A 56,173-nucleotide genomic window follows, 5' to 3' on the forward strand; every position below is an offset into this window, starting at 1 on the left:
CGAGCTCGACGTCTACCCGATGATCGTGCTCGCCCTGCCGGACAATGCCACCCCGCTCAGCTCTCGCGCGGTCGAGCGCCTCAACGCCTATCTGCGCAATGGCGGCGCGCTCTTCATCGACACGCGGCGCGGCGGCAATGTCGCGAGCAATAACAGCTTCGCCGACCTCGACCGCGTCCTGCCCGGCCTCGACACCCCGCCGCTTCAGCCGGTCAGCCAGGAGCATGTGATGACGCGCAGCTTCTACCTGATCGACGGGTTCGCCGGGCGCTATCAGGACCGCCAGCTCTGGATCGAATCCTCGGCCGGTGCAGCAAACTCATCCGCCCGCCGTGGCGACGGCGTCTCCGGCCTTATCATCGGGGACGCGGACTATCTCGCCGCCTGGGCCATTGATGAAAGCGGCCGCCCGCTTCTCAGTGTCGATGGCGGCGACCGTGAGCGCGAAATGGCGCGCCGCTTCGGCGTGAACCTGATGATGTACGTGCTGACCGGCAATTATAAGGAAGACCAGGTCCACATCCCGGCCCTGCTTGAACGCCTCGGTGAGGGTGAAGACGGCGCAGAGCCCGCCCCCGCAGGCCCGATGCGCGAACCGCCGCCGCGCCTCCCCGGCAGCACAGACCAGCCGGATATCGAGGAAATGATCCGCCGCCAGCAGGAAAGCACGCCTGAATGACCGAAGCTGGCCGCATCTCGCTCGATCCGCTTCTCGGCTGGCCGCTGCTCTGGGCGCTGCTCGCGCTCTGCCTGCTCGCCTATGGCGCCTATATCCGCTGGCGTGGCCGCGCCTGGCTGATGCGCGCGGCCGTCCTCACCGCGCTTGCCGCCGCCCTCGCTAACCCCGCCTATGTCCGCGAGGAACGAGACCCCCTCCCCTCCGTCGCCGCCATCGTCGTTGACCGCTCAGAGAGCATGAGCTTCGGTGAGCGCGACGCCATCGCCGACGCCGCCCTCGAAGAGCTGCGCGCCGATATGGACGCCGACACCTCGCTTGAGGTCCGCTTCGTGGAGACAGGGTCCAGCGCCGACGGCACCAACCTCATCGCCTCCCTCGAAGGCCTGATGGCCGACGTCCCGCGCGACCGGATCGCGGGCGCCGTCCTCGTCACCGATGGACAGGTCCATGACGTGCCCGAAGACGCCGCCCGCCTCGACGCGCTCGGCCCCATTCACAGCCTCATCACGGGCGACCCGGACAGCGGCGACCGGCGCATCTCTCTCGTGCGCTCACCGGACTTCGGCATTGTCGGCGAGGACGCCGCCTTCGTCGTGCGCGTCGATGACCCTGTCAGTGCGCAAGCCACCGTCACCTATTCCATGAATGGCGGAGAGCCTGAAGAAATTACCGTCCAGACCGGCACCGACACCCCCCTCCCGGTGGAGATTGAGCGGCGCGGCGACAATATCCTCGTCGTCGAAACCCCGGCAGGTGCACAGGAGCTGACCCTCGCCAACAACCGCACCGCCGCGACCCTGTCCGGCGTGCGCGACCGCCTCCGCGTTCTCCTCATCACCGGCAAGCCGAACGCCGCAGGCCGCGTCTGGCGCGACCTCCTGAAGTCCGACCCCTCGGTCGACCTTGTCCACTTCACCATCCTGCGCCCGCCCTACAAGCAGGACGTGACCCCGCTGGAGGAAATGGCCCTCATCGCCTTCCCGACAGAGGAGCTGTTCGAAGGCAAGCTGAATGAGTTCGACCTCATAATCTTCGACCAGTATGAGCGGCGCACCGTCATCACCATGTCCTACCTCGCCAATATGGCCCGCTATGTGGCCGATGGCGGCGCCCTGCTGATCGCGGCGGGTGAGGATTTCGCAGGCCCCGCCTCCCTCGCCAACACACCGCTCTCTGCCGTCCTCCCGGCCCTGCCCACCGGCACCATCCAGGTCGGCAAGTTCAACCCGCAAATCTCTGACACCGGCGCGCGCCACACCATCACAGAGACCCTCACCGGCCAGTCATGGGGCGACTGGGTGCGCTATATCGAGGCCGTGCCCGAGGTCGGCGATGTCCTGATGACCGCCCGCAATGGCGACCCGCTTCTGGTCGTCGACCGCGTCGGCGAAGGCCGCGTCGCACAGATCCTCTCGGGCCAGATCTTCCTCTGGGCGCGCGGCTATGATGGCGGCGGTCCCTTCGCAGAGCTGATCCGCCGCACCGTCCACTGGCTGATGAAAGAGCCAGAGCTTGAAGAGCGCCAGCTCCTCCTCGAAGCGCAGGGCGACACGGTGCGCGCCCGCCTTCGCACCCTGTCAGACACCGCTCCCACATTGAGCGTCGAAACCCCGGACGGCGAAACCCTGAACCCGCGCTGGACCCAGACCGGCCCCGGCGAATTCACCGCAGAGCTCGCCATAGACCAGCTCGGCCTCTTCCGCGCAGAGGCCGGCGGCCTCGAAGCGGTGGCCTTGAACGGCCCCGCCAATCCAAAGGAATACGCCTCCCTCGAAGCGACCGGCGACGTGCTCGCCCCGCTCTCAGCGGCGACAGGCGGCGGCGTCTATGAACTGACCCGCCCGGGCGCCAGCCTGCCGGACATCCGCCGCGTCAGCCAAAACGCCAACGCCGCGGGTGGTAACTGGCTGGGTCTCGAAGAACGCGGCGCCTACGCCGTCCGCAGCTCCACCAGCCTGCCCCTCCTGCCGGGCCTATTGGCGGTAGCGCTCATTCTGGTTTTCCTGATTTTGGCCTGGCGGCGCGAGGGGCGTTAAAAAACACTCATATTGATGCCTTGCCATCAGCGAACAACGAAACGGCGCGGACATATTCAGACCCGACTTCGCACCCAGTTTGCAAACGCATCGAGATCGTGAGACCAGAATACCTTTACACCCTCATCTGTGAGGCGTTGAACGTCATCAGGCTTGATTACACCTTGCAGTAGTGCCGCAGTTTCCACGAAACTCCCCCAATGAGCCTTCCACGCAGCAGCCTTCTTCAAGACGTCATTCACTCGCTTAACAGAGTTTGTTGCGTCATTCGTAACCTTGCATTCCATAGCTGCGACATACGATGACTTGAAACCGCAGGCGATATCCACTTCTTGCGCAGTCGTCGTGGCCGTCGCAAATCGAGTCTTGTTCATAAAATGCTTTGGGGGGATTGCGGCGCGCGTGTCGATGGTGACGCTTGGAAGTTTTTCCCAGCCTAGATCGATTAGTAGGTCAACAACCGCATTCTCTTGCTCCGCACTTAGCCGATTGCGCTTTTGTGTCTCCGTCAACTTCGGCGCAATAAAGGAAATCACTCGCTCAATAAGCAACTCGCGCTCTAAGTCTGTGGGTTCACGGTTAGCTTCAAGCCATGGCGCGATATCGCGGTCCATCCACTCTGCTAACACTATCGCTACGGCCCTTGCGACTTCAGGCTTTTGCTTCCTGTTCGACCTTTCGGACGACTTTGGCCATTCATGGCAGAGAAGCTTGAATTGGTCTTGGCTCTTGGGTGGCGCCAGCAAATGCCGAAAAATCAGCATGTGCCCGCCGTCCTCCTCAAGCGCCGATCTAACGTCGCGTAGATTGTTAGATGCCCTTAGTGCCGCGACCACTTTTGGCCTGATCTGCGCGAGCGATTCAGCCCAATCTGTTGCTTCTCCCTTTGGATCAGCACCCTCGATGTAGAGCTTGCGGGCATGCTCCGCGTTTCGGCGGTTTTCATCTGTTACAGTCATTAAGACGCTTTGCGCTGGCGCAAGGCGGGTGCGGCCCGGCGCGACTCGCCATTCCTAGCTTCATCGCGCTTGGTGTATGCAATGGCTGCTATGAGTCGGTTATCCAGAGGAGCTAGCTCAGTGACGTTAGTGCGTTGTTTGGGAGCTTCGGTTCGCTCGATATGATTGGCAAGAGAAACCGCCACGGCCTTCGCAAGCTTAGGTGGTACTGCATTTCCTATCTGTCGATAGATTGATGACCGCTTACCTTCCCATTTCCATGTTGCTGGAAACGATTGAATTGCAGCGCATTCGCGTGGGCATAGACGCCTCAAACCGTGCTCAGGGTCGATGACCCAATCCTGAGCGGTGCTTGCGGTTACAGTTCGCGCGGGAAGACTTGGGTCGGCTATAAAAGCACCTTGCTTGTATCCCCAATGCCCGCCAGGTCTGGTTGTCTCGGCTTTGCCCGGCGATTTTACCCCGCTTCCTGGCTTAATCAGCGCTAATTCCGCAGCAAGTTTTGGCGTGGGACGGATTATCTCATCATCCGAAATCGCTAGCCTTGCGAGTCTTCTCTTGAGACTCACCCATTTCTTGAGACCTGGGGCCGATACTTTCGAATGCGTTGCCCGAGGAAAATCGGGGCAATCACCCGTTCGATGGGCAATCACAAACAGACGGACCCGCCTTTGAGCAACTCCATAGTCGGCTGCGTTCAAGAGACTCACGGTCGTCTGCCAGCCCTCCTGTCGAAGGTCTTCACGCAACAGCGCAAGTGCTGAGCCAGGCTCACCGTCCAACCCACGTGCGGTCAAAAGTCCGCGAACATTTTCCATGACAATGAATCGCGGGTCGAGAGAATTTGCGAGTTTGATAAAATGCCGAAATAGCTGCCCACGTTCGTCGGCAAGCCCTCTTTGATGGCCGGCACTTGACCATGACTGGCATGGTGGTCCCCCGACAATCGCATCTAGATTGCCGCGCGCCAGACCTGAGCGAGCGCGAACTTCGGAAGCGGTAAGGTCTCGAATGTCGTCCTGCCCCACGATGCTGCGTCTCGAATGATTTGTGTTAGCGCGCAGCGTTGCAACCGCGTCGCTGTCTAGGTCTGATGCGAAACAACGTTCCCAACCTGCTTGCTCAAACCCAAGATCAAGACCGCCGGCACCGGAAAACATTGAGATAAAATTGCTCATGCCGTTTTACTGCCTCGCGCAATTACCTTAGAACATATCAAGAACGAATACTTAGCATTCTGTTTTTAGGGCTTCAAGGGCTCACATGATTTGGCGTCAGAGACAAGTCGGAAGTCTATCCATTCACACGCCGTAGACGCAGACAGAAAGCCTTTTAAATTGGCACACGCTGCAGGCTTTTCAGCGACACGATAAAGCTCATGGAGTGTCGTTCAAAGTACGTCGCGCATGTGTCACGCGGCAGATGTCAAATCAATCCATCCCCCTCCCCGCACGTCCGTCTATAACCCTCACCGATGGAGCTGACCCTTGCGATGATATGGAGCTGTCTGATGCGGGTGCCGGTGCGGCACTGGCGGACGCTGTTTCATTATCTGGGCCGGCTGAGCGCCACTTTTGACGAAGCGAGGGCGGACGGCCGCAGCTGGTTGAACTGGCATGTGCGCGAGGATGGCGTCATCTGGGTCTCGGCATGGGAACTGACAGAGGCCGAGCAGGCCCAGCGCGCCGCGCTGCCCGCCGCCTCTACCCCCGCCCCCTGGACACACCCCGCCCTGCAGCTAGAGCCTGCCTGGACCGCGTACACCCCATGCACCGCGCCTACACCGCCGCTGCACCAAGGGCACACCGCCCTCTCACCAGAGCGACACCCCACCAAAACCACCGCCCGCGCCCCGCCTTTTCCGGGCGATCCGCCCCTCCCGGCAAAAGCCTGAGACCTCGTGCAACCAGTTTTTACTCACCCCGCACTCCCCCCAACGGAGCCTGCGGGCGCTGGTGCTGTAAAATGGATCAGGCGAAACGGTATTCCCCTCTCCTCGGGGAGAGGGGCTAGGGGTGAGGGGAAGCAGACGCAGTATCTGGCGCTAATGTTTCAGCGATGCGCCTTTTGAAAATCACTGCCAACGCAGCGCTTGAAGAGAGAAAGCTCCCCCTCATCCCCGGCCCTTCTCCCGAGGGAGAAGGGAGAAGGCATCAGCCCTCTTCTACAAAAGCCCCCCGCGTCCGGTTCGCGAACGCCACCAGAGACAGCATCACCGGCACCTCCACCAGCACACCCACCACGGTCGCGAGCGCGGCCCCTGAATTCAGCCCAAAGAGAGAGATCGCCACAGCAACCGCAAGCTCGAAGAAGTTCGACGTCCCGATCAGCGCGCAGGGCGCGGCCACATTGTGCGGGACTTTCAGCGCATAGGCCGCGCCATAGGCGACCGCGAACATGCCATAGGACTGGATCAGGATCGGCACGGCGATCAGCGCGATGACCAGCGGCTGCGAGAGGATCACTTCCCCCTGAAACCCGAAGAGGAGGATTACGGTCAGCAATAGGCCGAGCACCGAGGCCGGCTTTACCCGCTCGATGAAGCCATCGACGGCAGCCTCACCGCCTCGCGCCTTCAGCATCTGGCGCACGCCAACCCCCGCCAGCAGCGGCACGACGACATAGAGCCCGACAGACAGCAGCAGCGTCTCCCACGGCACGATGATGTCGGTCATCCCGAGCAGCAGCGCCACGATGGGCGCGAAAGCGACGACCATGATCGCATCATTCACGCTGACCTGGACGAGGGTATAGTTCGGGTCACCGCGCGTCAGCTGTGACCAGATGAAGACCATCGCCGTACAGGGCGCCGCGCCGAGCAGGATGAGCCCTGCGATATAGCCTTCTGCGTCGGCTTCGGGGATCAGCCCGGCAAAGACATAACGGAAGAAAAGCACCCCCAGCGCCGCCATGGTAAAAGGCTTGATCAGCCAGTTGACCACCAGCGTGATGAGAAGCCCCTTCGGCTTCTCCCCAACCCGGGCGAGCGAAGAGAAGTCCACCCCGATCATCATCGGCCAGACCATCGCCCAGATGAGGATAGCGACCGCGAAGTTCACATTGGCGTATTCAAACCCCGCCAGCGCGCCGAACACACCCGGCAGCAACTGGCCAAGCCCGATGCCAACCACAATGGCCAGCGCGACCCAGACTGAAAGATAGCGTTCAAACGCGCCCATGAGATTTCCCCGTCTGTCTGGTGTGGCGTATTATGAGCTGGTCGAGGTGGTTGGCGCACAACAGAGCGCGCGGTCTGCAGCGGCCTGTACACTGCTGGCGACGCAGGGCTCTCCCGCGCAGCAATCTTCCAGCAGGTAGACGATGAGGTCGCTGATCTGATCGAAGCAGGCTGAGTAGATGATGGAGCGCCCTTCGCGGCGGCTGTCGATCAGGCCCGCCTGCTGGAGCAGGTTTAGCTGGGCCGAGAGCGTATTGGGCGCCCGGCCCACCTGCTCTGCGATCTTCCCGGCAGCGAGACCGTCCGGGCCTGCCTTCACAAGCAGCCGGAAGACTTCCAGCCGCCCTTCCTGAGACAGCGCGGCGAAGGCAGTAAGTGCAGTCGTTGAGTCCATATTTCAATAATCGCTGAACTATAGAAATGGGTCAATGTGGGGTGAGCACCCGAAGGGCAATGCAACAAGGGCGCGATCTGCCGGCGGTGGAATTACAAGGCATTAGGGAACGGGTCCGCCCGCTGCTCATTGTCCTGAGAACGCAATCTGAGCGGAGCTGCCCCATGGACCCCATCCTTCTCGACCAGCAGAGTGATCTCGTCCGCGTTCTGATCTCTGCGCCGATCATGTACCTCACCATCGTTCTCGCCATCCGCCTGTCCGGCAAGCGCGCAACGTCCCAGATGAACAATTTCGACTGGATCGTCACGGTGGCGATCGGCTCTCTCGTCGGCTCCGGCATCGTGCTGAAAGGCGTAACCGTCATCGAGTCGGTTGCGGCCATCGTGATGCTGCTCATCCTCCAATGGATCCTGACCAAGACGGTCCTGCACAGCAAATGGCTGTCGAAGATCGTCAAGGCAAAGCCCGTCGTCCTGCTCGACCGGGGCGTCTTTCGTGAAGAGGCCATGCGGCGTGAGCGCGTGACGAAGCGCGAGGTCATGTCCGCGATCCGCCAGAACGGACTCGTCGATCCCGATCAGGTCCAGTGGGTCATCCTGGAGACGAATGCCTCGTTCAGCGTCATTGCGAAGGGCGCCAACCAGGGTCACATCCGCGCGCTTGAGGATGTCGACGGCATCGATGCTGTTCCGCAGGTGGAACGTGCTCAGACGTCCTAGATCGCCGTGACGAGGCCTTCGAGCAGGCTTGCGTCTCCCGTGAGGTCGCGCACCATGACGCGGGACTGGTCCTGCGGGCCGGGGAAGGTGAGGCGTCCACGCGGGGTCACCTCAAAGCCGATCCGTCCGAAATAGGCGGGCGCGCCGATAAGGACTGCCGCAGGCCAGCCCGCTTGCTTGCCAGCCTCCAGCGCTGCCTCGGTCAGCTGAAGACCCAGCTCTGACCCTCGCCAGGCAGGCGAGACGGCAACGGGCCCGTAGAACAGCGCCTTGTCGCCCTGCGCGCCGACCTTCAGCGGCCAGACGCGGCAGACGCCCACCACCGTATCGCCATCGACCACAGCTACACGGTTGATTTCCGGAAGGGTCCAGGAATATTCGCGCAGCCGCTCTGCGGTCTTGGCAAAGTGGCCAGGCCCGAAGGTGCGGTCGAACAGGTCTTCAATCGCCTCGGCATGCCGGGCGGGCGTTTCTGGGAGGATCTCGATCATTTCGCGGGTGTTTAGGGTGCGAGGCGAGCGCTTGCAAACGCCAAATCACCGCCGCCCCGGCCAGCCCGCAAGCAGTCCGCGAATTGAAGCCACAAAGGCGAGTGGCTGGTCGAGCATGACATGGTGGTAGGCTTCCGGCACGGTGATCATCGGCACCGGCGGATCCTGAAGCGAGCACATATAGTCCGCCACCCGGTCTGGCACGAGTTCGGATAGACCGCCGCGCATGAAGACGATCGGACAGCGCGTCTCCAGTCCCGTCAAGTCGACATCATTCCACTCATCCATCAGCGAGTTAAAAATGAAGGGATCGAACTTCCAGGAATAGCCTTCCTTGCCATCCTCACCCTTCATGGTCGTGATACTATGGCGGGCAATGTAGTCGACGATGTAATGGTTTTCGCAAGGCTGCGGCGGGGCGAGCCGGAAGCGGGCCAGAGCTTCATTGAAGCTTTCATAGATGCGGTTCGCCCGCGTACGACGCGGCGGGCGCGGGCGCTCATCGCCCGGCGGCTCCAGGTGGCTGTCGACGATCACCGCGCCGGCAAACTTCTCGCCGCCTTCGCATATGGTCGTATTGAGTGAAATAATGCCGCCAAAGCTGTGCGAGACGATGATCGGCTTCACAGCATGAGCGAACAGGCCTGCATGTTCGCTCACCGCGAGTTGCTCACGATTGAAGACGGGGAAGCTGTACGCGTCACGCCAGTCACTGTCCCCCATGCCAGAGAAGGTCGGCGCAACGACATAATAGTCGGTCGTAAGGAAAGGCGCGATAAAGTCCCACCAGCGCCCGTGGGCACCATTGCCATGGGCGAACAACAGGCCAGGTTTCGAAGCGTCACCCCAGCATCGATAGGCGATCCTGGCTCCATCAACCTCGACGCTGGCCTCCGTGGCTTTCTGCGCGATGGCCCAGTTGAACCAGTCCGGCGCAGGCGGTTTTTCACCGGCGTACCCTGCGAGCGGCAAATCGTCAGCGTCCGAAGTCCTGTTTGGGAAGTTGCCGTCACTCATGAAAATACCAGCCTCATCCGCGCCGCTCGATGACCTTGAAGATACCGCTACCGGTGAGGAGTGTCCGATCACCCGTCCAGATGCGGCCCTCAACGGTGTAGACATTGGCTTCTTCGGCCACGATGGTCGCCTTGCCTTCAACGAACTCGCCATGCTTTACGCCTGACAGAAAGTCACAGAGAAGGCGGATGGTGACCCACCAGCTATCCTCGTCGCTCTCGACGGCTGCGCCCCAGGCCATGTCGGCAAAGGTCATCAGCATGCCGCCATGGGCGTTCATCATTCCATTTGTGTGATGTTCTTCCACACGGAAGGCGCGGGTGATCCCGTCTGGGCCCCGCTTCTCAAAAAGCGGGCCGATCTGTCGGCCAAAGCCCCTGTGCCATGGCAGGAGCTGGTAGCCTTCGGGAAGATCGAATGTCTGGGAACGGTCTAGATCGTCTGTCATTTCGAATGCGGTGTGCAGCAAGCCGCTTCGCTCAACAAGTCCTCACCCAGCGGGAGGCGCGAGGCTGGCCAGAAAGGTGATCATGCTATTCGCCGCGATATGCGCGAGGATTGGCACAAGCATGGAGCCGCTCTTCAGCCGGAGCCAGGCGAACCCCATCCCCGCCACGAAGACAACGATGAGGGCTGGGATGCTGTATTGAAGGTGCAGGAAGGTGAAGGCGGCGGAAGAAAGGGCCATAGCCATAAAAGGTGGAACGCCACGAACGACTAGCGCGCCGAGTGCCACACCGCGAAACGTGACTTCTTCAAGGATCGGCGCCAGCAGGAGAGCGAAGACCAGGTAGGCGATGCCCCAGTTCTCGCGCGCAAAGAAGCTGGTATCGACGTCTCGGGAGTATTCCCAGCCCTGCTCCCCGCCTGCCAGCAGCGCCGCGATGAGGTTCGGCGCGATCAGGATGACAGGGCCGAGCAGGATCGAGGCGACGATCCAGTTCTGTGAGGCACGCATTGAACCCGCGAAAGCCCCGGCGCCCATACGCTCACTCCAGATACTCAGGATTGCGAAGTGGACGAGATGGATGGCCGCAAGCGCGGTCCAGAGGAGACCGATTGCTTCCGTGGTTCTATCGGTCCCGTTTATGACCTGGCTGAAGCCCGGCCAGGCGAGGCCAATCAGAAAGGCGCCGAGCACCGGGAACAGGAAAGGCGCGCAGAGCGTCCAGAACGCAGCCGTGAAAGGCTCACGGCCCAGCGCTTCGGGCGTGTTGTAGGGCTTGGATTCCATTCTTACGGCCTAGACCGTAAGCCCTGCCTTGGAAAGCGCTTCGGCCTGGCGGGCTGCGACCGCGTCTTCGCTGAAGCCTTCGAGGCTCTCCTCGAACAGCCGGTGGTAATTCACTTCAGCGCCCAGCCGGATATAGGCTGCGCCAAGCCCTATGGCGGCGCGGTCCATGAAGACGAACTCGCGCGGGATGGTGACGGGGCCAGCCTCCTTCAGGCGCTTGCGCACTTCAAAAGCCTGTTTGCGGCCATATTCGCCGGGCGCCACCCCGTCGGCGACACTGCGCACCCGGTCTTCCAGAAGCGGGCCATAGATGAACTTTGCCCAGATATTCAGGATCTCGACGAGGTCCTTGTTGAGGTTCTTGAAGCCCCACTTCTCATAGGCCGCATAGGTCGCGTCGAAATCGTCCGCCCGGATGGCACGGTAGAGGTCGACAACGCCGCCGACGAAGTTCGGCGGGAAGATACGGATACAGCCAAAGTCGAGCAGGTTGAGCCCCTCGCCGCCATCGGTGACCTGGTAATTGCCAAGGTGCGGGTCGCCGTGAATGACGGCGTATCGCAACATGGGCAGCCACCATGTCCAGTAGAGCCGCTTGGCGATGCCATTTCGGACCTCCTGCGGCGCATCCTGCCAAACGGTCAGCGGATCGCCGGTCACCCATTCCATGGTGAGAAGCCGGTCGGTGGACAGCTCATCCACGGGCTGAGGGATGTGGACGAATTCCTTCTCCTCAAGCATGTGGCGATAGAGGTTCATCGCCTTGCGCTCTCGCTTGTAGTCGAGCTCCTCGCGGAGGCGATCAGAGATTTCGACGACGATTTCTTCCGGATCGATGGAGCCATCTAAGCGGCGGAACATGCCGAGCAGGCTTTTTAGTTGGCCGACATCGCTTTCAACAGCGCTCGCCATGTCCGGATATTGCAGTTTGCAGGCGACCTCGCGCCCGTCGGGCAGCGTTGCGCGGTGGACCTGTCCCAGAGAGGCCGCATGGGCCGCTTCCTGACCGAAGCTTGCAAACTTGTCCTGCCAGTCGGGTCCAAGCTCAGCGCGCATCCGGCGTTTTACGAAGGCCCAGCCCATGGGCGGGGCCTGCGCCTGAAGCTGTGACAGCTCATCGGCATATTCCTGCGGCAGGAAATCAGGAATGGTCGACAGGATCTGCGCGACCTTCATCAGCGGGCCCTTGGTCTTGCCAAGGGCCGAGGCGAGCGCGCGGGCGGTGCGCTCATCGCCTTCATCGCCGCCAAAGAAACGGTTCGCCGCGAAGGCGACGCCTGCGCCCGAGAGGTTGGAGCCGACCTGCGCGGTCCGCCTCAGCCGGGCACTGAACCTGTTTCGCTCTTTATCTTTATCGTCTGCCATGCGCTGGCATTTAAGCCGGTAGCCGGTGCAAGCAACGCCGCCAGATGCGGCGCTTTGCCTACCAGGTGCCGATATTCTCGGCGCTGGCCCAGGGCTCCTTCGGTGGAAGCGGGTCGCCCTTCTGCAATAGCTCGACCGAGATGCCGTCTGGCGAGCGCACGAAGCACATGCGGCCATCGCGCGGCGGGCGGTTGATCGTCACACCGATCTCCTGAAAGCGCTCAGTGGCGGCATAGATGTCGTCCACCTTATAGGCGAGATGACCGAAATTGCGGCCGCCTTCCAGCTCTTCAGGGGCCCAATTGTGGGTCAGTTCGACCATTGGCAGGCCGGGCGGCAGACCCGTCTCGTTCGGGTCTGGCTTGTGACGGGCAATGTCTTCGGGCGAAGCAAGGAAGACGAGTGTGAAACGGCCGGCTTCATTATCGACCCGGCGCAGTTCCTTCAGGCCGAGGCCATCGCAGAAGAATTTGAGCGCCGCGTCTACGTCGCTGACCCGGATCATTGTGTGGAGATATTCAACACTCATTCGTCATTTCCTTCGAGGCGGCGAATTTCAGATTTCAGCGAGGGCGGTGCGTTGCGATAATAGTGCGAGGTCACCGCGTAGAGGAACAATACGGTCACGCCCATAACAAACATGAATGTCATGAAGACGTTGAACATATAACCGCGCTCCAAGGGGCCGGGGACAGAACCGCCAAGGCGCCACATAAAGTCCCACAGATTATTGAACCCCATGATGAGAAGCGGGAGTGCCAGAAGACTGACCAGTGCGGCGCCCCAGCGATAGGACGCTGCCAGCGGCGCTTCGGTGCGGATAAAAATTTCCTTGAACTCTTCCTGGGAGACGCGGTCGGAAAGTAGCTTCTTTTCGCGCATCGAGTCATAGACGGCTTTGGAGAAGGCTGGCAGCTCACGCCACTTCATCAAGATCCAGATTCCCCACAGCCCGAGAGCGACGAACATCATCGCGTAAAATGTAAGGTATCCCATATCTCTTCCACTGGCCGGGCGCTGTGCCCACCGCGAGACCTAGTCGGAGGGCTCAGGCGGCGTGTGCGCGCTCAAATGTCAGCATGGCGCGCTTTCGCGCCACTCCCCAATGGTAATTATGTAACCGCCCATCTGACGCAAGGGCGCGATGGCAGGGAATGAGCCACGATATTGTGTTCGCTCCGATTGCAGTTCCTGCAGCGCGCGCCGCTTTGGGCTGGCCTGCGGCAGCGGCGACTTCGCCATAGGTGCGCGTTTCGCCCGGTGGGATATCGAGAAGCGCCCGCCATATCTGACGCCGGAAGGGCGTCCCATAAAGCGCGACCGGGATAGGTTCTGTGCCCTCGAAGATCCGGGTCGCCCAACGCGCTGCTTCGCCATTGTCCTCCCGGACTGACGCGTTGGGGTAGCGACTGGCGAAATCCTGCTTCACCGCTGTCTTGCCATAACCTGGATGCTCGAAACCGGATTTCGCATCGGCTCCGTCATCGGCGAAGCCAAGCCCGCAAAGGCCGCGCGGCGAAATGACGAGAACGGCAGTCCCGAAAGGGGTTTCAGCCTCTCCCATGACAAGGTCAGCGCCCTGCCCGCCCGTCTTTGCTTCGCCGGGTGTGAGGCCCTCATGCGCGATGAACAGGTCATGCAGGCGGGATGGGCCGGACAGGCCCGTCTCATACGATGTGTCCAGCAGGCTCGCGCCCTGGCGCAAAAGGTCGCCTGCAGCCGCATGGGCAAGGGCGGCCTGATACTGTTTCGGGCTGATACCCGCCCAGCGGGTGAATTCGCGCTGGAAGTGATGCGGTGAGAGACCGACGGCCCGGGCGCACTCAGCCAGATCAGGCCAGTCGCGCCAGGTGTCACCGAGGTGTGAGAGCGCATCAGCCATACGACCATAGGCGACCGAGCGTTCGGAAAGAGAAGAAGCGGTGTTCGTCATAGAGCAGAGTTTGCCGCGGCCGGCGGGCCGCTTCCACCCGTTTCTTGCGCCTCGGCCGTGCCCCGCATGAAAAGGCCCCGCCAGTGGCGAGGCCCTGATCGGATTTGGGGTCGCAGCGCGGTGCTAGCCCGCCTTGCGGTTCTCTTCGCCGTCGAGCTCATACTCGCGGATCTTGCGGTATAGCGTCGAGCGGCCGATGCCGAGACGGCGGCTCACTTCGGACATGTGGCCCTGATAGAAGTCGATCGCGTATTCGATAATGTCGCGTTCGATATCGGTCAGCGGGCGAAGCTCGCCTTCATCGTCCTTGATGGTGACGGGGCTCGAAGGCGCGGCCAGCACCTCTGCAAGCGGTTCGCTTTCGACTGCTGGTAGGTCATTTGCCGGCGGCACACGTTTTGGCACAGGTGGTAGATCCACCATCTCAGGCATGACGCCGGAGATCTGCGGGAAGTCGTGCGGCTGCAGCGTGTCGCCTTCGCAAAGGATGACAGCGCGGAAGACAGCGTTTTCAAGCTGGCGGACGTTACCCGGCCAGTCGAAAGCGCACAGCATCTGCAGCGTTTCCTCGCTGGCGGTTTCCACGTCGCGGTTTTCAGACGCGTTGAAGCGCGAGATGAAGTGGCTGACGAGGGCTGGGATATCCTCGCGGCGCTCTCGCAGCGACGGCACGTCGACCGGGAACACGTTGAGGCGGTAATAGAGGTCTTCGCGGAAGTTTCCGGCTTTCACCTGTTCGGCAAGGTCGCGGTTGGTCGCCGAGACGATACGCACATCGACCTTGGTCGGACGGCGAGAGCCGACAGCGTCGACCTCACCTTCCTGCAGCGCGCGCAGGAGTTTCACCTGCATGTCGAGCGGAAGTTCACCAATTTCATCGAGGAAAAGCGTGCCGCCATCGGCCTCGACGAACTTACCGAGGGATTTGGAGACTGCGCCCGTAAAAGCGCCCTTCTCATGGCCGAAGAGGATGCTTTCGACGAGGTTTTCAGGGATGGCGCCGCAGTTGACGGTGACGAATGGCTTGCCGGCCCGGTCGGACGCGCCCTGGATACAGCGGGCGATGACTTCCTTACCGACACCACTTTCGCCAAGGATGAGGACCGGAATATCAGAGCTTGCCGCACGCTGGCCGAGACGCACGACCTGGCGCATGGCCGGGGCAGCGGCGATCATGTCGTTAAAGCTCATCCCGCCTTCTGACTTGCGTGTAAGGCGTTTCACTTCACCGGTCAGCGAAGACATTTTCAGGGCGTTGCGGATCGAGACGACGACGCGTTCAGGATTGGCAGGTTTGACCACGAAGTCGACGGCACCTGCGCGCATGGCGGTCACGATGGTGTCGATGCCAGAAGTAGCGGTCAGCATGATGACCGGCACATCGGGAATACGTTCGCCAAGGCGTTCCAGCGTTTCCATCCCCGACAGGCCCGGCATGGTCAGGTCGAGAAGGATGACGTCTGCGCCAGCTTCAGTGGCGGTCGTGAAACCGGTTTCGCCATCCGGGGCGGTCCGGCAGGCAAAGCCGGCCTTTTCCACCGCGGCCTGGATCAGCCTGCGCTGGGTTGGATCGTCATCGATGACCAGAACCGTCTTCGCCATGTCACATCACTCCTGAAAGCCTGTTCGACCTCTGTTGGGTCATTTTGCTACGGCCCGATATGGCACACAGGTGTGAGGTTATGGTTCAGTCGATGTTTCAAATTTCAAACAAATAAAAACCCCGCCCGGACAAGCCGCGGCGGGGTCTTCGATTTTTCAGGCGAAGTCTCGCCTGAAAATCTAGGCGTCGAGACGCTCGATGATGATGGCAGGCGCCATACCACCAGCAGCACACATGGTGACGAGGCCGTACTTGCCGCCGGAGCGCTCAAGCTCATCAAGCGCGGTGCCGATCAGGATCGAGCCGGTCGCGCCGATCGGGTGACCAAGCGCCATCGCGCCGCCATTGATGTTGACCTTCTCACGGTCGAGCTTGAGGTCGCGGATGAACTTCTCTGCAACGACAGAGAAAGCCTCGTTGATCTCGTAGACGTCGATGTCGTCGGTCGTCATGTTGGCTTTTTCGAGCACTTTCTTCGCAGCAGCGACCGGTGCGTTAAGCATCAGGGTCGGGCAGTCGCCCATGTTCGCCGTTGCGACGATGCGGGCGCGCGGCTTCAGGCCGTTCTCGTCGGCATACTCTTTCGAGGTGACGAGGATGGCGGCTGCGCCATCGACCACACCCGAGGAGTTACCGGCATGGTGGACGTGTTGCACGTTGCCCTGGATCTGCGGGTACTTCTTCTCGATCATGTTGCCATAGGTCGTGCCCTTGTCGTCGACAGGGATGTCCCAGAACATGTTGAAGACGGTCTTGAGGCCGGACAGGCTCTCCATCGTGGTGCCCGGACGCGGGAATTCGTCCTTGTCGAGGGCCAGCGAACCATCGCGGTTGTAGACAGGCACGACGGACTTGTCGAAACGGCCTTCATCCATCGCCTTCTTGGCGCGCTCTTGCGAGACGACGGCCAACTGGTCGACAGCTTCGCGGTCGATGCCTTCGAGCGTCGCGATCGCGTCAGCACAGCAGCCCTGTTGGGACTGCGGGTGCATTTCACGAAGGTGAAGGTTGCCAGCGTCCATCATTGGCGGGTTCTTCGGGTCCGCGGTGGACGCGGTGTAGCTCATCATCTCACAGCCGCCTGCGATAACGCAGTCTTCCATGCCGGACATGATCTGTGCTGCTGCGAGTGAGACGGTGGTGATGCCCGAGCCGCAGAAGCGGTCGAGGGTCACGCCGGATGCCTTGACGTCGAAGCCTGCGTCAAGCGCGGCCATGCGGCCCATGTCAGCGCCTTGCGCGCCGCGCTGGGAGCTGGTGCCCCAGATGATGTCGTCTACGGTGGACGTGTCGAGATTGTTGCGGTCACGGATCGCGCCGAGGACGGTCGCGCCGAGATGCTGCGGGTGAAGGTGGGCGAGCGAACCCTTGCCAACCTTGCCAATGCCGCGCGGCGTGCGGACCGCGTCGATGATGTATGCTTCAGCCATAAATTCCTCCCGAACATGCTGAATTGGACCGGATGGGAAAAGCTAATCCCCCTTCCGTCAACGGAAGGCAATCTCTGCCCCAGCGTCAAAGACTGAAACGAAACCTAGAGGCCGAGAACGTCGTTCATGTCATAGAGGCCGGCAGGCTGGCGAAGCGCCCAGCGCGCCGCAGCGAGAGCCCCATGCGCGAAGACCGACCGGTCCAGCGCGGAATGGGCCAGCGTGATGACTTCCTTCTCCGAGCCGAACGTGACTTCATGCTCGCCAATGACACCGCCCGAGCGGCGGACGGAGAAACCGATCTTTCCAGCTTCGCGCGCGGCATCAGGGCCATCATACGGGGCCTGGCGGAGGGCCTTGAGGCCCGCGCCTCGGCCCGCAGCGGCTGCATCGCCGAGCATGAGCGCGGTGCCGGACGGCGCGTCCACCTTGCGGCGGTGATGGGTTTCGAGAATTTCGATGTCCCAGTCTTCGCCGAGGCTTTCGGCGGCCCGCTTTGTCAGCGCGCAGAGCAGATTGACGCCCAGAGAGAAGTTACCGGCCTTGACGATGGCAAGCTCTCCAGCCGCTTCCGCGATCTCGGCTTCCTGCGCGGCGTCGAAGCCAGTGGTGCCGATCACGACAGCCTTCACACCTGCCGCTTTCAGGTGTTTGAGCGCGTCCAGCGTGGCGCCGGGACGGGTAAAGTCGAGCCAGACGTCCGCGCCGCTGGCGGCTTTCGCCACATCAGATTGCGGCTGGACGTCATCGGGGGCGCCGTGGACGAGGTTTGAGAGCGGGGCGCCGAGGGCGTCACTGCTAGGCGCTTCGCTGGCGCCTGTGAGCGCGTGGCCGGCCTCAACAGCTGCAGAGGCGAGCTGGCGACCCATGCGCCCGGCGACGCCGGCGATGGCGAGTTTCATCGTTCCTGTCATGCCTCGTCCTTAGCGCCTTTCCGCCCCGCCTGAACAGACCTCGCCGCACGCAAAAATTACGCGGCTTTACGATTTTGGGTTGCGAGCGGCATTTCTGTGTTAACCTTCTGTTTACCCACAGAAGCTGCAGCAGGAAGGATTCCGTATGCGCACCAAACTCTTCATTGGCGGGGCGCTTGCGGCGCTGTTCGCCCTTCCTGCAGCCGCTGACGGTTATGTCTACACCGCACCGTCGACCGGCCACGGCTATGCGACGAGCCACACGAGCACGACTTCGCCGTGCGCGGTGACAAGCTGCTGCTGCGGTCATCAGGTCGTGCGGACCTACAGAACCGCGCCTGTCGTGCGCCGCTATGTGCAGACCTATACGCGGGTTGCCCCGCCGAGCTGCACGGCGACCAGCCATGTAGGCCATGACCATGCCCACCACACCCATCGCCATGCCGGTGCGCGGACCTATTCCACGACCCGCACGGTCTCAGGATACAACCAGGGCAGCAGCTATTCAGGCAGCGCCTATGCCAGCAGCGACGGCTACGCCTATGGCGACGCGCATTACGATGACGCCTATTATGAGGACGATGGCTATTACGAAGCCTATCCAGCCCCGTCCGCCGGTTACGCAGCCGAGCTCAGCCTCGACCGCGAAGACCCGTGGAACGGCTATCGCCGCTGATCAGTCGGCAGAGGCAACGCGCTCTGCGGGCGTGTTGAAGCTGCAGATGTCCAGCACTTCAGGTGGCTTCCTGTAGAAGAACGCGCTGTCGCGGACGCGCAGGGCGCGCTTGTGCTCAGCGAAAGGTTCACCTTCGCTGGTCATCGTCCGCCAGACGGGGCGCTGGTCTTCGGGCAGGTCTGACACGATGGTGAGGCCGAGGATTTCCTCGCCCTGTTCCGGCGCCTGGATTACGCCATTGGAAATGGCCCGGTCACCGCGCTTGAAGGCCTGGACGTGCTCCATCCCGTCGATGACGCGGCCAAAGACGGTCAGGTTGCGGTCGAGATAGCGCTGCGCATCGAGGACGATGTAGATCTCGGTACCGCCTGAATTGGGGTCATTATTGCGGGCGAGCGCCACCGCGCCTGGGCAATGGAGCAGCCATTCCTGTCCGAGCGCCTCATCCCGGCCGACAGGAAAGCCGCCAATGTGGCCGACCTCGGCCGCGAACAGGTCGTCATTGCCGAGCGGGACGAAGCCTTCGCCGCCATAAGCCCGGTCATTCTCATTCTCGAGCGGGCCCCAGCGCAGAATCTGCATATCGTCGAACAGGCCGCCCTGCGCCACGAAACCCTCAATGACGCGGTAAAAGTGCTCGCCCTCATACTCACCGGAAGCGGCAAGCTCCCGCATACGCTCGGCGTGGCGCGGCGCGAAGTCCGGATTAAGCTCAATGACGATCAGGCCCTTGCCCGTTTCGATCATCATGAGATTTTCAGGGGCGATGGTGCGCCAGCCCGGTTCTGCGGTCTCAGCAACGGGTTCGGCAGCAGCGTCCTGCGCGCTGGCCGCGCCTATTGTGGCCGCCGCGATCATCGCCAGCCCCGCGAATGCGCGTCTCAAAGATTGTTTCATGCCCCAGCCTTTCCCGAAATCTGCTGAGCGCGACCCTACCCCCTTCCTGCGCGCTCTGCTATGGGCGGGCCGTCATGTATCAGATTTCTTCAAAAGGCCCGCGCGAGGCCATCGAACCTGCCTGGGACGCCCTGGCCTGGACGGATCCATCACCGGCAGGTGCCGTCGACGCCAAGGAGGATGGCCGCCACGCCTGGCGCCTCGACGCCTATTGCGAAACGGCAGAGGAAGCCGACGCCTGCAAGGCCATTATCGAAGAGGTCTCGCCGCAGCTCAACGTCGTCATCGAAGCGCTGGAAGACCGCGACTGGGTGACCCTGTCGCTGGAAGGCCTGCCGCCGGTGGAAGCTGGCCGGTTCATCGTGGCAGGCAGCCATGTGCTCGCGAAATCTGCGCCCGGCAAGACGCCGATCTTGATCGAGGCGGGCCCGGCTTTCGGCACCGGCCATCACGGCACGACGCTTGGCTGTCTCATCGGGCTTGAGCATGTGCTGCGCAGCGCGCGCCCCCAAAAGGTGCTGGATATCGGGACCGGATCCGGCCTTCTGGCCATCGCGGCGGTCAAGACTGGCTCCAGGCGTGCCTGGGGCACCGAGATCGACACAGACAACGTGCGCGTCGCCAATGAGAACGCGGCCAAGAACCACGTCGCCAACGCCTTCAAGACGTTTGAGACCGGCGGCGGTATGAACACGACCATCCGCAAGGATGCGCCTTACGACCTCGTCTTCGCGAACATCCTGTTCCGTCCGCTTGTCGGGCTGGCGCCAGAGATCGAACGCCTAACCGCGCCGGGCGGCCACATCATCCTGTCGGGCCTGCTTTCGCCGCAGGAACCGCTGGTGCGCAAGGCCTATGGCAATCGCGGCCTCGCCCTTGTGAAGCGAGTACGCCGCGATGGCTGGTCGAGCCTCGTTTTCCGCAAAGCGGACTAGGGCGCAGACTCCACCTTCCGTAGCGGGCGTATTCGCACTAGATTTCGTCCATGAGACAGAATTTTGATGTGAAAGGTGGCCCACAGCTTGGCCGCCAGAATCTGCCGCTCCTGCGCGCTGCGATGAAAGCCCAGGGCCTTGATGGCTTCTACATCCCGCATGAGGATGAGTTCCAGAACGAGTATCTGCCCGCCTGTAATGACCGGCTGACCTGGGCGACTGGTTTCACCGGGTCTGCCGGTGCAGCCATGGTGTTTCGGGATACGGCCGTCATCTTTGCCGATGGACGCTACACGCTGCAGGTGCGCGACCAGACCGACCGCGATTTTATTGAGATCAGCGGCCTGCCCGACCCAGGCCCGTTTGGCTGGCTTGCTGGCCAGAAGCGCAAGGGCGAAACGCTGGGCTATGATGCGCGCTTGATGACGCCGAATGACCTCGCCGTTCTGGAAGAGAGCGCAAAGAAAGCCGGCGTCACGCTGAAAGCCGTTGATGCCAACCCGATCGACGAAGCCTGGGACGACCGCCCGGCGGAGCCCACCGAACAGGTCGTGCCGCACGCCGTGAAACATGCGGGCGAAGAGGCCGATGACAAGCGCGAGCGGATCGCGGCCGCTCTCAAGAAAGACGGCGCGGACGCGGCCATCATCACCTCACCGGCTTCGGTGGCGTGGGCGTTCAATATTCGCGGCGGCGATGTCGCCTGCTCCCCGCTGCCACTATCGCGCGCCATCCTGAAAGCCGATGGGACGGCGGACCTTTTCCTCGACCCGCGCAAGACCAGCGACAAGTTGCGTGAGCATCTCGGCAACAAGGTGCGCCTGCGCCCCATGGAAGAGGTTGAACCCGCGCTGGCGGAGCTTTCTGGCCAGACGGTCAGCCTCGACCCGGCGCTTGCCTCTGCCTGGTTCTTTGGTGAGCTGGAGAAGGCGGGCGCGAACATCCTGCGCCAGCGTGACCCCGTCTTGCTGCCCAAGGCCTGCAAGAATGCGACAGAGATTGCCGGGACCGAAGCCGCGCATATCCGCGACGGCGCGGCGCTGACGCGTTTCCTGCACTGGCTGGACACCGACGCACAGTCTGGCGAGGCGACGGAGATCGATGCGGCGCTCAAGCTGGAAGACTTCCGCGAGCAGCTGGGCGACCTTAATGATCTGTCCTTTGAGACGATCTCAGGCGCAGGCCCGAACGGAGCCCTACCCCATTACCGCGTCTCGTCGGCGTCAAACCGGAAGCTGGAGCGCGGCTCGCTATACCTCGTCGATAGTGGTGGCCAATATCTTGACGGCACAACCGATGTGACGAGGACCGTACCGATTGGTGAGCCATCTGCGGACATGCGCCGTCACTATACGCTGGTCCTGAAAGGCCATATCGCGCTTGCCGATGTGCGCTTTCCGGAAGGCACGACGGGCACGCATCTCGATGCGCTGGCGCGCCACCCGCTCTGGCAGGCTGGCCTCGACTATGACCATGGCACCGGCCATGGCGTCGGCGTCTATCTTGGCGTTCATGAAGGCCCGCAGCGGATCGCCAAGCCGTGGAACAGCACCGCGCTGCGCCCGGGCATGATTGTGTCGAATGAGCCGGGCTTCTACCGCGAAGGCCAGTACGGCATCCGGATCGAAAACCTTCAATATGTGACCGAGCCCGCCGACATTGAGGGCGGTGAGCGCAAGATGCTGGGCTTTGCGAACCTGACATGGGCGCCGCTGGCACGGGATCTGATCGATCTCGACCTGCTCAGCCCGGCAGAGCTTGCCTGGGTCAATCGCTACCACAATGACGTGCTGGCCAAGATTGGTCCGCTCGTCGACGGCGAGGTTCTGGACTGGCTCAACGCGCAGTGCGCGCCTCTGGCATAGAAGCGCACTTAATATCCGACCTGATTAAAGGCCGGCGAGCTCGAGCCAGTCATCCTCCGTGATGACGCGGACACCGAGCTCTTCGGCCTTTTTCAGTTTCGAGCCTGCGCCCGGCCCGGCGACGAGAATATCGGTCTTGCCGGAAACAGAGCCCGACACTTTAGCGCCAAGTGCGGTTGCCCGCGATTTCGCTTCGTCGCGCGTCATCTTTTCGAGCGTCCCCGTGAAGACGATGGTCTTGCCGGACACGGCGCTGTCGCTGGCCGCGGCTTCTGCCGGTTCGATCTCAATTTCGGCCAGAAGGCCCGCCAGCATGTCCTGATTATGGCTCTCTGCGGCGAAGTCCTTGAGGCTGGTGATCGCGGTCTGGCCGATGCCGTCGATGGAAAGAAGGTCTGCCTCAGCCGAGGTATCACCTGCGGCGGCTTTCTCGACCACCTGCCAGAAGCTGTTCCAGTCGAGATAATGGCGCGCGAGCAGGCCGGAAGTGATCTCGCCAACATGGCGGATGCCGAGACCATTCAGGAAACGTTGGAAGGGCGGCTTGCGGCGCGCATCGATCGCGTCAAACAGGTTGCGGGCCGACGTGTCGCCAAAGCCTTCCCAGTCCTTGAGCGGCGGCAGGCCTTCTTCCTCAAGCCGCCGGGCGAGACGGAAAATGTCCTGCGGGCCTTTGACAGCGCCTTTCGAATAGAAAAGCTCGACCTGCTTTGCGCCGAGCCCATCGATGTCGAGCGCCTTGCGGGAGACAAAGTGTTTCAGCCGTTCGACCGCCTGCGCCGGGCAGGTGAGGCCACCTGTACAGCGGCGGCGAACGTCTTCCTCGCCCTTGTCGTCAATTTCGCGAACGGCAGCTGAACCGCATTCCGGGCAGGTTTCCGGAAACTTGTAGGTCGGGGCCCGGTCTTCGCCCGGGTCGACCACGCCGAGGACTTGGGGGATGACATCCCCTGCCCTCTGGATTTCGACCATGTCGCCGGGGCGAACATCGAGACGGGCGATCTCATCCTCATTGTGCAGCGTGGCATTGGAGACCACGACGCCGCCAACCGTGACAGGCGTAAGGCGCGCAACAGGAGTCAGCGTGCCTGTGCGGCCGACCTGAATCTCGATTGCTTCGAGTTTGGTAACGGCCCGCTCTGCCGGGAATTTGTGGGCGATCGCCCACCTCGGAAAGCGCGAGACGAAGCCAAGCCTCTCCTGCCAATCGAGGCGGTCGACCTTGTAGACGACGCCGTCGATATCATAGCCGAGCATGGCGCGGCGCTCTGCCATATTCGCATAAGCGCTTAGCAGACCTTTGACGTCCTTATATGGCTTGAAGAGCTCATTCGTAACGAAGCCCCAATCCTGCAGCCTGGCGACGGCATCTGTCTGGGTGTCCGCGAACTTTTCCGACGCTTCACCCCATGCATATGCAAAGAATCGTAGGGGACGCGAACGGGTGATGGCGACGTCGAGCTGGCGAAGGCTGCCTGCGGCGGCGTTGCGTGGATTAGCGAAGGCTTTCTTGCCTGCCTCCTCCTGAGACGCGTTGAGCGCCTTAAAGGCCTCGCCTTCAATATAGACCTCGCCGCGGATCTCGATCCGCGACGGCCAGCTGGAGCCGCCAAGTTTCGCCGGAATGTCATCTATGGTGCGGGCATTGGCTGTGACGTCCTCGCCCACCCGACCATTGCCACGTGTCGCGGCGCGAACAAGCTCTCCGTCCTCATAGGTGAGGTTCAGGGACAGGCCATCGATCTTGGGCTCTGCCGTGATGGTGAGGGCTTCGTCGGCATCGAGGCCAAGGAAGCGGCGGATGCGGGCGGCAAATTCCTCGACATCCTCATCAGAGAACGCATTGTCGAGTGATAGCATGGGGACGCCGTGCTCGACCTTGCTGAAGGCTTCGGAGACTTCGGCGCCGACCCGGTCGCTTGGGCTGTCCTTGCGTTTCAGATGCGGAAAGGCAGCTTCGACGTCGCTATTGCGCTGCCGAAGGGAGTCGTACTCGGCATCGCTCAGGTGCGGGTCGTCTTCCTTGTAGTAAGCCGCATCTGCGAGCTTGATCTCAATCGCAAGGCGGGCAAGCTCGCGCTTTGCTTCAGCTTCGGTCAGGTCTCCAGCCAGTTTCTGCGCGCTCATACATCTTCAAGGAGCCTCGTTGCTGCGGCCCTTGCCTCCTCGGTGACCTTGCTACCTGAGAGCATGCGGGCGATTTCCTCATGTCTCTGGCTGGCATCTAGACCGGTGAGGTGGGTTTCGCCAAGGCCATTCCCCTTCAAGCCCTGCTTGGTTACCAGCCACTGGTTCGAGGCCGATGCTGCAACCTGTGGACTATGGGTAATGGCAAAGACCTGTCGGCTGTCAGCAAGGCGCGCAAGACGCTCACCAATGGCGGCTGCGACCGCGCCTCCGACGCCCTGGTCAGCTTCGTCGAAGACGAGAACGGGCACCTGCGTGCTTTCAGCAAGGACGCACTGAAGCGCTAGTGAGAAGCGCGCAAGTTCACCGCCGGACGCGATCTGGCGAAGGGGACCAAAACCAGCGCCCGGATTGGTCTCAACCTCGAACTCTGCCTTCTCGCGGCCTGCACGTCCTGACTGGCTTTCCGAAATCTCGTCAAACCGCACCTTCACCCTGGTTCGCTCGAGCTTGAGCGGCTTCAGCTCGGCGGCGATGGATGTCTCCAGACGCTTGGCCGCGGCTTTGCGGGCTTTCGTCAGACGGTCAGCCGCTGTGCGCCAGCGTGCTGCTGCCGCCTGTTCCTCAGAGCGGGCTTTCTTTAACGAGCCATCGGGCGCATCGCAAAGCTCCAGCTTCTGGCGGGTCTCTTCCCAGAAAGCAGGCAACTCATTCGCATCGACGCTGTATTTGCGCGAAGCCGAGCGGAGGGCGACGATGCGCTGCTCCACTCGCTCCAGCGCGTCAGGATCGCGCACCGCGGCGAGGCCGAGGCTTTCAAGCGCGGCGCTCGCCTCACCTGCCTCGATCAGCGCACGGTCGAGTGCTTCGGCTGCGGCGCGAGCGGCTTTTGAAAGATCGCTTTCCATCGCATCGAGCCCGTCGATCCGCAGAATACGTTCCGCCGAGCGGCTGGCCTGCGCAAGAACAGCTTCGACGTCGCCTGCCTGAAAAGCCTCGAACGCCTCAGTTGCCGATTCCGCAATCTTTTCCGATTGCATGAGAATGCCGCGTTCAGCGCTGAGCCGATCAAACTCGCCCTGCTCAGGTGAAAGTGTGTCGAGCGCCTCAACTGTCTCGGCCAGCCAGGCATGTTCCTCTTCGGCCTCGGCCAGCTTCGCTTCCAGTGCTTCGCGTGCATCACGCGCGGTCTCATAATTGTCCCAGCTCTGTGCACAGGCCTCGATCAGGTCTTCATTGCCCGCATAGGTATCAAGCAGCGCGCGGTGATTGGCTGGCTTCATCAGGGTCGAGGCCGAGTGCTGACCGTGAATTTCGACGAGAAGTTCACCCAGCTGAGACAAAAGGCCCGCACTGACCGGCTGGTCGTTCACAAAGGCACGCGCCGGTCCTTTGGCAGACAGGATACGCTTGAGTGTCAGTGTTTCCTCAGCTGAGCCTTCGACACCAGCCTCTGAAAGGATTGGCCAGACCGGGCTGTCGGCCTCCAACGCGAATTCCGCCAGGATGCTCGCTTGGTCCGCGCCTTTACGAACCAGCTTCTTGGACGCCGCGCCGCCAAGCACAAGGCCGAGCGCATCAAGGATGATGGATTTACCCGCACCGGTTTCCCCGGTCAGGGCGGTGAAGCCATCGGCCGACTCTATGTCGAGACGCTCGATGAGCAGGAAGGATCGAATCGAGAGCGCTGTGATCATACGCCCTGGATATCATCAGAACAAAGTGAGAACAAGCCTGTTCTCGTTGCGTTCTCACCAGGGTGTGATCCGGCCAAGCCAGCCGTCGCTGCTGGCCTGCTGTTGCCCACCATCGCCGCCGCCTTCAACGAGGCTGTAACTGGCGCGGTACCAGTCACTCTCTGGGTAGTTGTACTGCAGCACAGATGCGGCAGCGACAGCTTCGCCGCGGAGACCGAGGGAGAGATAAGCCTCAACAAGACGGTGCAGCGCTTCCGGCGTGTGGGTCGTCGTGTCGTAATCGTCGACCACTTTCTTGAAGCGGTTCACGGCGGCCAGATGCTGGTTGCGGCGCAGGTACCAACGGCCGATTTCCATTTCCTTGCCCGCGAGCTGGTCGCTGACCATGTCGAGCTTCAGCTGCGCGTCACGCGCATAGTCGGTGTTCGGAAAACGGCGCACGACATCGTTCAATGCATCACGAGCCAGCTCAGTCGTGCGCTGGTCACGGCCAACATCGACGATCTGCTGGAAGTAGCTGAGTGCAATCAGGTGATAGGCGTAAGGTGCGCCTTCACCGGCAGGGTTGAGCGACAGATAGCGCTGGGCCGTGCCGATGGCATCGTCATAGCGGCGAGAGCGATAGGAGGCGTAGGCTGCCATCAGCGTGGAACGACGCGCCCATTCCGAATAAGGGTGCTGGCGCTCAACCTCATTGAAAAGCTCAATAGCGCTGATGTAGTCGCTATCGTCCATTTCATCGGCAGCGGCGTTGTAAAGCGCCTCCACCGGCCGCTCGACATAGGCAAGCTCACGCGCCTGCCGGTTCGAACTGCACGCAGCTAGGACCAAGGTCATGATTGCGACGGAGCCGACAAGCGAAAGCTTCATAACAGATACCGGGTTCTCAACAGACTTTGCCGCACTTTGCCGCTGGCGCACAGCTTGTAAAGTCATTGCCTACAGGAACAGCCAGGTGAATTTCCAGTTATTATGGTGTATGAGCGCAAATCGATCTATATCGACGCCAGTACGAACGATCTCGTGCCGCTGCCTAAAAGGCAAATTTTATGACGCAGGGACTATCAGATTTTACCGCATCGGATGTCGACTCGCTGGTGGGCGAGCGAATCCGTAAACGCCGGATTCTGGCCGGGCTGACCCAGGATCAGCTTGGCGAGGCGCTGGGTGTCTCCTATCAGCAGATCCAGAAGTACGAGACAGGCGCAAACCGCGTCAGCGCCGGACGCCTCTACCTGCTTGCAGACCGGCTCAACATTTCGCCGGGCTGGTTCTTTGAAGGCCTTGCCGATATCGACGCGCAGTCTGGCGACGAACTTGATGCGTCATCTCGGTTCGCGATTGAGTGCGTACGCAGCCTGACGCGCATTCGGGACGAAAAGGTTCGCGCCTCTATCCTCAACATGGTGCGCGCGCTGGCCGATTCAGAAGTGACGGGCGAGGCTAAACCGAACGGTCATTCAGACCACGCGCGACCACGCGCCGACTAGGCGTTGCTCGTTTAAAGAAGCAGCATTTTTTACTGTAAGCGCGACTGGGTTGCGGGCCTTAACGGGCCGCTGACGCTCTCGCGGCTGTTTCAGCTTCGACGTCTGCCCCATCGGTTTCCCAGCACCAGGCATCTGGCGCATCGATAAGCGCACGAACCAGCTTGTTGTTGAGTGCATGTCCCGGCTGCCGAGCCTCGTACACGCCTGCAATAGGCGCCCCGGCGAGCATAAGGTCACCAACCGCATCAAGAATCTTGTGGCGGATGAATTCGTCGCTGGACCGCAGACCCTCAGGATTGACGATCGAGTCGCCATCAAGAACCACGGCATTGTCGAGTGAACCGCCGCGGGCAAGGCCCATCGATTTCAACTTTTCAACATCCTGCGCGAAACCGAATGTCCGAGCGAAGGCGATATCACGCGCGAACATGCCAGGCAGCATGCGCAGCGACATCTGCTGCGTACCAATTGCTCGGCTTTCAAACTCGATCTTTGCGTGGATCGACAGATAATTATCGGCTGAGGGGCTAAGACGGGCCGTCTTGATGCCGTCGCTAACTTCGATGTCTTCAAGCACGCGGATGCGGCGGCGCAGTGCACGCTGCTCGCGGAGGCCAGCTGCCATCATCAGTTCGCAATAAACCGATGACGAACCATCCATGATGGGCACTTCAGGACCGTCGATCTCTATAATGAGATTATCAACGCCGACGCCAGCGCAGGCAGCCAGCAGGTGCTCAACCGTTGCAACGGATTGGCCCGCTTCGTTGGTAAGGGTCGTGCCAAGCTGGACTTCGGTAACAAAATCACCGCGCGCGATGATGTCCTGGCAGCCTTCAATGTCCATCCGGCGGAAACGGATACCGGTTCCTGCGGCTGCTGGCTTCATCGCGATACGCGCACGCGCGCCGGAATGAACACCGACGCCAGCACACACGACCGGATGGCTGATAGTTTGCTGATACTGAACGCGGCTCATTAAGACCTCATCTCTCAGGGTCCTATGAAGGCGATCGGGAGCAAAGATTCAAAACAAGGAATGTGTCGCAATATTACAAAAAATCAGGGCGCTTCCAATGGAAGCGCCCTGTCTGGTTCTGTTGGTTTTCTCAGCGCCTAGCGGTTGGCCGAGCGGCGGAGAAAGGCCGGGATTTCAAGGTCGGTATCGTCGAAGGAAGCTGGCGCGGTGAACTTGTCTCGTGCTGGTGCCGCTGGCTCATCCTCGATTTCGTGTGCAGAACTCTTGTCGTCGCTCTGAGACGAAAGTTTCGGCCAGCCGAACAGATTGCCAAATCCGGCCTTGCCTTCAGAGCCAGAACGACCACGGGACTTGCCTCCGCCAAAGACCTGATCAGCGCTGACCTGGTCGTTGCCCTGGACACTTTCGCGCTCAGCGGCTGGCAGGCTGCGGCTGACGAAGTCTGGACGGGTGTCCGTCTCCATTATGTCCTCGTCGCCAAAGTCATTGATCACGACACGCGGGCGTTCGTGTTCGATCTCTTCTTCGGCGATGCTGACATCGCTTTCAGCAAGCTCGATTTCGACTTCTGCAGGCTCGGCCTCTATCTGCTGCGGCTCGACCGGAGCCGCACTGATCGCAGCTTCGCGCGTCGGCTCTTCATAGATGCCAGCATCCGAGTCGATTCCTGCTGCGACGACCGAGACGCGGAGCTTGCCTTCAAGCTCAGGGTCGAATGTCGAGCCGAGAATGATGTGCGCATCAGCGTCGACCTGCTTGCGGATCTCGTTCGCTGCTTCGTCGACTTCGAACAGCGTCATGTCATAGCCGCCAGTGATGCTGATCAGAACGCCGCGGGCGCCCTTCATGGAGACATCGTCAAGAAGCGGGTTGTCGATAGCGGCGCGGGCCGCATCAAGGGCGCGGCCTTCGCCTTCGCTCTCGCCCATGCCCATCATCGCGGCGCCCATGCCCTTCATGATCGTGCGCACGTCGGCAAAGTCGAGGTTGATGAGGCCAGGCATGACCATGAGGTCCGTGATACCGCGAACGCCAGAGTACAGAACATCGTCGGCCATGCGGAAGGCGTCCGCAAAAGTCGTCCGCTCATTGGCAACGCGGAAGAGGTTCTGGTTTGGCACGACGATCATCGTGTCGATCGCCTTGCGCATTTCGGTGAGGCCATCCTCGGCAATGGTCATGCGGCGATTGCCTTCGAAGCTGAAGGGCTTGGTCACCACGCCGACGGTTAGGATGCCGCGCTCATGTGCCGCGCGCGCGATAACAGGGGCGGCGCCTGTGCCGGTCCCGCCGCCAAGGCCCGCAGCGATGAAGACCATGTGCGCGCCTTCGAGGCACTTGCTGATCTCCTCGATGGATTCTTCGGCAGACGCTGCGCCAACTTCTGGCTTCGCGCCTGCACCGAGGCCTGCGGTCGTGTCCGGGCCAAGCTGGATGCGGGTTTCGCATTTGGAGCGTTCGAGTGCCTGGGCATCGGTATTGGCGACGACAAACTCAACGCCTTGCAGATTCGCCTCGATCATATTGTCGACTGCGTTGCCGCCGGCCCCGCCCACACCGAACACGACGAGCCGCGGCTTGAGTTCTTGAGTCATGAAAAATCCGCCTTTGCCAATCTACCTTAGGAAGGGTCTGTAGGCGCAAACTGCCTGCGTCAGACTAAGAGAGGGTTAAGGGATTCTGCCTCGCTGTTAAAAATTTTCATGCAGCCAGCGCAAGAAACCGTTCATTTTACCGCGTTTCGCGGCTCCTGAACCCTGAGTAGACGCATTGCTGGCGGTAGAGACGTCTGCGAAGCCGCGTGATTCGTATGACAGCAGACCTGCTGCGGTCGAAAAGACGGGGCTGGCGTGTGATTCGCCAAGAACATCAGCATCGACTGGCTTGCCGAGGCGGACAGGCTGACCGAGGACGCGGGAAGCAACATCGCGCACCCCCGGAAGCAGGCTACCGCCACCGGTCAGGACAGTACGGCGCGGCATGATCTTGGCCAGTTCGCTCTTGCCGATCAGTTTGGAGGCATACTCAAAGGTTTCTTCGATGCGCGGCGCGATCAGGCTGGTGAGTTCGCCGCGGGTCATGTGATGAGCGGCGAGCCTTCCATCATCACCGAGGCGGGCGACTTCGACCTTTTCAGAAAGTCCAGTGCCAGTCGTGTCGGCATGGCCGTAAATCGTCTTCATGCGCTCTGCGGCGGCGAAAGTCGTCCCGATGCCCTGCGCAAGGTCACCTGTCACCTTGGCGCCGCCTGCAGGTACGACACCGAGCCAGGCAGGCACGCCGTTCACAAACGCGCAAGCGGTGGTCACGCCAGACCCCATATCAATGCAGATCGCACCATTCTCGATTTCATCGTCGATCAGCGTGCCCGCGGCGCTGGCGAGCGCTGACGGGATCAGGCGGTCGACGTTGAGGTGCGCGCGGCCGACGCATTCGACCAGGTTGCGCACGAGCGATTGCGGCGCTGAAACCACGGAGAGGAGGACGGACAGCTTCGTTCCGATCATGCCAACCGGGTCACTAATGCCTTCCTGTTCGTCGAGCTTGTAGAGAACCGGATGGGCGGTGAGGATTTCGCGTTGCTTCGCATCGATCTTTGCAAGGGCCTGGGCGTGAAGTTTCTTGAGATCCTTGGCGGTGACTTCACGGCCGCCAATGTCATTGAGGGCCCCGACGAATTCGCACGCGACCTGCCCGCCAGTTACGCCAAGCGTGACCGAGTCGATCCGCTCGCCGGCCTGGCGCTCTGCGTCCTCAACCGCGAGACGGACAGAGCGCTCCAGCGCTTCCATGTCCGTGATCGAGCCGTCCTTGAAGCCGCGGGCCTGCTGGCGCCCGCCACCCAGAAACGCAAATCCGGCCTTCGCCTCAGGATCGAAACGTCCGATCAGGCAAGTGATCTTGGAACTACCGATATCGAGCGAAGCGATCGGCTGGCCGACTTTTGCGGCGCGGGATGGTTTCAAGCGGAGGTCTGCCTTGGCCATGGTCAGCTTTCTGCAGCGGTGCCGGACGCACCCTGTTCGTCGAGAGGTTCAAGAAAAGTGCGCCCGGCGACACGCAGGTCGATCCGCGTGAGCGAGCGTTGTGAAAGGTCAGTCGCGTTTTCGAGCGCGATCAGTTCGTCCGTTGCGCGCTTAACGCTGGCGTCTGCCGGGAGCCGGATCAGCAAGCCGTCGCGGAGTTTGACATCCCAGCGGCGACGGGACACGCGCTCGGCATAGGAGACCCGGTCACGCACAGTATCGGCGCGTGCCAGAAACTGCAGGAGGGCGGGCACACCTTCAGGCGCATCAACGCCAGTCAGCAGGACGAGCTCGCTATAGTCCCTGGCTGAGAGGCCTTCCATGATCTGTCCGGTGCTATCGACAACCTGCTGGCCGTCGCCATCATACCAGATGGCGCTTGCCTTGGCCGGCGAGGCGTTGATCAGGATCTGGTTCGGCCACAGGCGGTAGACATGCGCACTCGTGACCTGGCCCGTCGCGAGGACCTGACGGCGGATTTCATGCGGGTCGGCGCGGAACATGTTGTCGCCCGGGGCGACGCCTGACATCTGCTGGACGAGGCTGGCGCGGCGAACATCACTTCCAAGGCCGGTTATCTGAACGTCTTCCACGGCAAAGCCGAGACCCGTGGCGGCGCTATCGAAGGCATTGCCGACGCCGTCGCTGACCTTGGACATCGATCCGCCCAGCAAGGCCGCGCCCGCAACGATGAGCGCGACGACCATGACGAAGCCGGTCAGAACAGAAGTAAGGTCTGCACGCGCAGGTTCGACAGGCACCGGCGCAGGCGCGCGTTTACGCGGCTGCGGCCGGGTGCGCTGGCCCTGCTTTGGCTGGCCCTTCACCTTCGGCATGAAGCATCCTCGATCATCCAGCTCACAAGCGCTTCGAATGTCATACCCGTAAAGGCGGCCTGCTCGGGAACGAGAGAGGTGGGTGTCATGCCTGGCTGGGTATTTGTTTCCAGGATCACGAGCCGGCCCTTCTTCTCGTCAAATCGAAAATCGGACCGCGACACCCCCCGGCAACCGAGAGCCTGATGCGCCGTCAGCGCCGCGTCCAGCGCTGCTTGTGTTACAGCGTCCGAAACATCCGCGGGCACCACATGACGCGATCCACCAGCTGCATATTTTGCATCAAAATCGTAAAACTCTCTTAATGTTGTGATCTCTGTCACCGCGAGAGGCCGATCGCCGAGGACGGCCACGGTCAGCTCGCGGCCCGGAATGTATTCTTCGGCCATGAGATTGTCGCCATAGGCCCAGTCATCAGAGGTGAGGAGCTGCGAGGGGCCGTTATTGTCCTCGCGCACGAAGACAACGCCAAAGCTGGAGCCTTCATTCACCGGCTTGATCACATAGGGCGGCTTGATCGGATGCGCGCGGGCAGCCTCTTCGCGGCTCACTGCAACGTCTTCAGCGATATCGAGGCCGGCTTGGCTGTAGATCGCCTTGGACTTGCGCTTGTCCATCGCGATCGCAGAAGCTGTGACGCCCGAATGGCTGTAAGGAATGCCGAGTATTTCGAAGAGACCCTGAACGCAGCCATCTTCGCCCCATGGGCCATGCAGGCCATTAAGGATGACGTCCGGCTTTTCAGCCGCGATCTGGCTCGCAAGATCGCGATTGGCGTCGATACCGACAGCGTCATATCCGGCCGCCTGTGCCGCACGCAGCATCTGCTGGCCAGACGAGAGCGAGACCTCACGCTCGGATGACCAGCCTCCATAGACGACAGCGACGCGTTTCATGCTCTTCTCCAGACTGAACAGGACCCGTTTGGCCCGGCCCGACACAAACATGTAGCAGCCGAGAAATTAAGGCAGTCCTTCCAATTGATCCGGTCGACTGCAGTTGATGTGAATGAACATAGAGGGAGCCGACGCGTTCGATCCGGATGTCAGCAGATGCAGCCAAGCCTCCCGAGCACGAAAAAGAAGAACATATTACCGAGGAGGAGCGCGAGCAGGCGGCCACGCTAACGCGTCTGAAATCGCGCATTGTCTACGAAATCATTCGACAGGAAGGTCGCTCTGAGCTTTCGCGCCCGCAAAGCTCGATCTGGTGGTCTGGCATCGCCGCGGGGCTAGGTATCTCAATGTCTCTGGCGATGGAGGCGATGCTTCGGGTCGCCCTTCCCGATACAGACTGGCGGCCACTGGTCGAGAATCTGGGCTATTCGGCCGGGTTCCTCATCGTGATGCTGGGACGGCTGCAGCTCTTTACCGAGAACACTGTGACGGCGGTCCTTCCCACATTGGCAGATCCTTGCCGGCGCACGATCCTCGGCACGACGCGGCTCTGGAGCACAGTGTTTCTTGCCAATATGGTGGGTACATTGTTCGCAGCGGTGTTCTGGACCTATTCCGGCGCCATCTCACCGGAGGTAGGCGCCGCCGTGCTGGAGCTCAGCCTACATGTTGCCGACTGGGGCGCAGGCGAAACCTTCATGCGCGCCCTGCCAGCAGGTTTCCTGATCGCTGCGCTCGTCTGGATGATGCCAAGTTCGGAGGGCAGCGAGTTCTGGGTCATCCTGTTCTTCACTTACCTCATCGCGCTTGGTGATTTCGCGCACGTCGTGGTCGGGTCTGCCGAGCTGTTCATGGTTGCGCTGTCTGGTGAGCAGGGCATTTTCAAGCTGCTGGGAGTGAACCTGCTGCCCGCGCTGGCTGGCAATATCATAGGCGGCGCCGGCCTCTTTGCGATCCTTGCCTGGGGCCAGGTGCATGAGGAAATGGAAGACTAGCTGGTCTCGGCAGCTGTTTGGTCCGGGACCTGAATCCGGCCAATCCGCCGGATTTCCCAGCGAAGGTCGACGCCGGTCACATCCAGAACGCGGGCGCGCACCAGTTCGCCAAGCGCTTCGATGTCGGCCGCGGTGGCCTCGCCTGTATTGATCAGGAAGTTGCAATGCTTCTCGGAAACCTGCGCCCCGCCGACCCGCAGGCCGCGGCAGCCGGCGGCATCGACCAGTTTCCAGCTTGAACGCGCATCCGGCGTGCCGGGCGGATCGGGATTGGCAAAGGTAGAGCCGCCGGTCTTGTCCTTGATCGGCTGGGTCTCGGCGCGCCGGGCCTGATGGTCATCGATTTCCTGCTGGAGCGTCGCAGCATCGCCCTCACCAGAACCTGTCAACAGGATGCCGGTGACGATCACATCATCTGGAAAGTTTGTGTGCCGGTATGAGAACTCAATCTTCGGGTCGCCATACTGGGCGATCTCAGCTTCGAACCTGACGCGCTCACCTGACCTAGTGATGCCCTCAATCTGGTTGGCGACGTCTTTCAGCTCCCGGCCATAACAGCCGGCATTGGTGCGCACTGCGCCCCCGATCGAGCCTGGAATGCCGGACAGGAAGGTGAGCCCGGCAATGCCATGCTTTGCCGATGCCTTGGCGACAGCAAGATCAAGAGCGCCCGCGCGTGCAAAGAGGGAATGCGAGCCTGTTGGCTCAATACCGCCCCAATAGCCACCCATCAGACGGATCGTGACACCCTCAATGCCGCCATCGCGGATGATCGAGTTGGACGCCACACCCATGAAGTGAAGAGGCACGTCTTCAGGCAGCGCTTTCAGAAAGTGGGCGAGGTCATCCTCATCCGTTGGCAGGAAAAGGACATCGGCAGGGCCGCCCACTCGAAACCAGGTATAGGGCGCAAGTGGCTGGTCAAAGAGCAGCTTGCCGCGAACGTCCGGCAGATGATCGCGCCAGTCGCCCATCTAGCCAGCCAGGTTTTCGGCAAGTGCATTTGCGTGGGTCGTGATATCTCCCGCACCGAGACAGACGACGAGATCGCCGGGGCGGGCGATTTCGCGGATCGTGTCCGGCAGGCTGTCGAGCGCATCCATGGGGCGCGCGTCTGCGTGGCCATTCTCATTGATCGCACGGACAAGCGATTCATGGCTGGCGCCCTCAATCGGGTCTTCGCCAGCCGCATAGACCGGTGCGATCAGGGCAATGTCAGCATCCTGGAAGCAGCCAGAGAAATCCTTGAAAAGGTCGTGCAGCCGCGAATAGCGATGCGGCTGGGCGACGGCGATGACGCGGTTTTGGCCCTGCATGGCGCGGGCAGCCTTTAGAACGGCCTGGATCTCCACAGGGTGATGACCATAGTCGTCGATAATGCGGATGCCATTCCACTCACCAGCAGGCGTGAAGCGCCGCTTCACCCCTCCGAAATTGGCAAAGCTGTGCCGGATCTGATCAGGTGTCGCGCCGAGCTCCAGCGCCACGCAGATCGCTGCGAGCGCGTTTGAGACATTGTGGTCGCCTGCCATCGGCAGACGCACGCCCTCTATCGACGAGACGCCAATGCCGAGGCGCTCGCGAAGCACGACATCGAAGGTGACCCCGTCCGGATCCGAGGCAAGATTGGTCGCGCGCACATCGGCCTGCCGGTTGAACCCATAGGTCAGAATGCGTCGGTCAGAGACACGCGCCACCATGGATGAGACTTCAGGGTGATCGGTGCAGAGGACGCCGAACCCATAGAAGGGGATGTTCTTTACATAAGTGTCGAAGGCATCCCGCAGCGCCTGCATGGAGCCGTAATGCTCCATGTGTTCAGGGTCCATATTGGTGACGATGGCGATGGTCGGGCGCAGCTTGGTGAAGGTGCCGTCGCTCTCATCAGCCTCCAGCACGATCCAGTCGCCATTGCCCGCCTTGGCGTTGGAGCCATAGGCATTGATGATGCCGCCATTGATGACGGTCGGATCGATGCCCGCGCCATCGAGAAGCGCAGCGACCATGGTCGTCGTTGTCGTCTTGCCGTGCGTGCCCGCAACCGCAACGGTCCATTTGAGGCGGATGATCTCTGCCAGCATGTCGGCGCGGCGGACCACTGGAATACCGGACTCGCGCGCGGCGACGACTTCGAGGTTATCGGACTTGATGGCGGAGGAAATAATAACGGCCCCTGCTCCGATCACATTCTGCGGCTTGTGCCCGATATGGACGGTCGCGCCCTTGGACCGAAGGCGTTCGACATTGGCGCTTTCCTTCACATCTGAGCCCTGAACCTTGTAGCCGAGATTGATCATGATCTCTGCGATACCGGACATGCCGATCCCGCCTATGCCGACAAGATGGGCCGGACCGAGATCGAATGGCGATGGTTTGTTGGGCATGCTGGATATGACTTCGAAAGGCATGAAAGGAGGTCTCCGCAGTAGCGTGTGGAGACCAGATTAGGCAAGCACCCGCATGCTGAGATGGCTGTGACGCGGCGATTCAGGGGCAATCGGGTCGGGTTTTCCTTGCAAAACGAAATAGTTCGGGAAGGATAGGGGTTCAGGCCGAACCGAAGGTTTTCGCGATGGAAATGCATCTCGCCCAACTCAATGTCGGCCGTCTTGTGGCGCCGACCGATGATCCGCGTGTGAAGGATTTCATGGACAATCTCGACTTCGTGAATGGGCTCGGCAGGCGGATGCCCGGCTTTGTCTGGATGATGGAAGGCTCCGGTGAACCCGGCACCGGAAATACCGAGGTCAAGGTCGGGGGCGACCCGCAACAGGTCTCAAATCTTACCGTGTGGACAGATGTTGAAAGTCTGGAGCAGTTCGTCTGGGGAACCGTGCACAAGAGATTCTATGAGCGCCGGAACGAGTGGTTCGAGGTGATGGGCGACGTGCATTTTGTCATGTGGTGGATACCGGTCCATCACCAGCCTACGCTTGAGGAAGCCCTTGAGCGCCTGGAGAGGCTGCGCGCCAATGGCGACAGCGAAGAGGCTTTTGGCTGGAGCTGGTTGAAACAGGCCAAAATGCACAAGACCCACGCCTGCCGGCCAGCCGCCTAGATTATCGCAGCCTTCTCGGCCAGATTGGCAAGATCCTGCGCCGCAGTGATCGTGCCAGCTTCCCTCGCCCGAGCAGCGCGCGTTTCTAGCTCGTCGCCATTCTCCAGGCGCACCTTGATGAGCTCACCAAGGAGGTTCGGGTAGAGATTGTCCTCAAGCATCACATCGGCGGCATCCACATCGACGAGGGCTTCGGCATTTGCGGCCTGGTGATCATCCATCGCGATCTTGAGCGGGATGAGGATGGACGGGCGCCCGACGGCGGCAATCTCACTGACCGTGCCCGCGCCAGAACGCGCAATGATCAGGTGCGCTGCGGCAAGGCGTTCCGGCATGTCTGCAAAGAAGGGCCGTAACTCATGGCGAAGCCCAACCTCTTCATAGATGGCGCGAACCTCGTCGAGCTGTTCTTCGCGCACCTGCTGGACGATGTTGAGGCGCGCGCGGAGCGGCGCTGGCGTGTGGAAGGCAATGGCGAGCGGAATGATCTGGCCAAGGATGCGGGCACCCTGGCTGCCACCCGTGATAAAGATATTGAGGTCGCCGCTGGTCGGCGGGAATGGCGCATCGCGCAACGCCGCAATTGGCGCGCGGACAGGATTGCCGACCGGCTCATGGCGCACACCTGACGGTAGCTTGTCGAGGCGAGGAAAGCCGGACGCGACGAAGGCAGCCTTCGGCGCGAATTGCCGGTTTACCCTGCCGAGCACAGCATTTTGCTCATGAACGATGATCGGCACTTTGCGCCGGTGCGCTGCGCTGAGCGCCGGAAAGGCAGGATAACCACCGAAACCTGCAACGAGCGCGGGCTTTCTGGACTTCATTAGACGGCTGGCCCGGCCAATGCCGCGCCAGATTTTCAGGGCGGCCGACGGCAGTGTCCAGAACTTGCGGAGGTTTGGACTGGCGGCGGCGACTTCTTCCTTCCAGTCGGCTGGAAAGCTACCTGCATAAGAAAGACCACGCGCATCGCTTATTAGGCCGACCTGCCAGCCGCGCCCGCGCATTTCTTCCGCAAAGGCTGCGGCCGGGAACATGTGACCGCCCGTACCGCCAGCCGCGATGATAAGAAGGGGTTTGTCAGCCATATCGTTCTCTATTTCCGAGGCTCTGGCGGCGGATCAAGGCGAGCGCGAGGCCCAGCGTCAGCGCAATCCCCAGCATGGAAGAACCGCCATAGGAGATGAACGGCAGCGTCATCCCCTTTGGCGGGATAAGGCTGACATTCACGGCGATATTAATAGCGGCCTGCAAGGCGAAAAGGGTGAAGAGGCCGGATGCAGCCGCACGTGGATAAGGGTCATGCAGGCGCGATGCGGCGCGAATACCGCGCCAGCAGATATAACCGTAGAGACCGATCACCAGCAGCGCAGCGACATAACCAAACTCTTCGCCAAGCACGGCGTAGATGAAGTCGGTATGGGCATCCGGCAGGCTGGATTTCACCGTCCCCTCGCCCGGCCCAGCCCCAAGCAGGCCGCCGCGGGAGATCGCTTCGGACGCCTTGTCGATCTGGTAGGTGTCATAGTCCGACGGGTTGATGAAGCTGTTCACCCGGTAGCGCACGTGCGGAAGCAGCGTATAGAGCGCGCCGCTGAGCGTCACGCCGCCAGCAAAGAAGGCCGCCGCCCAGCGCCAGGGCAGCCCAGATACGAAGAAGGTCGCGATGAAGGCCGCGGTAATCAGCGCTGACTGACCAACATCCGGCTGAAGCAGCAAGAGGCCAAGAACCACAACGTAGAAAACAAGCGCGACGATTGCCCAAGGTCCGTCCGGAAAAAGACGCCGCTGCGCGAGGAGCCATCCGATCAACACGATCAGGACGGGCTTTACGAATTCCGATGGCTGGAGCGTGAAGCCACCAATGCTGACCCAGCGCTCTGCGCCTTTCGCCTCATGGCCGATCAGCATGATGGCCGCCAGAAGAACCAGAGACACAGCAAACGCCAGTGCGGAAAGCCGGCGCACCCATACGCGCGTCAGCATGCTCGAGCCGATCAGGACGGCAGAAGCGCCGGCTGCATAGACGCAGTGGCGTTTGACGAAGTGGTACGGATCCGAGAAACCAAGGCGCTCAGCTGCTGGCGGTCCAGCCGCGAGTGACAGCATCAGGCCAAGGCCGAGAAGCGTGAAAGACGCCGCCATGATGCGCCAGTCTACGCTGAGGCGCCATTCTGTGATGATCGAACGCTCGGAGCGCGGGACGATCACCGTGCTACCGACCGAAACCGTCATGCCGATTCTCGCATCACCGGCCGGAGGGCATCTCCTCCAAGCGCTTCAACAGCTTCACGAAAAGCATCCCCGCGCGCCTCGAAGTCCCTGAACTGATCAAAGCTGGCGCAGGCAGGTGACAGAAGCACGATCGGGTTTTCCTCGCCCGACGCCTTTGCGTCCTCGAGTGCGCGCGCGACCGCCTTGTCCAGCGTGCCACAGCTTTCATGAAATGCCTTGCCATCAAGCGTGCGCGCAAAGTCGTCAGCGGATTCACCAACGAGATAGGCTTTCGCGACACGGCCCATGAGCGGCATTAGTGGCTTGATACCGCCTGCCTTTGGCTGGCCGCCGGCGATCCAGTAGACACGCGGATAAGCCCGAAGCGCCTGTTCTGCCGCTTGCGCATTGGTTGCCTTGGAGTCGTTGACGAAGCGCACGCCATCGATCTCTCCGACCTGCTCCATCCGGTGAGCAAGGCCCGGGAAGGTCAGGATAGCGGCAAAGATCCGGCCGGGATCAAGACCAAGTGCGCGGCAAGCGGCATAGGCCGCGGCCGCATTCTGCCAGTTATGGCGACCGGGAAGCGTTGCTGAATCCCCGAGGTCACCGACACGGACCGCATTATTCGCGAGACTGTCGAACAGTTTGCCATCAATTGCGCTGACGCCGCGCCCCAGCGCAAATTCCGATGAAATCCGCGCCAGGCGCATCTCGCCGCTCTGGGCAAGCCCCATTGCGATCGCTTGCGCATAGTTATCATCGAAGCCGATAATCGCGGTATCGCCAGCGCCCTGGTTACGGAAAATACGCTTCTTGGCGGCCACATAGCCGTCCATGCCACCATGCCGATCAAGATGGTCCGGTGACATATTGAGCAGCACCGACACGTCGCAACGCAGGCTCTTGGTCAGGTCAAGCTGATAGGATGACAGCTCAAGAACATAATAACCGTTCGCCGACAGGGCCGGCAGATCGAGAACGCCGGTGCCGATATTGCCGCCGACATGCACGTCGAGACCGCATTCCTTCAGGATGTGACCGATGAGCGCCGTCGTTGTCGATTTACCGTTGGTGCCAGTAATGCCGATGATCTTTGGACGCCCGCGTTCCGGCAGCGACTGAACCGCTCGCGCGAAAAGCTCCATATCGCCGACGACCGGCACATTCGTCATCTGAGCAAGGCGCACGAGACGGTGCGGCTGCGGGTGCGTCAGCGGTATTCCGGGGGAAAGGACGAGTGCGGCGAAGTTCTGCCAGTCGCGCTTGTTGAGATCAGAGACCGGAATGCCTTCAGCCTCGGCCTTTGCCCGCGATGCCTCATTGTCGTCCCAGGCGTGGACTTTTGCCTTACCGGCTTTCAGAGCGCGCGCAGCCGCAAGGCCTGTCCGGCCAAGGCCGTACACCGCAACATCTCTTCCAGCATATTCGGTAATCGGGATCATGGAGTGCGGGTTACCTCAGCTTCAGCGTGGCAAGGCCCGCTAGGGCGAAGAGGACAGAGAGGATCCAGAAGCGAACGACAACCTTGGTCTCAGGCCAGTTCTCTTTCTGGAAGTGGTGGTGCAGCGGCGCCATCAGGAAGACGCGCTTGCCAGTCCCGGTCAGCCGCTTGGTGATCTTGAACCAGCCGACCTGGATCATCACCGACAGCGCCTCGATGACGAAGAGACCGCCAATGATAGCCAGCGCGAACTCATGCTTCACTGCGACTGCGACGACGCCGATGAGGCCGCCGAGACCAAGTGACCCCGTGTCGCCCATGAAAACGGTCGCCGGGAAAGCGTTGAACCAGAGAAAGCCCATACCAGCGCCAATCATCGCCCCCAGCAGGACGCTCATCTCACCCGCGCCGGGCGTGAACTGAATGCCGAGATAGTCGGCAAAGATGATGTTGCCGGTGAGGTAGGCGATGAGAGCGTAAGAGCCGCCCGCAAAGATCACCGGCACGATAGCAAGTCCATCGAGCCCGTCAGTGAAGTTCACTGCATTGGCAGAGCCAACGACAACCACCATCGCGAAGATGATGAAGAAGCCGCCGAGCGGGATGAAGTAGTCATTGACGAAAGGCACGGCGACGCCGCCAGAAAAGCTCTGATCGTTCGGCTCCAGCGAGGTTGGCGGCGCCAGCGCGGCGATGAGCTCAGCCAGGCCGTTCAGAGGGCCCCATTCCGCGTGGCCTAGCGGTGTATTGGCGCCGTGAAGGCCCATGATGAAAGCACCGGCGAGCGCGGCGACCATGAACTCCACCATCAGGCGGACCTGCGCCGAGACGCCTGCGTCGGTCTGTTTGGTGACCTTCGCATAGTCATCGAGGAAGCCGAGGAAGGCGAAGGCGACTGTCACGAAGAGGACAGTCCAGATGTAGGGATTGCTGAGATCAGCCCAGAGAAGCGTCGCGACCAGAAGGCCGATCCAGATCAGGAAGCCGCCCATTGTCGGCGTGCCGCGCTTTTCGAGCTGCGCCTGAAGCGAGAGGTCGCGGATCGGCTGACCCTTGCCCTGACGCTGGCGCAATTGACTGATGACCCAGTCCCCGCACAGCACCGAGAAGAGGAAAGCGGTAACGATCGCGCCGCCCGTGCGGAACGTCGTGTAGTTGAAAAGACGAAAGAACCCGTCGTCTGCGGCCAGCAGCTCATACAGCATCGCGACCCCCTGCAGCCCCATCAGAGCCGCTATCCATCACCTGCTCGTCCGCGGTCTTGCTCCACTGGCGCAACCTGTCTGCGAGCTTCCCCATCCCGGAGGCATTCGAGCCTTTAATCAAGAGGATATCACCGTCCCGCAGAGAGTTTTTCACCACCTCGTCGAGGCCGTCAGCTTTCTCTGCCCAGTGCGATTCTATCTGTGATTCGACGCCTGCCCGCAGGGCACGCATACCTTGGCCCGCAAGGTAGGCAACCGCCGCGCCGCTATCAATCAATGGTTTAGATAGCGCGCCGTGCTCTTTTTGCGACGTTTCGCCGACTTCAAGCATTTCGCCCAGCGCCACGAGATGGCGGCCGCCTTCTCTTGAGGCAAAGCTGGCGAGGGCAGCGCGCATGGATTCCGGGTTGGCATTGTAGGCATCATCCACGAGGACGAATTCGCCGCCGCCCGGCAGTTCGAGCCGTTCGGCCGTGCCCCGGCCAGCAGGCGGCGCATAACCGGACAGGTCCAGCGCAGCCTTGTAGAGATCGATCGAGCTGTGCAGGCCAACGGCCAGCAAGGCGCAGGCGACATTGTCTGCCCAGTGCTCGCCAACGGCATGAATTTCGACATCCAGTTTACAGGTCAGCGTGTCGAGCGCGATGTGGCTTATGCCACCCGCGCTGCCATAGGACTCAACCCACGACCATCCGTCTCGATTGCTGATCCAGTCGAGGCCTTCGCCCGCGCCATCCCGGCCAAACACAGCAATCGCGGCATTCGGCTTCAGCTCACGGACCCGCTCGACCAGAACGGGCAACAGCTTGTCACCGGCTGGCAGCACCACGACACCGTCCGGCTCGATGAGACCTGCGGCGATATCGGACTTCTCGCGCGCAACGCCCTCAATAGAGCCCAGCCCTTCAAGGTGCGCCGGCGCGATCTTGGTGATTATGCTGACATGGGGTGCAACCATTTTCGACCGCGGCGCGATCTCGCCCGGTGTCGACATGCCGATTTCGAAGACAGCGTATTCTGTGTCGGCCGACATGCGCGCCAGCGTGAGCGGCACGCCCCAGTGATTATTGAAGCTCTTGACCGACCAGTGCGCCCTGCCTGCGCCCCGGTGGATGCGGGCGATCATTTCCTTGACGCTGGTCTTGCCGACAGACCCGGTCACAGCGATCCGCACGGCGTCCGTTGCCCGCTCTCGCGCATAGAGACCGAGGGCCTCCAGCGCAGCCATGACATCGTCTACGATTATTAGCGGACCTGACGCGCCTTCGACCTCGCGGCTGACCAGCGCGGCACTTGCCCCTGCCCCGAAGGCCGCCGGGACGAAGTCGTGCCCGTCGCGAACGTCTTTGAGGGCGATGAAGAGGTCACCCTTCTCGAGCGAGCGCGTATCGATGGACACGCCATTCGCCTTAAAGGCAGCGGTTACACGTCCGCCGGTTGCCTCGGCAATCTCTTCAGAAGTCCAGAGCGGGCGTGCCATCACTTGCGCGCCTCCAGTGCCGCGAGAGCGGTATCCTGATCAGAGAAGGGAAGAATTTTGTCGCCAATGATCTGGCCGGTCTCGTGGCCCTTGCCGGCAATAAGAAGCGTATCGCCTGCCTGCAGCTGCGCGACGGCGTACTGGATGGCTTCGCCGCGATCAGCGATTTCCAGCGCTCCCTTCGCACCGGCAAGCACCGACTTGCGGATCTCCGCTGCATCCTCAGAGCGCGGATTGTCGTCCGTAACGATGACGACATCCGCCTGCTTCACGGCCACCTCGCCCATGATCGGCCGCTTCTTGCGGTCACGGTCTCCGCCGCAGCCGAAGATCACGAACAGGCGGCCCGCCGTGTGAGGGCGCGCGGCACGGATCAGCGTATCCAGACCATCTGGCGTGTGCGCATAATCGACAAAGACGCCTGCCCCGTCGGACGTTTCGCCGACAAATTCGAGACGGCCTTTCACTGGCTTCAGACCGGATAGGCCCTTCTTCACATCCGCAAGGCTCGCGCCCAGCGACAGCGCAAGCCCTGCGGCTGTGAGGGCATTGAGCGCCTGGAACTCACCGATAAGCGGAAGCTCGACTTCGGTTTCCTCGCCATGCCATTTCAGGAATAGCGTCTGGCCAGTCGCCTTCGGCATCAGCTCGGCAATCTTGAGATCATCACCGCGCCAGCCTACAGAAAGCGGCTTCAGGCCGCGCGCCTTCGCGCCTGCCTCGAAGGCGCCGCGCTCGGGGCTGTCTGCATTAACGATAGCCGGTGCGCCCGCGGGGAGCAGATCCGAGAAGAGCCGCATCTTTGCTGCACGGTACTCATCCATGTCCGCATGGTAGTCGAGATGATCCTGGGTCAGGTTCGTGAAAGCGCCTGCGGCGAGCTTCACAGCATCCAGCCTGTATTGGACCAGACCGTGGGAAGACGCCTCCATCGCGCAGTGCGTCACGCCCTCATCCGCGAGCTTCGCGAGTGTCGCATGGATCGCAACCGGGTCAGGTGTGGTGTGCCCAAGATCGATATGACCGTTCGGGCCGATCGCGCCGAGCGTTCCCATAGAGGCCGCCGTAATCCCGGCGCTCTCCCAGATCTGGCGCAGGAAATCGACGGTGGAGCTTTTGCCATTCGTGCCTGTGACTGCGACGACATGCTGGGGCTGGCGCGCATAGAACGCCGCCGACGCGGTCGCCAAAGCAAGGCGCGGCTCGTCTACCTCAATGGCGACAGCGTTCCCGACGTCTGGCAGGTCATGTCCGATGATCGCAACGGCGCCCTTTTCGAGCGCCTGCGGGATAAACTTACGGCCATCTGCAGCAACGCCTTTCAGGGCGGCGAAGACAAAGCCTGGGGCAACTTTTCGGCTGTCAGCCGTCAACCCGCTGACCTCTACGGTCGCGGGCAGGTTCTTTCCGGGAAACAGGGCGGCGAGGTTCACAGTGTACTCCTTCTCTCTGCGACGGAGCGAACGAGCGGGCTTTCATACGGGCCGTAATCATCGAAGCTGGGCTCTACGCCAAGTGACGGGGCGACCCGGTTGATGACCCGCCCCGCCGTCGGTGCAGCATTCCAGGCTGCCGTACGTCCGCGCCCGACATCCGCTTTGGGGGAGTCAAGCACGATCAATACGACATATTCAGGACTGTCAGCGGGAAATACCGCCGCAAAGGAGGCGATGTTCGCATTGTTGGCATAGCCGCCAGCGACAGGCTTTTCCGCCGTGCCAGTTTTGCCCGCCACGCGGTATCCGGCGACTTCGGCCTGCCCGCCTGTACCGTCAACGACCGCTTCGCGCAGCATGTGGGTGATAAGCGAGGCTGTCGGCGCAGAGACCACACGGCGCACTTCGCGCTCGGTGTTACGGTTTGCGAGGATGGTCGGCTCAATGACTTCGCCGCTATTCGCGAACATCGAGAACGCGCCCGCAAACGCAATCGGCGAGACAGCGATGCCATGGCCATAGCTGACGGTGGCTGCATGGATATCGTCAAAGCGCGACGGCAAGATCGGGTCTGCGCTTCCGGCAAGCTCAATCGGTGAGCGCTCGAACAGGCCGAGGTTTTCCAGGATGTCCTGCTGGCGGCGTGCGCCGAGCATCAGGGCAACTTTAACCGTGCCGATATTGGAGCTTTCGGAAACAATCTTAGCCGGGGAAATGGGGCCCGGAATACGGTGCGTGTCGCCGATCCTGCGCCCTGCAATCACAATCGGCTCTTCGACGTCGAACGTATCCGAAGGGCGGATGGCGCCGGTATCGATGCCCGCTGCGACAGTGATCGGCTTGAAGACGGAGCCAAGCTCAAACACGGAATTGACGGCACGGTTGGCACGTGCCGGGTCATCGCCTGCAAGCGTGTGCGCGCGGTTCGGGTCAATCGGCGGCCAGCTTGCGAGGCCGAGCACTTCGCCATTTCGCGCATTGAGCACGACGCCCGCGCCGCCCTCGATCTCGTATTCAGTCGCGGCGGTTGAAAGCTCGGATTCGAGCATGTGCTGAACGCTGGAATCAATCGTAAGGCGTAGCGGCTGCCCGCCATCCGCAAGCTCTGCATCGAGGGCATATTCGACGCCGGCGAGCCCCTGCCCGTCCGTACCAGCATAGCCAAGCACATGACCTGCCAGAGTCTTGCGCGGATAGACCCGGCGGCTCTCTTCTCGGAAGCCAAGACCTTCAAGATTGAGGTCGAACACCGCCTTATGCTGGCGAGGCGTGAGGCCACGCTTGATCCAGACGAAAGCGCGCTCATTGTCAGAGAGGCGGCGCGTCAGCGTATCTACGTCCAGCTCCGGCAAGACGCTGACCAGACCTGCAGCGACAACTTCCGGCTCCCAGATGGCGCGGGGGTCAGCAAAAAGGGAGTAGACATTCACAGAAGTCGCCAGCAGCACGCCATTGCGGTCCACAATGTCGGCGCGGCGCGCAGGCTCTTCGAACGCGGTCGAAACGCCCTCCTGACCAGACGACCCGGCAAGGGCGACAAAGCCAGCCTTCATACTTACGGCAAAAAAGCCCGCGCAAAGCGCCAGCGACACGAGCCGCGCCCGCAGGGCAGAGCCCTCTACTTCGCTGGTCACGAGGCGATCAGTCATGACGCACCCCCTGCGAGCCGCCTTCGGCGAGGCTTATCTCACGGGCGTCATCCACGGCGCCGAAGATGTGCGGCAGGTCATCTGCGCGCACGAACTGTTCGGCCCGCGGCGTGACCATGCCAAGCTCATTGCGGGCATAGTCTTCGACCCAGTCTTCACGTGACAGGGTGCTGAGCTCGCCCAACAGGATCTGACGCTCATCGATGGCGCGCTCGATTTCTGCTTCGATACCTGCGATGCGCTCAGCGCTGTCTGCGGCCCCATACTTCGCCCGGTAAAGGCTGAAGATCAGGAGCGCGATGACACCGAGGCCGACCATGAATGCGCGGCGGCTCATGAGGAGACCTCCACGCTATCAAGGCCCGGAAGATTGAAACCGGTATCAACCGGCTCACCCCATGCTGGCGCATCGGTACGCACCGCGAGGCGCAGCTTGGCAGACCGGGCACGCGGGTTCGCTTGCGTTTCTGCCTCGCCCGGCTCGATCGCTTTTCTCTTGATGAGATTGAAACTTGGCGCGCGACCAGCCTCTGGCGCGGGTAGATAGCGAGAGCCACCGCCCGTCTGGCCAGCCCTCTCCTTCAGGAACTGCTTGACCATCCTGTCCTCCAACGAGTGGAAAGTCACAATGGCTAGCCGGCCTCCTGGCCTCATCAGTGCCTCGCAGGCATCCAGAGCTCTTGCGAGCTCACCCAGCTCATCATTGACGAACATCCTGATCGCCTGGAATGACCTGGTTGCTGGATGCGTCCGCGCGCCCCGGCGCCCGCCCATTGCATCTTCTATGTGGCTGGCAAGATCGAGTGTTGTGGTGAACGGAGCCTTAAGACGCCGCGCGGAAATCGACTTTGCGATGCGGCGGGACTGCTTTTCCTCTCCGAGGCGGAAAATGATGTCGGCAAGGGCCTTTTCCGGCAGCGTATTAATCACATCAGCCGCTGAGGGGCCATCGCCGCCCATGCGCATATCGAGCGGCCCATCGCGCATGAATGAAAAGCCGCGCTCAGCCTCATCCAGCTGGAAGGAGGACACCCCAAGGTCGAGCGTGATCCCGTCTACCGCCTCATAGCCGGCAGCAGGCAACAACGTCGCCATCTCGCCAAAACAACCAAGCACCGGCGTGAGACGTCCGTCATAATCGTCAGACGCATTCGCCCGTTCGATCGCCGTCTCATCGCGATCGACACCGACTACGTGGCAATTAGCTGCCTTGAGGATGGCGCGCATGTATCCCCCACCGCCCAGCGTGCCATCAACGATCACGTCGCCGTCCTGCGGCGCGAGCCCCTCAACGACTTCATCCAGAAGAACCGGCACATGCCCCATCAGACACCCCCTGCGCCAGCAGACCCGACACCCGGCAGGTTGCCCGAGGCCATGGCTTTCTGGAAAGGCTCGTCAAGCGCGCTCTGATTTTCGAGGGCAGCTTGCGCCATCTTCTCATCAAAGGCCTGAAAGCGCGACGGCTCCCAGATGTGAAAGCGGTCGAATGCGCCTGCAAAAACAAGCTTCTTCGTAATGCCTGCCGCTTCCAGCAGGTGTCCCGGCAGCGTAATGCGCCCGGTATCGTCCATCTTCAGATCAGCCGACTTAGTGAAAATGGCATGCATGAAGGCGCGGCGATGCGGATCCGTTGGCGCCATGCGGGCGAGGGTTTGCCGGTAAAGAGCCATCAATTCATCGCCGCCGCCCTCAAGACATCCCGATCCGTCCATGGCCGGCCAAAGAAAGAGCCGCGATCCGCCACCCAAGGCTGCGCGGAAGGATGCAGGCACGGAGACCCGCCCCTTCGCATCAAGCGCAGTTTCGTAGGTGGAAACGAACACCAGCCACTATCCCTTCAACCCAGACCCACACCCGTGTGGGATTATCATGATCAAAATTGGGATAACATGGGGAAGCAAGGGCACCAATGGGCCGGGCTGGTGATTCGACCAATTCACAAGCGACCAGAGCAAGAACATAGCGCGAATATAGCGGAACGCCGTTCAGGCAAAAGGTGCGCCAAGAGCCGTCAGAGGCAATAAGTGACTGATTTACAAAGGGTTAACGCGGATCGAGAAACCCCCTGTATTTTTTCGCTGGCACCCTGCGATTTTTTTCTGAAGAGCGGCACACTTGCGAGCTTGCAAATTGGCGGTCTGAAGATTTTGACGACCAGCGCCCCGGTTCGGTGCTAGAGGCTGTCAGGAATGCAGATTCGAGCCGTCATATTCGCCATCGGCATCATGGTTGCCCTGCTGGGCGCCGCCATGATCCCGTCAGCCCTGCTGGACATTGCGGACAATTCTGACCAGTGGCCCATCTTCCTGGTATCTTCTGCCGTTAGCATCCTGATCGGCGCAGGGCTTGCGGTGCTGTCAGGTGGCGCACCGCCATCCACTGGGGCGCGGGAGGCATTCCTGCTGACAGTGGTAATCTGGATTGCCCTGCCCCTGATCGCGACCATCCCGTTCATCAGCTACGGCATGAACTTTACTGACTCCATGTTCGAGGCCGTGTCGGGCCTGACGACAACAGGCGCGACGGTGATGACGGGGCTCGATTCCACCCCGCGCGGCATCCTGCTGTGGCGGGCCATCCTGCAATGGATTGGCGGCATCGGTATCATCGTGACCGCAATTGTGATCCTGCCCATGCTGCGCGTTGGCGGCATGCAGCTTTTCCAGATCGAAAGCTCGGATGTGTCGGGCAAGTTCCTGCCTCGCATTACCGAGATCACCGCCCAGACGGGTATTGTCTACCTGCTTATCTCCGCAATCTGTGCGATCGCGTACGCCGCCTGCGGCATGACCGCTTTCGACGCCATCGCCCACGCCATGACAACGATGTCGGCTGGCGGCTATTCAACCCACGATGCCTCATTTGGCTATTTCAGTGACACGCCTGCCGCCTATGCAGCGACCTTTTTCATGTTTGTCGCTGGCCTGCCGTTCAGTCTGCTCACCCTGCTCATCCTGCATGGGCGCTGGCGCCCCTTTGCCTCCGACCCACAGCCGCGGCTCTATTTCTGGCTCGCGCTCCTGTTCGCGCTGGTCATCGTTATCTGGCACGAAGCCGTCGTGGACCCGCCAATATTCGATCACGTCTTTCACGGTTTCAGGCAGGCGCTGTTCAACATCATCTCCATCATGACCGGCACCGGATACGCCTCGGCGCCCTATGACACCTGGGGCAGCCCCGTCACGGTCATCTTTCTGGCCGCCACATTTCTCGGTGGCTGCGCCGGGTCCGCAGCCTGCGGCATCAAGATGTTCAGGCTGGAAATCAGCTTCAAGGCGGTTGCCGCCTACGCCGCGCAGATTGTCCGCCCGAACCGCATTGTGCGCGTGCGCTATGCCGGACGGGTCGTATCTTCCGACACGCTCCAGTCCGTCATGGTTTTCGTTTTCCTATACCTTGCCACTTTCGTGGTTGCAGCAGTCCTTCTCTCGCTCACTGGAATGGACCCCCTTTCAGCAATTTCCGGTGCAGCGACCAGCGTCTCGAATGTCGGGCCGGGGCTTGGTCCAGAGATTGGCCCTTCCTCGACTTTTCAGAATATCCCAACCGCCGCCAAGTGGATCTGCCTAACCACGATGCTGCTTGGGCGGCTTGAGTTCGTTGCCGTCTTTACACTGATGACGTCGCGGTTCTGGCGCGGCTAGCGCGACCTCGCGCTGCGGCAGGGCTCGCGGTCTTCGTTCACTGGCTTGCACGCCTATCGGCTTTCCGGCACACACTTTTCACAATGAGCCGGATTATGCAGACATCAGAAACTAGCCTCGCGGACCTCATGCTGGACATGGGGAAGCGCGCGCGAGCGGCTTCCCTGCGCCTGTCCCACCAGACAGCGAAGGATCGCAGCCGCGGCCTGCTCGCCATGGCGGACGCGCTGGAGACGTCGCAGGGCGAGATCCTGAAATCCAATGCGCTCGACATGCAGCAGGCAAAACAGAAGCAGCTGTCGGATGCCATGCTGGACCGGCTGTTGCTAACCCCGGAACGCATGCGCGCCATGTCGGACGCCGTCCGCATGATTGCTGGCCTTCCGGACCCCGTCGGGCAGACCATCGCGAACTGGACAGTCCCATCAGGTCTCGACATTTCGCGCGTGCGGACACCGCTGGGCGTGATCGGCATCATTTATGAATCGCGCCCGAATGTGACGGCCGATGCCTCTGCCTTGTGTCTGCGTTCAGGCAATGCAGCAATCCTTCGGGCAGGCAGCGAGAGTCTCAACTCCGCGCTCGCCATCGCAACCGCCCTTCGCTCAGGACTGGAGGGTGCCGGCCTCCCCGCCGACGCGCTCCAACTCGTCGGCACGCCGGAACGCGAGGCGGTCGGGCACATGCTGACCGGGCTCGACGGCAACCTCGATGTCGTTGTTCCACGCGGCGGCAAGGGACTGGTCGAGCGGGTGCAGAATGATGCGCGCGTCCCTGTGATCGGCCACCTTGAAGGCCTTTGTCATATCTATATCGACACGGACGCCGACCCGCAAAAAGCCGTCGACATTGCCTTCAACGCCAAGATGCGTCGCACAGGCGTCTGCGGCGCGATGGAAACATTGCTGATCAACGAAGCCATTGCGCCGCGCGTTCTTCCGGTCATCGCGGCCCCACTTCGGGAGGCAGGGTGCGAACTGCGCGGTGACGCACAGGCGAAAGAGTTGATGGCTGACCTGATCTCAGCAACCGAGGAGGACTGGCGTACCGAGTATCTCGCGCCGATCCTTTCGATCAAGGTGGTTAAAAACCTTGATGGCGCGCTTGCCCACATTGCGCGCTATGGCACCGGTCACACTGAAGCCATTGTCACGGAAAACACATCGACGGCGGAGCGCTTCCTGAACGAGGTCGATGCCGCCATCGCGCTTCACAACGCCTCGACCCAGTTCGCAGATGGCGGAGAGTTCGGCATGGGCGCCGAGATCGGCATTGCGACCGGTCGCATCCATGCCCGCGGGCCGGTTGGCGCAGAACAGCTGACGACCTTCAAATATGTGGTGCGCGGAACCGGTCAGACCCGGCCATAAGCAGACAGAAGATAACAAGCTGACCTTGCCCTCCCCTTACCTGTCCCCCGTGCGCACGCTGCCGCCCGCAATGACGACGCAGCGCATCGGCCTGTTTGGCGGCTCATTTGATCCGCCGCATTCAGGCCACCTCCATGTTGCGAAGACAGCGATGAAGCGGCTGGACCTAGACTGGATCTATTGGCTTCCAGCCAGTGGCAACCCGCTCAAATCCAAGCCTGCGGACTTCTATGATCGGCTCGACGCCGTGCGTGAGCTTGTAGGTAACCACCCGAAGATGTTCGTCAGCGATTTCGAACGTTGGGCGGGGCTGAGATACACCGCCGACGTTCTCCGGGCGTTCACCGCCCATTGCCGGAATGCACATTTCGTCTGGCTGATGGGGGCCGACAGTTTGCAGAACTTCCATGACTGGAAGAACTGGGAATCTGTTGCCTCGACGCTACCGCTCTGCATCGTTTCACGCCCCGAGGCAGGCCCACGCGCGCTCAGTTCCCCTTTCGCTCGCAAGTTTGCCCACGATCGCCTGCCAGAGCGGGACGCCGCCCTGCTGCCTTTCGAGCCAGCGCCAGCCTGGGTGTTCCTGAAAGCACCTTTCGATGCCACGTCCTCGACGCAACTGCGGGCACACGTGCAAAAAGGCTAGAGCCGTCACGCCGTGCATGTTATGAAGCGGGTTGTATTGAGAAAAAAGGATCAAGCCCTGCCCTCTTCCAGCCCGCAGCCATTGAAGGCCGCCAAAGCCAGTGCTGATGACATTCGCGCGCTTGCCGATTCCGTCGTCAACAATCTTGAAGATGATAAGGCCGAAGACATCATTTCGATCGATCTTCAGGGAAAGTCTTCCCTGGCAGATATGATGATCATCGCATCTGGCCGCTCAGCACGTCACGTCGCCTCAATTGCCGATCATCTTTCCCAGACCATGAAAGAAGTCACGGGCCGTCCTGTTAAGGTCGAGGGCCTGCCCAATGCCGATTGGGTGCTTCTCGATATTGGCGACATCATTGTGCACCTCTTCCGTCCGGAAGTGCGTAGCTTCTACAATCTTGAGAAGATCTGGGCAGACGACAGCGCGCATGGGCACGCCTGACCGTCGGTCCTGAAGCGTGCGCATCTCGATAATTGCGGTGGGCCGTATTAAGAAAGGCCCCGAGCGCGAGCTCTTCGACGACTATATTGACCGGTTCAGGAAAGCCGGGCGCCAGCTCGGCTTTCGTAGTGCTGACCTGATTGAGGTCGACTCCTCTGGCGGCCTCGACGCAGAGGCTGACCGTATCCTTGCGAAGATTCCTGCAGGCGCACGCACAATCCGCCTCGATGAGTTTGGCGAGCAGTTCAAGTCGACCGCATTCTCATCCTTCCTGTCCCACGAGCGCGACAAGGGCCTGCCAGACATCTGCTTCCTGATAGGCGGGGCCGAAGGTTATGGCGCAGCGGTTCGCGAGGCTGTTCCTCACACGATGGCATTTGGCGTCCAGACCTGGCCGCACCGTTTCGTGCGCGTCATGCTTGCCGAACAGCTTTACAGGGCCGCAAGCCTGGAAGCGGGCCTCCCCTATCATAAAGCCTGAGCAGCCCGATTGACGCCGCAGCCCTCACCGGGCCAAGTGACGCCAAAGAAAACCGGGAAGGAAACAGGCATGGCTGACAAGGATCTGGCAGGGCGCAAGGCAATCGTAACGGGTTCTGCAACCGGGCTTGGCCGCTCAATCGCGCTGCGCCTCGCTGAACGCGGCGCCGATGTCATTATCAATTGCACGCGCAGTATCGCCGATGGCGAAGCGACAGTCGCGGCCTGCAACGAAGCTGGCGCACAGGCCCAGCTGGTCGCCGCCGATGTGTCGACTGATGAGGGCGCGCGCAAGCTTGCCGATGCCGCTTCCGCCTGGGGGCGACTGGATATCCTCGTCAACAATGCCGGTATCACGCGCCACGCCCGCGACCATTCTGACCTCGACGCGCTCAGCCGCGACGACTTTCTCGATACCTATGCCGTGAACGTGGCTGGGCCGTTTCTGGTCATGCAGGCCTGCAAGCCGCTTATGGTTAAGGCCTTCGAACAGACGGGCCGGGCATCGACCGTGCTCAACATCTCCTCGATTGCTGGTGTGACGGGGATCGGCTCATCGGTCGCCTATGCCGCGACCAAGGGTGCGCTCAATACGATGACGCTTTCACTTGCGCGCGCGCTTGCCCCGGCCATCCGGGTGAACGCTGTTTGTCCCGGCTTTATCGGCACGCGCTGGTTCAAGGATGAAATGGGCGCGGAGCAATATGAACGGCTGGAGGCAAGCGTGGCTCGCTCCACGCCGCTTAACGCAGCGAGCGGTCCGGACGATATTGCGGATTCGGCCGTGTTTTTCCTCACCGACGCATCACGCCACGTCACGGGTGAAACCTTGCTCGTTGATGCAGGGACTCACCTTGGATACGCCCCTCTCGCAGCGAGATAACCGCCCTCAACAGCACCTTAAGCAGGCGATTTTTGCGCGTTGTGCCTGATTTTCGTGCTGCAACGCAAAAATTTGCGGACGTCATTACTTCACCGTGGCTGACTTTTGAGCACGCCCCCAGTCTGTTCCTCGTGATGAGGATGCAAAGGAGGTAGTAACAATGCTCAAATCATTCACACGTCTTGGGGCGCTCGCCGCTGCAACAGTGATCATGGCAACACCAGCTCTCGCACAGGAAGAGGGCGAATGGAGCGGCAATGTTACGCTCACATCGAACTATGTCTTCCGCGGTATTACGCAGACTGACGAAGCTCCGATGGTTCAGGGCGGCTTCGACTGGGCAAGTGACAGCTTCTATGTCGGTACATGGGCATCCGGCGTCGACTTCGGCGACGGCACCTCTACCGAGATCGATCTCTATGCAGGCTGGACGCCAACAGTTGGCGCGTTCGACCTTGATCTGGGCGTCATCTATTACTGGTATCCGGACGCACCCGACAATCCAGAGCAGAACTTCTTCGAAGCCTATGCCGGGGCAAGCACCACGCTCGGCGACACGCTCGAAGTAGGCGCATCGATCGCTTACTCACCTGAGTTCTACTATGAGATCGGCGACGCTTTCTATTATGCAGGTAGCGTTGCGCTTCCGATCAACGATCTGTTTTCGGTTGATGCGACCATCGGTTATTCCGACTTCGTGGACGCTGGCGGCGATTATACCGACTATTCGCTCGGTCTGACGACATCGTTCGAAGGCTTCGATCTCGACTTCCGCTTCATCGGCACCGACGATGATGCACTGGATGAGTATTTCGTGGTCTCTATCGGCCGCTCGCTCTAGGAACGGTCTGAGCTCCTCACCAGACATCAGGACTGAAGAAGTCATCCTCTGATCTGGCAAGAGACCGCCGCTTCAATCGAAGCGGCGGTCTTTCTTTAATCAGTCAATGGTCCAATATAGGAGCCAGAGGAGGATAGGCATGGCGGATCCCGCAACAACACCAGTTGACGCACTTATTCCCGCCATGACGCTGCTTGCAGCTGGCGGCGCGGCCGCGCTGGCCTCCAAAGCCCTCAAACTCTCCCCGATTGTCGGATACCTTGCCGTCGGCATCCTCATGGGGCCGCACGTATTTGGCCTCATGGAGGAAAGCTCAACTACCCACCTTCTCGCCGAGCTGGGCGTGGTTTTCCTGCTATTTGATATAGGGCTGCACGTCTCGTTGCGTGAGCTCAAGGAAAGCCAGCGCGACCTGATGGGCCTTGCGCCAGCACATCTTGTGCTGACGAGCGTGCCATTCACTATTGCGCTCACCCTGTTCGGGCTCGACTGGCCCATAGCCCTCGCGCTCGGCATTTCATTCGGTCTCTCATCAACGGCCGTCGTTTCACGCGTCATGGTGGAGCGCGGGCTTGGGTCCTGTCCGCTTGGACGGTCCACCACCCACGTGCTGATCTTCCAGGACATCGTGGCCATCTTCCTGCTCATCTTCGCAAACTCGCTCGGCGCGGGCGGCGACGGCATGCAACTGGCCCTCAACCTCGCAAAGGCGGCAGGCCTCGCTGTTCTCGCCTTTATTGTGGCATTTGCGGCCGGTCGTTATCTCATGGGACCGATCTTCAGGGGGCTGGCCCAGACACGCAATCAGGAAGCCTTCACCGCCGTCACGCTTCTGCTTGTTCTCGGCGCCGCTTCTGCGACGGCATTCCTTGGTCTGTCACTGACCCTGGGCGCCTTTCTCGCCGGCCTAGCTGTGTCAGGGACGGCATTCCGGCATCAGGTGCAGATGGAGACAGGCCCATTTCGCGGCCTGCTTCTTTCCTTCTTCTTCATGTCGGT

At 61.3% G+C, this 56,173-nt stretch carries 54 protein-coding genes (2 of these 54 cut by a window edge); 18 read left to right on the top strand and 36 right to left on the bottom strand.

Translation table 11 applies throughout. The annotated features are described in order from the left end of the window. A protein-coding gene (locus tag O4G74_RS10900) for a DUF4159 domain-containing protein (protein ID WP_269402636.1) crosses the window boundary here: on the top strand, window positions 1–679 show its final stretch. 2,237 nt of this gene lie to the left of the window's left edge; the window shows 679 of its 2,916 coding nt (coding positions 2,238–2,916); its start codon lies beyond the left edge, outside the window; its stop codon occupies window positions 677–679. Next, window positions 676–2,715, top strand: coding sequence for a DUF7408 domain-containing protein (locus O4G74_RS10905; RefSeq protein ID WP_269402637.1), 2,040 nt, complete (start codon window positions 676–678; stop codon window positions 2,713–2,715). Before O4G74_RS10900 ends, O4G74_RS10905 begins: the two co-directional genes overlap by 4 nt. 56 nt (window positions 2,716–2,771) lie before the next feature. On the opposite strand, the gene O4G74_RS10910 is transcribed toward O4G74_RS10905, so the two are convergent. Both O4G74_RS10910 and O4G74_RS10915 read right to left on the bottom strand, forming a co-directional pair. Further along, complete coding sequence (locus tag O4G74_RS10910) at window positions 2,772–3,674, bottom strand: XamI family restriction endonuclease (RefSeq protein WP_269402638.1); 903 nt, start codon at window positions 3,672–3,674, stop codon at window positions 2,772–2,774. Next, window positions 3,674–4,852: a DNA cytosine methyltransferase gene (locus tag O4G74_RS10915; protein WP_269402639.1), complete on the bottom strand. Its 1,179-nt coding sequence runs from the start codon at window positions 4,850–4,852 to the stop codon at window positions 3,674–3,676. Before O4G74_RS10915 ends, O4G74_RS10910 begins: the two co-directional genes overlap by 1 nt. A 314-nt stretch (window positions 4,853–5,166) precedes the next feature. Between O4G74_RS10915 and O4G74_RS10920 the strand changes: the two genes are divergently transcribed. Continuing rightward, a complete protein-coding gene (locus tag O4G74_RS10920; protein WP_269402640.1) occupies window positions 5,167–5,568 on the top strand; it encodes a hypothetical protein in 402 nt (133 codons plus the stop codon). Window positions 5,569–5,827: 259 nt separating this feature from the next. Here O4G74_RS10920 and arsB read toward each other — a convergent pair whose 3' ends face one another. Together arsB and O4G74_RS10930 are read right to left on the bottom strand one after the other, a co-directional pair. Further along, window positions 5,828–6,853 carry an ACR3 family arsenite efflux transporter gene (gene arsB, locus O4G74_RS10925; protein WP_269402641.1) on the bottom strand — a complete coding sequence of 342 codons (1,026 nt, stop codon included), beginning with the start codon at window positions 6,851–6,853 and terminating at the stop codon, window positions 5,828–5,830. Window positions 6,854–6,883: 30 nt separating this feature from the next. Next, window positions 6,884–7,246, bottom strand: a complete 363-nt coding sequence (locus O4G74_RS10930) for an ArsR/SmtB family transcription factor (protein ID WP_269402642.1) — start codon at window positions 7,244–7,246, stop codon at window positions 6,884–6,886. Window positions 7,247–7,410: 164 nt separating this feature from the next. Between O4G74_RS10930 and O4G74_RS10935 the strand changes: the two genes are divergently transcribed. Then, window positions 7,411–7,968: a DUF421 domain-containing protein gene (locus O4G74_RS10935; RefSeq protein WP_269402643.1), complete on the top strand. Its 558-nt coding sequence runs from the start codon at window positions 7,411–7,413 to the stop codon at window positions 7,966–7,968. Here O4G74_RS10935 and O4G74_RS10940 read toward each other — a convergent pair. The 11 genes from O4G74_RS10940 to dapB form a co-directional block, all read right to left on the bottom strand. Next, the gene (locus O4G74_RS10940) at window positions 7,965–8,459 is read right to left on the bottom strand and encodes a GNAT family N-acetyltransferase (protein ID WP_269402644.1); all 495 of its coding nucleotides are present in this window, start codon (window positions 8,457–8,459) and stop codon (window positions 7,965–7,967) included. The two genes, O4G74_RS10935 and O4G74_RS10940, sit on opposite strands and share 4 nt — an antisense overlap. A 45-nt stretch (window positions 8,460–8,504) precedes the next feature. After that, complete coding sequence (locus tag O4G74_RS10945; protein WP_269402645.1) at window positions 8,505–9,476, bottom strand: alpha/beta fold hydrolase; 972 nt, start codon at window positions 9,474–9,476, stop codon at window positions 8,505–8,507. A gap of 13 nt (window positions 9,477–9,489) precedes the next feature. Further along, a complete protein-coding gene (locus O4G74_RS10950; RefSeq protein ID WP_269402646.1) occupies window positions 9,490–9,924 on the bottom strand; it encodes a PaaI family thioesterase in 435 nt (144 codons plus the stop codon). Between the two features lie 42 nt (window positions 9,925–9,966). Next, the gene (locus tag O4G74_RS10955) at window positions 9,967–10,710 is read right to left on the bottom strand and encodes a CPBP family intramembrane glutamic endopeptidase (protein ID WP_269402647.1); all 744 of its coding nucleotides are present in this window, start codon (window positions 10,708–10,710) and stop codon (window positions 9,967–9,969) included. Between the two features lie 9 nt (window positions 10,711–10,719). After that, window positions 10,720–12,075 carry an ABC1 kinase family protein gene (locus O4G74_RS10960; RefSeq protein ID WP_269402648.1) on the bottom strand — a complete coding sequence of 452 codons (1,356 nt, stop codon included), beginning with the start codon at window positions 12,073–12,075 and terminating at the stop codon, window positions 10,720–10,722. 58 nt (window positions 12,076–12,133) lie between these two features. After that, the gene (locus O4G74_RS10965; protein WP_269402649.1) at window positions 12,134–12,604 is read right to left on the bottom strand and encodes a VOC family protein; all 471 of its coding nucleotides are present in this window, start codon (window positions 12,602–12,604) and stop codon (window positions 12,134–12,136) included. Then, the gene (locus O4G74_RS10970) at window positions 12,601–13,071 is read right to left on the bottom strand and encodes a hypothetical protein (protein ID WP_269402650.1); all 471 of its coding nucleotides are present in this window, start codon (window positions 13,069–13,071) and stop codon (window positions 12,601–12,603) included. Before O4G74_RS10970 ends, O4G74_RS10965 begins: the two co-directional genes overlap by 4 nt. Window positions 13,072–13,123: 52 nt before the next feature. After that, the gene (locus O4G74_RS10975; protein WP_269402651.1) at window positions 13,124–14,008 is read right to left on the bottom strand and encodes a bifunctional helix-turn-helix domain-containing protein/methylated-DNA--[protein]-cysteine S-methyltransferase; all 885 of its coding nucleotides are present in this window, start codon (window positions 14,006–14,008) and stop codon (window positions 13,124–13,126) included. 123 nt (window positions 14,009–14,131) lie between these two features. Continuing rightward, window positions 14,132–15,610, bottom strand: a complete 1,479-nt coding sequence (locus O4G74_RS10980; protein WP_269402652.1) for a sigma-54-dependent transcriptional regulator — start codon at window positions 15,608–15,610, stop codon at window positions 14,132–14,134. A 180-nt stretch (window positions 15,611–15,790) separates the two neighbouring features. Continuing rightward, window positions 15,791–17,041, bottom strand: a complete 1,251-nt coding sequence (locus O4G74_RS10985) for an acetyl-CoA C-acetyltransferase (RefSeq protein ID WP_269402653.1) — start codon at window positions 17,039–17,041, stop codon at window positions 15,791–15,793. 104 nt (window positions 17,042–17,145) lie between these two features. Next, window positions 17,146–17,955: a 4-hydroxy-tetrahydrodipicolinate reductase gene (gene dapB, locus O4G74_RS10990; protein WP_269402654.1), complete on the bottom strand. Its 810-nt coding sequence runs from the start codon at window positions 17,953–17,955 to the stop codon at window positions 17,146–17,148. A 145-nt stretch (window positions 17,956–18,100) separates the two neighbouring features. Between dapB and O4G74_RS10995 the strand changes: the two genes are divergently transcribed. Then, window positions 18,101–18,631 carry a hypothetical protein gene (locus O4G74_RS10995; protein WP_269402655.1) on the top strand — a complete coding sequence of 177 codons (531 nt, stop codon included), beginning with the start codon at window positions 18,101–18,103 and terminating at the stop codon, window positions 18,629–18,631. Here the strand turns inward: O4G74_RS10995 and O4G74_RS11000 are convergent, their stop codons facing one another. Beyond that, window positions 18,632–19,528: a peptidylprolyl isomerase gene (locus O4G74_RS11000; RefSeq protein WP_269402656.1), complete on the bottom strand. Its 897-nt coding sequence runs from the start codon at window positions 19,526–19,528 to the stop codon at window positions 18,632–18,634. 74 nt (window positions 19,529–19,602) lie between these two features. On the opposite strand from O4G74_RS11000, the gene O4G74_RS11005 reads away from it, so the two are divergent. Continuing rightward, the gene (locus O4G74_RS11005; protein WP_269402657.1) at window positions 19,603–20,463 is read left to right on the top strand and encodes a 50S ribosomal protein L11 methyltransferase; all 861 of its coding nucleotides are present in this window, start codon (window positions 19,603–19,605) and stop codon (window positions 20,461–20,463) included. 50 nt (window positions 20,464–20,513) lie between these two features. After that, complete coding sequence (locus O4G74_RS11010) at window positions 20,514–22,328, top strand: aminopeptidase P family protein (RefSeq protein WP_269402658.1); 1,815 nt, start codon at window positions 20,514–20,516, stop codon at window positions 22,326–22,328. A gap of 24 nt (window positions 22,329–22,352) precedes the next feature. Here O4G74_RS11010 and ligA read toward each other — a convergent pair whose 3' ends face one another. Genes ligA through O4G74_RS11025 form a run of 3 tightly spaced genes read right to left on the bottom strand, consistent with a single transcriptional unit; the run spans window position 22,353 to window position 27,088 of the window. Next, a complete protein-coding gene (gene ligA / locus O4G74_RS11015) occupies window positions 22,353–24,455 on the bottom strand; it encodes an NAD-dependent DNA ligase LigA (RefSeq protein ID WP_269402659.1) in 2,103 nt (700 codons plus the stop codon). Then, window positions 24,452–26,152: a DNA repair protein RecN gene (recN, locus tag O4G74_RS11020; protein ID WP_269402660.1), complete on the bottom strand. Its 1,701-nt coding sequence runs from the start codon at window positions 26,150–26,152 to the stop codon at window positions 24,452–24,454. The genes ligA and recN overlap by 4 nt, the downstream gene beginning before the upstream one ends. A 54-nt stretch (window positions 26,153–26,206) precedes the next feature. Beyond that, window positions 26,207–27,088, bottom strand: a complete 882-nt coding sequence (locus O4G74_RS11025) for an outer membrane protein assembly factor BamD (protein WP_269402661.1) — start codon at window positions 27,086–27,088, stop codon at window positions 26,207–26,209. Window positions 27,089–27,201: 113 nt separating this feature from the next. Between O4G74_RS11025 and O4G74_RS11030 the strand changes: the two genes are divergently transcribed. Beyond that, window positions 27,202–27,642: a helix-turn-helix domain-containing protein gene (locus O4G74_RS11030; RefSeq protein WP_269402662.1), complete on the top strand. Its 441-nt coding sequence runs from the start codon at window positions 27,202–27,204 to the stop codon at window positions 27,640–27,642. A gap of 58 nt (window positions 27,643–27,700) precedes the next feature. Here O4G74_RS11030 and lpxC read toward each other — a convergent pair whose 3' ends face one another. The 5 genes from lpxC to O4G74_RS11055 all read right to left on the bottom strand — a co-directional run bounded on the left by lpxC (window position 27,701) and on the right by O4G74_RS11055 (window position 33,379). Next, window positions 27,701–28,621 (bottom strand): UDP-3-O-acyl-N-acetylglucosamine deacetylase, encoded by a 921-nt coding sequence (lpxC, locus tag O4G74_RS11035; protein ID WP_269402663.1) that lies wholly within the window; start codon window positions 28,619–28,621, stop codon window positions 27,701–27,703. A gap of 137 nt (window positions 28,622–28,758) precedes the next feature. After that, complete coding sequence (ftsZ, locus tag O4G74_RS11040) at window positions 28,759–30,216, bottom strand: cell division protein FtsZ (protein WP_269402664.1); 1,458 nt, start codon at window positions 30,214–30,216, stop codon at window positions 28,759–28,761. A gap of 96 nt (window positions 30,217–30,312) precedes the next feature. Then, window positions 30,313–31,608, bottom strand: a complete 1,296-nt coding sequence (ftsA, locus tag O4G74_RS11045) for a cell division protein FtsA (RefSeq protein ID WP_269402665.1) — start codon at window positions 31,606–31,608, stop codon at window positions 30,313–30,315. A gap of 2 nt (window positions 31,609–31,610) precedes the next feature. Further along, on the bottom strand, window positions 31,611–32,483 hold the full coding sequence (locus O4G74_RS11050) for a cell division protein FtsQ/DivIB (protein ID WP_269402666.1): 873 nt from the start codon (window positions 32,481–32,483) through the stop codon (window positions 31,611–31,613). Then, window positions 32,471–33,379, bottom strand: coding sequence for a D-alanine--D-alanine ligase (locus tag O4G74_RS11055; protein WP_269402667.1), 909 nt, complete (start codon window positions 33,377–33,379; stop codon window positions 32,471–32,473). Before O4G74_RS11055 ends, O4G74_RS11050 begins: the two co-directional genes overlap by 13 nt. Before the next feature lie 146 nt (window positions 33,380–33,525). On the opposite strand from O4G74_RS11055, the gene O4G74_RS11060 reads away from it, so the two are divergent. Then, window positions 33,526–34,374, top strand: a complete 849-nt coding sequence (locus tag O4G74_RS11060) for a formate/nitrite transporter family protein (RefSeq protein WP_269402668.1) — start codon at window positions 33,526–33,528, stop codon at window positions 34,372–34,374. On the opposite strand, the gene murB is transcribed toward O4G74_RS11060, so the two are convergent. Then, on the bottom strand, window positions 34,371–35,348 hold the full coding sequence (gene murB, locus O4G74_RS11065; protein ID WP_269402669.1) for a UDP-N-acetylmuramate dehydrogenase: 978 nt from the start codon (window positions 35,346–35,348) through the stop codon (window positions 34,371–34,373). The genes O4G74_RS11060 and murB overlap by 4 nt on opposite strands. Then, window positions 35,349–36,782, bottom strand: a complete 1,434-nt coding sequence (gene murC / locus O4G74_RS11070; RefSeq protein WP_269402670.1) for a UDP-N-acetylmuramate--L-alanine ligase — start codon at window positions 36,780–36,782, stop codon at window positions 35,349–35,351. Between the two features lie 164 nt (window positions 36,783–36,946). On the opposite strand from murC, the gene O4G74_RS11075 reads away from it, so the two are divergent. Next, window positions 36,947–37,432, top strand: a complete 486-nt coding sequence (locus O4G74_RS11075) for a DUF3291 domain-containing protein (RefSeq protein ID WP_269402671.1) — start codon at window positions 36,947–36,949, stop codon at window positions 37,430–37,432. Here O4G74_RS11075 and O4G74_RS11080 read toward each other — a convergent pair. Genes O4G74_RS11080 through O4G74_RS11125 form a run of 10 tightly spaced genes read right to left on the bottom strand, consistent with a single transcriptional unit; the run spans window position 37,429 to window position 48,686 of the window. Then, entirely contained in the window at window positions 37,429–38,520 is a 1,092-nt protein-coding gene (locus tag O4G74_RS11080; RefSeq protein WP_269402672.1) for a UDP-N-acetylglucosamine--N-acetylmuramyl-(pentapeptide) pyrophosphoryl-undecaprenol N-acetylglucosamine transferase, read from the bottom strand. The genes O4G74_RS11075 and O4G74_RS11080 overlap by 4 nt on opposite strands. Next, window positions 38,513–39,667: an FtsW/RodA/SpoVE family cell cycle protein gene (locus O4G74_RS11085; RefSeq protein WP_269402673.1), complete on the bottom strand. Its 1,155-nt coding sequence runs from the start codon at window positions 39,665–39,667 to the stop codon at window positions 38,513–38,515. Before O4G74_RS11085 ends, O4G74_RS11080 begins: the two co-directional genes overlap by 8 nt. Further along, window positions 39,664–41,091 (bottom strand): UDP-N-acetylmuramoyl-L-alanine--D-glutamate ligase, encoded by a 1,428-nt coding sequence (murD, locus tag O4G74_RS11090; protein WP_269402674.1) that lies wholly within the window; start codon window positions 41,089–41,091, stop codon window positions 39,664–39,666. Before murD ends, O4G74_RS11085 begins: the two co-directional genes overlap by 4 nt. Window positions 41,092–41,101: 10 nt before the next feature. Next, entirely contained in the window at window positions 41,102–42,295 is a 1,194-nt protein-coding gene (gene mraY / locus O4G74_RS11095; RefSeq protein ID WP_269402675.1) for a phospho-N-acetylmuramoyl-pentapeptide-transferase, read from the bottom strand. Continuing rightward, complete coding sequence (locus tag O4G74_RS11100; protein WP_269402676.1) at window positions 42,285–43,775, bottom strand: UDP-N-acetylmuramoyl-tripeptide--D-alanyl-D-alanine ligase; 1,491 nt, start codon at window positions 43,773–43,775, stop codon at window positions 42,285–42,287. The genes mraY and O4G74_RS11100 overlap by 11 nt, the downstream gene beginning before the upstream one ends. Further along, window positions 43,775–45,208: a UDP-N-acetylmuramoyl-L-alanyl-D-glutamate--2,6-diaminopimelate ligase gene (locus O4G74_RS11105; protein ID WP_269402677.1), complete on the bottom strand. Its 1,434-nt coding sequence runs from the start codon at window positions 45,206–45,208 to the stop codon at window positions 43,775–43,777. The genes O4G74_RS11100 and O4G74_RS11105 overlap by 1 nt, the downstream gene beginning before the upstream one ends. Then, window positions 45,205–46,860, bottom strand: a complete 1,656-nt coding sequence (locus tag O4G74_RS11110; RefSeq protein WP_269402678.1) for a peptidoglycan D,D-transpeptidase FtsI family protein — start codon at window positions 46,858–46,860, stop codon at window positions 45,205–45,207. The genes O4G74_RS11105 and O4G74_RS11110 overlap by 4 nt, the downstream gene beginning before the upstream one ends. Then, window positions 46,853–47,197, bottom strand: a complete 345-nt coding sequence (locus tag O4G74_RS11115) for a septum formation initiator family protein (protein WP_269402679.1) — start codon at window positions 47,195–47,197, stop codon at window positions 46,853–46,855. Before O4G74_RS11115 ends, O4G74_RS11110 begins: the two co-directional genes overlap by 8 nt. After that, complete coding sequence (rsmH, locus tag O4G74_RS11120; RefSeq protein ID WP_269402680.1) at window positions 47,194–48,186, bottom strand: 16S rRNA (cytosine(1402)-N(4))-methyltransferase RsmH; 993 nt, start codon at window positions 48,184–48,186, stop codon at window positions 47,194–47,196. The genes O4G74_RS11115 and rsmH overlap by 4 nt, the downstream gene beginning before the upstream one ends. After that, the gene (locus O4G74_RS11125) at window positions 48,186–48,686 is read right to left on the bottom strand and encodes a division/cell wall cluster transcriptional repressor MraZ (RefSeq protein ID WP_269402681.1); all 501 of its coding nucleotides are present in this window, start codon (window positions 48,684–48,686) and stop codon (window positions 48,186–48,188) included. Before O4G74_RS11125 ends, rsmH begins: the two co-directional genes overlap by 1 nt. Before the next feature lie 366 nt (window positions 48,687–49,052). Between O4G74_RS11125 and O4G74_RS11130 the strand changes: the two genes are divergently transcribed. The 8 genes from O4G74_RS11130 to O4G74_RS11165 all read left to right on the top strand — a co-directional run. Continuing rightward, complete coding sequence (locus O4G74_RS11130; protein WP_269402682.1) at window positions 49,053–50,507, top strand: TrkH family potassium uptake protein; 1,455 nt, start codon at window positions 49,053–49,055, stop codon at window positions 50,505–50,507. Window positions 50,508–50,590: 83 nt separating this feature from the next. Next, entirely contained in the window at window positions 50,591–51,877 is a 1,287-nt protein-coding gene (locus O4G74_RS11135; protein ID WP_269402683.1) for a glutamate-5-semialdehyde dehydrogenase, read from the top strand. Between the two features lie 70 nt (window positions 51,878–51,947). Beyond that, window positions 51,948–52,523: a nicotinate (nicotinamide) nucleotide adenylyltransferase gene (gene nadD / locus O4G74_RS11140; protein ID WP_269402684.1), complete on the top strand. Its 576-nt coding sequence runs from the start codon at window positions 51,948–51,950 to the stop codon at window positions 52,521–52,523. 21 nt (window positions 52,524–52,544) lie between these two features. Continuing rightward, window positions 52,545–52,970 carry a ribosome silencing factor gene (gene rsfS, locus O4G74_RS11145; protein WP_331283524.1) on the top strand — a complete coding sequence of 142 codons (426 nt, stop codon included), beginning with the start codon at window positions 52,545–52,547 and terminating at the stop codon, window positions 52,968–52,970. A gap of 16 nt (window positions 52,971–52,986) precedes the next feature. Further along, the gene (gene rlmH, locus O4G74_RS11150; protein WP_269402685.1) at window positions 52,987–53,451 is read left to right on the top strand and encodes a 23S rRNA (pseudouridine(1915)-N(3))-methyltransferase RlmH; all 465 of its coding nucleotides are present in this window, start codon (window positions 52,987–52,989) and stop codon (window positions 53,449–53,451) included. A gap of 69 nt (window positions 53,452–53,520) precedes the next feature. Next, a complete protein-coding gene (locus O4G74_RS11155; RefSeq protein ID WP_269402686.1) occupies window positions 53,521–54,333 on the top strand; it encodes an SDR family NAD(P)-dependent oxidoreductase in 813 nt (270 codons plus the stop codon). 160 nt (window positions 54,334–54,493) lie between these two features. Beyond that, window positions 54,494–55,174: a TorF family putative porin gene (locus O4G74_RS11160; protein WP_269402687.1), complete on the top strand. Its 681-nt coding sequence runs from the start codon at window positions 54,494–54,496 to the stop codon at window positions 55,172–55,174. A 139-nt stretch (window positions 55,175–55,313) separates the two neighbouring features. After that, on the top strand, window positions 55,314–56,173 hold the 5' portion of the coding sequence (locus O4G74_RS11165) for a cation:proton antiporter (protein ID WP_269402688.1). The gene runs 889 nt beyond the window's last position; the window shows 860 of its 1,749 coding nt (coding positions 1–860); the start codon lies at window positions 55,314–55,316; the stop codon falls past the right edge of the window.

Origin of the sequence: Henriciella marina, assembly GCF_027213945.1 — a bacterium.
GTDB classification, from domain to species: Bacteria; Pseudomonadota; Alphaproteobacteria; order Caulobacterales; family Hyphomonadaceae; genus Henriciella; species Henriciella marina_A.

Coding starts and splice junctions, on each gene's coding strand:
- murD (WP_269402674.1), bottom strand. CDS start 41,091: ATGATCCCGATTACCGAATATGCTGGAAGAGATGTTGCGGTGTACGGC.
- O4G74_RS10910 (WP_269402638.1), bottom strand. CDS start 3,674: ATGACTGTAACAGATGAAAACCGCCGAAACGCGGAGCATGCCCGCAAG.
- O4G74_RS11085 (WP_269402673.1), bottom strand. CDS start 39,667: ATGACGGTTTCGGTCGGTAGCACGGTGATCGTCCCGCGCTCCGAGCGT.
- O4G74_RS11000 (WP_269402656.1), bottom strand. CDS start 19,528: ATGAAACAATCTTTGAGACGCGCATTCGCGGGGCTGGCGATGATCGCG.
- recN (WP_269402660.1), bottom strand. CDS start 26,152: ATGATCACAGCGCTCTCGATTCGATCCTTCCTGCTCATCGAGCGTCTC.
- O4G74_RS10955 (WP_269402647.1), bottom strand. CDS start 10,710: ATGGAATCCAAGCCCTACAACACGCCCGAAGCGCTGGGCCGTGAGCCT.
- O4G74_RS11055 (WP_269402667.1), bottom strand. CDS start 33,379: ATGAAACGCGTCGCTGTCGTCTATGGAGGCTGGTCATCCGAGCGTGAG.
- O4G74_RS10935 (WP_269402643.1), top strand. CDS start 7,411: ATGGACCCCATCCTTCTCGACCAGCAGAGTGATCTCGTCCGCGTTCTG.
- O4G74_RS10995 (WP_269402655.1), top strand. CDS start 18,101: ATGCGCACCAAACTCTTCATTGGCGGGGCGCTTGCGGCGCTGTTCGCC.
- O4G74_RS11030 (WP_269402662.1), top strand. CDS start 27,202: ATGACGCAGGGACTATCAGATTTTACCGCATCGGATGTCGACTCGCTG.
- O4G74_RS11110 (WP_269402678.1), bottom strand. CDS start 46,860: ATGACTGATCGCCTCGTGACCAGCGAAGTAGAGGGCTCTGCCCTGCGG.
- O4G74_RS10980 (WP_269402652.1), bottom strand. CDS start 15,610: ATGGCGAAGACGGTTCTGGTCATCGATGACGATCCAACCCAGCGCAGG.
- O4G74_RS11005 (WP_269402657.1), top strand. CDS start 19,603: ATGTATCAGATTTCTTCAAAAGGCCCGCGCGAGGCCATCGAACCTGCC.
- O4G74_RS10915 (WP_269402639.1), bottom strand. CDS start 4,852: ATGAGCAATTTTATCTCAATGTTTTCCGGTGCCGGCGGTCTTGATCTT.
- O4G74_RS10950 (WP_269402646.1), bottom strand. CDS start 9,924: ATGACAGACGATCTAGACCGTTCCCAGACATTCGATCTTCCCGAAGGC.
- O4G74_RS10905 (WP_269402637.1), top strand. CDS start 676: ATGACCGAAGCTGGCCGCATCTCGCTCGATCCGCTTCTCGGCTGGCCG.
- O4G74_RS11100 (WP_269402676.1), bottom strand. CDS start 43,775: ATGGCACGCCCGCTCTGGACTTCTGAAGAGATTGCCGAGGCAACCGGC.
- dapB (WP_269402654.1), bottom strand. CDS start 17,955: ATGACAGGAACGATGAAACTCGCCATCGCCGGCGTCGCCGGGCGCATG.
- O4G74_RS11075 (WP_269402671.1), top strand. CDS start 36,947: ATGGAAATGCATCTCGCCCAACTCAATGTCGGCCGTCTTGTGGCGCCG.
- nadD (WP_269402684.1), top strand. CDS start 51,948: ATGACGACGCAGCGCATCGGCCTGTTTGGCGGCTCATTTGATCCGCCG.
- O4G74_RS11130 (WP_269402682.1), top strand. CDS start 49,053: ATGCAGATTCGAGCCGTCATATTCGCCATCGGCATCATGGTTGCCCTG.
- O4G74_RS10985 (WP_269402653.1), bottom strand. CDS start 17,041: ATGGCTGAAGCATACATCATCGACGCGGTCCGCACGCCGCGCGGCATT.
- O4G74_RS11050 (WP_269402666.1), bottom strand. CDS start 32,483: ATGCCGAAGGTGAAGGGCCAGCCAAAGCAGGGCCAGCGCACCCGGCCG.
- O4G74_RS10970 (WP_269402650.1), bottom strand. CDS start 13,071: ATGGGATACCTTACATTTTACGCGATGATGTTCGTCGCTCTCGGGCTG.
- O4G74_RS10940 (WP_269402644.1), bottom strand. CDS start 8,459: ATGATCGAGATCCTCCCAGAAACGCCCGCCCGGCATGCCGAGGCGATT.
- O4G74_RS11080 (WP_269402672.1), bottom strand. CDS start 38,520: ATGGCTGACAAACCCCTTCTTATCATCGCGGCTGGCGGTACGGGCGGT.
- murB (WP_269402669.1), bottom strand. CDS start 35,348: ATGGGCGACTGGCGCGATCATCTGCCGGACGTTCGCGGCAAGCTGCTC.
- O4G74_RS11115 (WP_269402679.1), bottom strand. CDS start 47,197: ATGAGCCGCCGCGCATTCATGGTCGGCCTCGGTGTCATCGCGCTCCTG.
- O4G74_RS10960 (WP_269402648.1), bottom strand. CDS start 12,075: ATGGCAGACGATAAAGATAAAGAGCGAAACAGGTTCAGTGCCCGGCTG.
- O4G74_RS11135 (WP_269402683.1), top strand. CDS start 50,591: ATGAGCCGGATTATGCAGACATCAGAAACTAGCCTCGCGGACCTCATG.
- O4G74_RS10975 (WP_269402651.1), bottom strand. CDS start 14,008: ATGACGAACACCGCTTCTTCTCTTTCCGAACGCTCGGTCGCCTATGGT.
- O4G74_RS11025 (WP_269402661.1), bottom strand. CDS start 27,088: ATGACTTTACAAGCTGTGCGCCAGCGGCAAAGTGCGGCAAAGTCTGTT.
- rsmH (WP_269402680.1), bottom strand. CDS start 48,186: ATGGGGCATGTGCCGGTTCTTCTGGATGAAGTCGTTGAGGGGCTCGCG.
- O4G74_RS10930 (WP_269402642.1), bottom strand. CDS start 7,246: ATGGACTCAACGACTGCACTTACTGCCTTCGCCGCGCTGTCTCAGGAA.
- rsfS (WP_331283524.1), top strand. CDS start 52,545: ATGAAGCGGGTTGTATTGAGAAAAAAGGATCAAGCCCTGCCCTCTTCC.
- O4G74_RS11155 (WP_269402686.1), top strand. CDS start 53,521: ATGGCTGACAAGGATCTGGCAGGGCGCAAGGCAATCGTAACGGGTTCT.
- O4G74_RS10945 (WP_269402645.1), bottom strand. CDS start 9,476: ATGAGTGACGGCAACTTCCCAAACAGGACTTCGGACGCTGACGATTTG.
- O4G74_RS11010 (WP_269402658.1), top strand. CDS start 20,514: ATGAGACAGAATTTTGATGTGAAAGGTGGCCCACAGCTTGGCCGCCAG.
- lpxC (WP_269402663.1), bottom strand. CDS start 28,621: ATGAGCCGCGTTCAGTATCAGCAAACTATCAGCCATCCGGTCGTGTGT.
- O4G74_RS10920 (WP_269402640.1), top strand. CDS start 5,167: ATGATATGGAGCTGTCTGATGCGGGTGCCGGTGCGGCACTGGCGGACG.
- arsB (WP_269402641.1), bottom strand. CDS start 6,853: ATGGGCGCGTTTGAACGCTATCTTTCAGTCTGGGTCGCGCTGGCCATT.
- mraY (WP_269402675.1), bottom strand. CDS start 42,295: ATGCTGTATGAGCTGCTGGCCGCAGACGACGGGTTCTTTCGTCTTTTC.
- ftsA (WP_269402665.1), bottom strand. CDS start 31,608: ATGGCCAAGGCAGACCTCCGCTTGAAACCATCCCGCGCCGCAAAAGTC.
- O4G74_RS11160 (WP_269402687.1), top strand. CDS start 54,494: ATGCTCAAATCATTCACACGTCTTGGGGCGCTCGCCGCTGCAACAGTG.
- O4G74_RS11060 (WP_269402668.1), top strand. CDS start 33,526: ATGTCAGCAGATGCAGCCAAGCCTCCCGAGCACGAAAAAGAAGAACAT.
- ftsZ (WP_269402664.1), bottom strand. CDS start 30,216: ATGACTCAAGAACTCAAGCCGCGGCTCGTCGTGTTCGGTGTGGGCGGG.
- O4G74_RS10965 (WP_269402649.1), bottom strand. CDS start 12,604: ATGAGTGTTGAATATCTCCACACAATGATCCGGGTCAGCGACGTAGAC.
- ligA (WP_269402659.1), bottom strand. CDS start 24,455: ATGAGCGCGCAGAAACTGGCTGGAGACCTGACCGAAGCTGAAGCAAAG.
- murC (WP_269402670.1), bottom strand. CDS start 36,782: ATGCCTTTCGAAGTCATATCCAGCATGCCCAACAAACCATCGCCATTC.